General features: G+C 58.5%; 52 protein-coding genes and 1 other RNA gene (1 of these 53 running past the window's edge). 18 read left to right on the forward strand and 35 right to left on the reverse strand.

Annotation, left to right across the window (positions count from 1 at the left end):
• The 3 genes from JKL48_RS09795 to JKL48_RS09805 all read right to left on the reverse strand — a co-directional run.
• On the reverse strand, positions 1-235 hold a 235-nt coding region (locus JKL48_RS09795; RefSeq protein WP_201981887.1), incomplete at its 3' end, for a hypothetical protein.
• 181 nt (positions 236-416) lie between these two features.
• Positions 417-716, reverse strand: coding sequence for a hypothetical protein (locus JKL48_RS09800; RefSeq protein ID WP_201981889.1), 300 nt, complete (start codon positions 714-716; stop codon positions 417-419).
• A 51-nt stretch (positions 717-767) separates the two neighbouring features.
• On the reverse strand, positions 768-1,361 hold the full coding sequence (locus JKL48_RS09805; RefSeq protein WP_317191919.1) for an RNA polymerase sigma factor: 594 nt from the start codon (positions 1,359-1,361) through the stop codon (positions 768-770).
• Positions 1,362-1,556: 195 nt separating this feature from the next.
• Here JKL48_RS09805 and ffs point away from each other — a divergent pair.
• The 8 genes from ffs (at position 1,557) to JKL48_RS09845 (ending at position 7,714) form a co-directional block, all read left to right on the forward strand.
• Positions 1,557-1,654: signal recognition particle sRNA small type (gene ffs / locus JKL48_RS09810), an RNA gene on the forward strand.
• A 161-nt stretch (positions 1,655-1,815) separates the two neighbouring features.
• Positions 1,816-2,472, forward strand: a complete 657-nt coding sequence (gene fsa / locus JKL48_RS09815) for a fructose-6-phosphate aldolase (RefSeq protein ID WP_201981893.1) — start codon at positions 1,816-1,818, stop codon at positions 2,470-2,472.
• An 85-nt stretch (positions 2,473-2,557) separates the two neighbouring features.
• Complete coding sequence (locus JKL48_RS09820) at positions 2,558-2,761, forward strand: fructose-6-phosphate aldolase (RefSeq protein ID WP_201981895.1); 204 nt, start codon at positions 2,558-2,560, stop codon at positions 2,759-2,761.
• Positions 2,762-2,765: 4 nt separating this feature from the next.
• Entirely contained in the window at positions 2,766-3,446 is a 681-nt protein-coding gene (locus tag JKL48_RS09825; protein WP_201981898.1) for a cell division ATP-binding protein FtsE, read from the forward strand.
• 53 nt (positions 3,447-3,499) lie between these two features.
• Entirely contained in the window at positions 3,500-4,393 is an 894-nt protein-coding gene (locus JKL48_RS09830) for a glycosyltransferase (protein WP_201981900.1), read from the forward strand.
• 44 nt (positions 4,394-4,437) lie between these two features.
• Positions 4,438-5,580 carry a DegT/DnrJ/EryC1/StrS family aminotransferase gene (locus JKL48_RS09835; RefSeq protein ID WP_236668712.1) on the forward strand — a complete coding sequence of 381 codons (1,143 nt, stop codon included), beginning with the start codon at positions 4,438-4,440 and terminating at the stop codon, positions 5,578-5,580.
• 138 nt (positions 5,581-5,718) lie between these two features.
• Positions 5,719-6,738, forward strand: coding sequence for a Gfo/Idh/MocA family protein (locus tag JKL48_RS09840; protein ID WP_201981902.1), 1,020 nt, complete (start codon positions 5,719-5,721; stop codon positions 6,736-6,738).
• A 157-nt stretch (positions 6,739-6,895) separates the two neighbouring features.
• Positions 6,896-7,714 carry a polysaccharide deacetylase family protein gene (locus JKL48_RS09845; RefSeq protein WP_201981903.1) on the forward strand — a complete coding sequence of 273 codons (819 nt, stop codon included), beginning with the start codon at positions 6,896-6,898 and terminating at the stop codon, positions 7,712-7,714.
• A gap of 11 nt (positions 7,715-7,725) precedes the next feature.
• Here JKL48_RS09845 and JKL48_RS09850 read toward each other — a convergent pair whose 3' ends face one another.
• The gene (locus tag JKL48_RS09850) at positions 7,726-8,667 is read right to left on the reverse strand and encodes a DUF3078 domain-containing protein (RefSeq protein ID WP_201981904.1); all 942 of its coding nucleotides are present in this window, start codon (positions 8,665-8,667) and stop codon (positions 7,726-7,728) included.
• Between the two features lie 138 nt (positions 8,668-8,805).
• On the opposite strand from JKL48_RS09850, the gene JKL48_RS09855 reads away from it, so the two are divergent.
• Genes JKL48_RS09855 through JKL48_RS09865 form a run of 3 tightly spaced genes read left to right on the forward strand, consistent with a single transcriptional unit; the run spans position 8,806 to position 13,490 of the window.
• Positions 8,806-11,877, forward strand: coding sequence for a PD-(D/E)XK nuclease family protein (locus JKL48_RS09855; protein ID WP_201981905.1), 3,072 nt, complete (start codon positions 8,806-8,808; stop codon positions 11,875-11,877).
• Positions 11,877-12,995 (forward strand): hypothetical protein, encoded by a 1,119-nt coding sequence (locus JKL48_RS09860; protein WP_201981907.1) that lies wholly within the window; start codon positions 11,877-11,879, stop codon positions 12,993-12,995. The genes JKL48_RS09855 and JKL48_RS09860 overlap by 1 nt, the downstream gene beginning before the upstream one ends.
• A 33-nt stretch (positions 12,996-13,028) precedes the next feature.
• On the forward strand, positions 13,029-13,490 hold the full coding sequence (locus JKL48_RS09865; RefSeq protein ID WP_201981909.1) for a nucleoside deaminase: 462 nt from the start codon (positions 13,029-13,031) through the stop codon (positions 13,488-13,490).
• Positions 13,491-13,571: 81 nt separating this feature from the next.
• Here JKL48_RS09865 and JKL48_RS09870 read toward each other — a convergent pair whose 3' ends face one another.
• Positions 13,572-14,237, reverse strand: a complete 666-nt coding sequence (locus JKL48_RS09870) for a beta/alpha barrel domain-containing protein (RefSeq protein ID WP_201981911.1) — start codon at positions 14,235-14,237, stop codon at positions 13,572-13,574.
• 466 nt (positions 14,238-14,703) lie between these two features.
• On the opposite strand from JKL48_RS09870, the gene JKL48_RS09875 reads away from it, so the two are divergent.
• Both JKL48_RS09875 and JKL48_RS09880 read left to right on the forward strand, forming a co-directional pair.
• Positions 14,704-15,717 (forward strand): bestrophin family protein, encoded by a 1,014-nt coding sequence (locus JKL48_RS09875; protein WP_201981912.1) that lies wholly within the window; start codon positions 14,704-14,706, stop codon positions 15,715-15,717.
• 24 nt (positions 15,718-15,741) lie between these two features.
• Complete coding sequence (locus JKL48_RS09880) at positions 15,742-16,464, forward strand: hypothetical protein (protein WP_201981913.1); 723 nt, start codon at positions 15,742-15,744, stop codon at positions 16,462-16,464.
• 329 nt (positions 16,465-16,793) lie between these two features.
• On the opposite strand, the gene JKL48_RS09885 is transcribed toward JKL48_RS09880, so the two are convergent.
• The 28 genes from JKL48_RS09885 to JKL48_RS10020 form a co-directional block, all read right to left on the reverse strand.
• A complete protein-coding gene (locus JKL48_RS09885) occupies positions 16,794-17,966 on the reverse strand; it encodes a PP2C family protein-serine/threonine phosphatase (protein ID WP_201981915.1) in 1,173 nt (390 codons plus the stop codon).
• A gap of 53 nt (positions 17,967-18,019) precedes the next feature.
• Positions 18,020-18,901, reverse strand: coding sequence for a sensor histidine kinase (locus tag JKL48_RS09890; RefSeq protein WP_201981916.1), 882 nt, complete (start codon positions 18,899-18,901; stop codon positions 18,020-18,022).
• A gap of 40 nt (positions 18,902-18,941) precedes the next feature.
• Positions 18,942-19,865 (reverse strand): sensor histidine kinase, encoded by a 924-nt coding sequence (locus tag JKL48_RS09895; RefSeq protein ID WP_201981918.1) that lies wholly within the window; start codon positions 19,863-19,865, stop codon positions 18,942-18,944.
• Positions 19,866-19,909: 44 nt separating this feature from the next.
• Positions 19,910-23,620 carry a sensor histidine kinase gene (locus tag JKL48_RS09900; RefSeq protein WP_201981920.1) on the reverse strand — a complete coding sequence of 1,237 codons (3,711 nt, stop codon included), beginning with the start codon at positions 23,618-23,620 and terminating at the stop codon, positions 19,910-19,912.
• 70 nt (positions 23,621-23,690) lie between these two features.
• Positions 23,691-26,294 carry a HEAT repeat domain-containing protein gene (locus JKL48_RS09905; RefSeq protein WP_201981921.1) on the reverse strand — a complete coding sequence of 868 codons (2,604 nt, stop codon included), beginning with the start codon at positions 26,292-26,294 and terminating at the stop codon, positions 23,691-23,693.
• Positions 26,248-26,844 carry a GNAT family N-acetyltransferase gene (locus tag JKL48_RS09910; protein ID WP_201981923.1) on the reverse strand — a complete coding sequence of 199 codons (597 nt, stop codon included), beginning with the start codon at positions 26,842-26,844 and terminating at the stop codon, positions 26,248-26,250. The genes JKL48_RS09905 and JKL48_RS09910 overlap by 47 nt, the downstream gene beginning before the upstream one ends.
• A gap of 79 nt (positions 26,845-26,923) precedes the next feature.
• Positions 26,924-29,569, reverse strand: a complete 2,646-nt coding sequence (locus tag JKL48_RS09915; protein ID WP_201981925.1) for a TonB-dependent receptor plug domain-containing protein — start codon at positions 29,567-29,569, stop codon at positions 26,924-26,926.
• Positions 29,570-29,597: 28 nt separating this feature from the next.
• Positions 29,598-32,759 carry an nSTAND1 domain-containing NTPase gene (locus JKL48_RS09920; RefSeq protein WP_201981929.1) on the reverse strand — a complete coding sequence of 1,054 codons (3,162 nt, stop codon included), beginning with the start codon at positions 32,757-32,759 and terminating at the stop codon, positions 29,598-29,600.
• A 70-nt stretch (positions 32,760-32,829) separates the two neighbouring features.
• Entirely contained in the window at positions 32,830-33,267 is a 438-nt protein-coding gene (locus JKL48_RS09925; RefSeq protein WP_201981931.1) for an ATP-binding protein, read from the reverse strand.
• Positions 33,268-33,383: 116 nt separating this feature from the next.
• The gene (locus JKL48_RS09930; RefSeq protein ID WP_201981933.1) at positions 33,384-33,698 is read right to left on the reverse strand and encodes an STAS domain-containing protein; all 315 of its coding nucleotides are present in this window, start codon (positions 33,696-33,698) and stop codon (positions 33,384-33,386) included.
• A 130-nt stretch (positions 33,699-33,828) separates the two neighbouring features.
• Positions 33,829-36,177, reverse strand: a complete 2,349-nt coding sequence (gene glgX / locus JKL48_RS09935; protein ID WP_201981934.1) for a glycogen debranching protein GlgX — start codon at positions 36,175-36,177, stop codon at positions 33,829-33,831.
• A 4-nt stretch (positions 36,178-36,181) separates the two neighbouring features.
• Entirely contained in the window at positions 36,182-36,520 is a 339-nt protein-coding gene (locus JKL48_RS09940; protein ID WP_201981936.1) for an STAS domain-containing protein, read from the reverse strand.
• 32 nt (positions 36,521-36,552) lie between these two features.
• The gene (locus tag JKL48_RS09945) at positions 36,553-38,445 is read right to left on the reverse strand and encodes an AGE family epimerase/isomerase (RefSeq protein ID WP_201981938.1); all 1,893 of its coding nucleotides are present in this window, start codon (positions 38,443-38,445) and stop codon (positions 36,553-36,555) included.
• A 58-nt stretch (positions 38,446-38,503) separates the two neighbouring features.
• Entirely contained in the window at positions 38,504-38,929 is a 426-nt protein-coding gene (locus tag JKL48_RS09950; protein WP_201981940.1) for a VOC family protein, read from the reverse strand.
• Between the two features lie 12 nt (positions 38,930-38,941).
• The gene (locus tag JKL48_RS09955) at positions 38,942-39,526 is read right to left on the reverse strand and encodes a DJ-1/PfpI family protein (protein WP_201981943.1); all 585 of its coding nucleotides are present in this window, start codon (positions 39,524-39,526) and stop codon (positions 38,942-38,944) included.
• Positions 39,527-39,550: 24 nt separating this feature from the next.
• Positions 39,551-39,976 carry a hypothetical protein gene (locus JKL48_RS09960; protein ID WP_201981946.1) on the reverse strand — a complete coding sequence of 142 codons (426 nt, stop codon included), beginning with the start codon at positions 39,974-39,976 and terminating at the stop codon, positions 39,551-39,553.
• Between the two features lie 33 nt (positions 39,977-40,009).
• A complete protein-coding gene (locus JKL48_RS09965) occupies positions 40,010-40,402 on the reverse strand; it encodes a nuclear transport factor 2 family protein (protein WP_201981948.1) in 393 nt (130 codons plus the stop codon).
• Between the two features lie 25 nt (positions 40,403-40,427).
• Entirely contained in the window at positions 40,428-41,108 is a 681-nt protein-coding gene (locus JKL48_RS09970) for a hypothetical protein (protein ID WP_201981950.1), read from the reverse strand.
• A gap of 49 nt (positions 41,109-41,157) precedes the next feature.
• Positions 41,158-41,565 carry an ester cyclase gene (locus JKL48_RS09975; RefSeq protein WP_201981951.1) on the reverse strand — a complete coding sequence of 136 codons (408 nt, stop codon included), beginning with the start codon at positions 41,563-41,565 and terminating at the stop codon, positions 41,158-41,160.
• Positions 41,566-41,627: 62 nt separating this feature from the next.
• On the reverse strand, positions 41,628-42,068 hold the full coding sequence (locus JKL48_RS09980) for an ester cyclase (protein ID WP_201981953.1): 441 nt from the start codon (positions 42,066-42,068) through the stop codon (positions 41,628-41,630).
• Between the two features lie 25 nt (positions 42,069-42,093).
• Positions 42,094-42,537, reverse strand: a complete 444-nt coding sequence (locus JKL48_RS09985) for an ester cyclase (protein ID WP_201981956.1) — start codon at positions 42,535-42,537, stop codon at positions 42,094-42,096.
• A gap of 53 nt (positions 42,538-42,590) precedes the next feature.
• Positions 42,591-43,028 (reverse strand): ester cyclase, encoded by a 438-nt coding sequence (locus JKL48_RS09990; RefSeq protein ID WP_201981959.1) that lies wholly within the window; start codon positions 43,026-43,028, stop codon positions 42,591-42,593.
• Positions 43,029-43,077: 49 nt separating this feature from the next.
• Positions 43,078-43,881 (reverse strand): nuclear transport factor 2 family protein, encoded by an 804-nt coding sequence (locus tag JKL48_RS09995; RefSeq protein ID WP_201981961.1) that lies wholly within the window; start codon positions 43,879-43,881, stop codon positions 43,078-43,080.
• 37 nt (positions 43,882-43,918) lie between these two features.
• Positions 43,919-44,332, reverse strand: coding sequence for an ester cyclase (locus JKL48_RS10000; protein ID WP_201981963.1), 414 nt, complete (start codon positions 44,330-44,332; stop codon positions 43,919-43,921).
• Positions 44,333-44,400: 68 nt separating this feature from the next.
• Positions 44,401-45,276 carry an ester cyclase gene (locus JKL48_RS10005; protein ID WP_201981964.1) on the reverse strand — a complete coding sequence of 292 codons (876 nt, stop codon included), beginning with the start codon at positions 45,274-45,276 and terminating at the stop codon, positions 44,401-44,403.
• 70 nt (positions 45,277-45,346) lie between these two features.
• The gene (locus JKL48_RS10010) at positions 45,347-46,864 is read right to left on the reverse strand and encodes a GMC family oxidoreductase (RefSeq protein WP_201981965.1); all 1,518 of its coding nucleotides are present in this window, start codon (positions 46,862-46,864) and stop codon (positions 45,347-45,349) included.
• Between the two features lie 58 nt (positions 46,865-46,922).
• Positions 46,923-48,656: a thiamine pyrophosphate-binding protein gene (locus tag JKL48_RS10015; RefSeq protein ID WP_201981966.1), complete on the reverse strand. Its 1,734-nt coding sequence runs from the start codon at positions 48,654-48,656 to the stop codon at positions 46,923-46,925.
• Between the two features lie 46 nt (positions 48,657-48,702).
• Positions 48,703-49,530, reverse strand: coding sequence for a type 1 glutamine amidotransferase domain-containing protein (locus JKL48_RS10020; RefSeq protein WP_201981968.1), 828 nt, complete (start codon positions 49,528-49,530; stop codon positions 48,703-48,705).
• Between the two features lie 1,225 nt (positions 49,531-50,755).
• Here JKL48_RS10020 and JKL48_RS10025 point away from each other — a divergent pair.
• The 3 genes from JKL48_RS10025 (at position 50,756) to JKL48_RS10035 (ending at position 54,631) form a co-directional block, all read left to right on the forward strand.
• Complete coding sequence (locus JKL48_RS10025; protein ID WP_201981970.1) at positions 50,756-51,298, forward strand: TetR/AcrR family transcriptional regulator; 543 nt, start codon at positions 50,756-50,758, stop codon at positions 51,296-51,298.
• A gap of 209 nt (positions 51,299-51,507) precedes the next feature.
• The gene (locus JKL48_RS10030) at positions 51,508-53,295 is read left to right on the forward strand and encodes a chloride channel protein (protein ID WP_201981972.1); all 1,788 of its coding nucleotides are present in this window, start codon (positions 51,508-51,510) and stop codon (positions 53,293-53,295) included.
• A 49-nt stretch (positions 53,296-53,344) separates the two neighbouring features.
• On the forward strand, positions 53,345-54,631 hold the full coding sequence (locus JKL48_RS10035) for a BaiN/RdsA family NAD(P)/FAD-dependent oxidoreductase (protein WP_201981974.1): 1,287 nt from the start codon (positions 53,345-53,347) through the stop codon (positions 54,629-54,631).
• A 40-nt stretch (positions 54,632-54,671) separates the two neighbouring features.
• On the opposite strand, the gene JKL48_RS10040 is transcribed toward JKL48_RS10035, so the two are convergent.
• Entirely contained in the window at positions 54,672-54,941 is a 270-nt protein-coding gene (locus tag JKL48_RS10040; RefSeq protein ID WP_201981976.1) for a hypothetical protein, read from the reverse strand.
• A 183-nt stretch (positions 54,942-55,124) separates the two neighbouring features.
• Here JKL48_RS10040 and JKL48_RS10045 point away from each other — a divergent pair, with 183 nt between their 5' ends.
• Positions 55,125-56,573 carry a DNA integrity scanning protein DisA nucleotide-binding domain protein gene (locus JKL48_RS10045; protein WP_201981977.1) on the forward strand — a complete coding sequence of 483 codons (1,449 nt, stop codon included), beginning with the start codon at positions 55,125-55,127 and terminating at the stop codon, positions 56,571-56,573.
• 304 nt (positions 56,574-56,877) lie between these two features.
• Positions 56,878-57,576 carry a hypothetical protein gene (locus JKL48_RS10050; protein ID WP_201981978.1) on the forward strand — a complete coding sequence of 233 codons (699 nt, stop codon included), beginning with the start codon at positions 56,878-56,880 and terminating at the stop codon, positions 57,574-57,576.
• A 42-nt stretch (positions 57,577-57,618) separates the two neighbouring features.
• Here JKL48_RS10050 and JKL48_RS10055 read toward each other — a convergent pair whose 3' ends face one another.
• Positions 57,619-57,671, reverse strand: the end of a protein-coding gene (locus JKL48_RS10055) for an aldo/keto reductase (protein ID WP_201981980.1). The gene runs 937 nt beyond the window's last position; the window shows 53 of its 990 coding nt (coding positions 938-990); the start codon falls outside the window, past its right edge — the gene reads right to left on this strand; it ends in the stop codon at positions 57,619-57,621.

The following is a 57,671-nucleotide window of genomic DNA, read 5'->3' on the forward strand; positions in this document are numbered from 1 at the left end:
ATTGCCGCATCCGGGCCTGGTGCTGCTGGCGCAGGGCCTCGTACTGCTGCTGCTGCTGCCGGGTGAGCCCCAACTCAGGCACCACGTAAGCCGCCACCGGCCCCACGGCGGGCGGTGGCGGCTTACGTGGTGCGTGGCCGGGCCGGCCCAGCCACAGCAGCGCAAGCAGGCCCACATTGAGCAGGGCCAAAGCTCCCACCAGCAGGGAGAGGACGCGGGTTTGGGAAACGGCCATGGGAGGTGTGCGTGGTTTGTTGCAATGAAGCGGTTTAGGCCGTCGGTTCCGCCCGGTCCGACGGCGTAGGCGTCCGACCGGTTGCCGCCCGAACGAGGCGCCAACGGCCGTTGACCGACGACCGGTCGGACCCCTACGGCGTCGGACCGGCAAGCGAGACCCTTCCGAAACAGCTTCTATATCAGTAGTCGGACAGCGTCGGGTAAGCGTATTCCACGGGGGTCGGCGCCAGGCCATTGTCGGCCACGAAGTCGTCGTGGTGGGCAAACGTGACCATATTGGCAACCACCAAAGCGGCCAGCACCGCCACGCGGGCCAGCACCCAGGCCACGCCCGGTGCCTCCATCGGCGCCGGCCCGGCCGCCAGCCGACGGCGCACGCCCGCATAGAGCCAGGCCGAAGGTTCCGGGCGCGCGGTTCCTTCCAGGCTCCGGAGCGTTTGCTCCACCCATTCGTGCTCAGAAAGTGGTTCGTTTTTCATGTCGGTCTATCGGTCTAAAGGCTTAGATGTCATCAACGACAAAACCCTGCGCTACCCGGCCAAATATTCTTGGTAGTACCCTCGTAAGCGCTGCTGCAGGCTGGCTTTGGCCCGGTGCAGCAACGATTCTACGGCGCCCACCGACAAGTCCAGCGTCTCGGCAATCTCGCTATGGGGCAGCCCTTCAAGATGAAAAAGCGTGAAAGCGGCCTGTTGTCGTTCGGGCAGCCGGGCCACGGCTTGCAGCAAAATGGCGGCCTGCTCCCGCCGTTCGGCCAGCACGCCGGGGTGGTCAAAATCGGGCAGGTCGTGGGCCGGCGCGTTGTCGTCGGCCCCGAACAGGCTGGTAAAAAAGGCAAACCGCTTCTGCCGCTTGCGGTAGCGCTGCCACTCCAGGCATTTGTTCACGGCAATGCGGTATACCCAGGTACTTAGCTTGGCCTCGCCCCGAAACGCCGCCAGCTGGCGGTGCACTTCCACAAATACTTCCTGGGTCATGTCCTCCGCATCGGCCCGCTGCGGCACCAGGCCCAGGCAGGTATTGAGCACCCGCGCCCCGTAGCGGGCCACCACTTCCTCGAACGCGCCGGGCTGCCGGGCCCGCAAAGCCACCAACAAGTCCTCATCAGAAAGCGAAGCCGACACATGCATAAGGGAAGTTAGGACCTTTGATGCCGTTGCGGCCAAAATCCTGTGCCGGCCGTCAGCTTTTTTAAGACGCTCCGGCCTAAACAGCCGGTATTCAAGCGCTTGCTTGCGCATTGCCGCTGGATGGCCGCAGTTTTCAGCCAAAATGCGTCCTTGCCTTGCAAAAAACCGGCTGCGCAACGTACCTTTGCAGCGGCAAGTCAGAACGACCAGCTCCTGCTGAACTCCCCCAGGACCGGAAGGTAGCAAGGGTAGGTGGTTGTAGCGGTGCGATTTTGGCTTGCTTTTTTTTGCCCTTTCTCGTCGGCCCCGACGCTCCTCCAGCCCGCATGTTGCGGCCGAATGAGTAGCTTTGGGGCCGATTCTTTTTCGTCGGTAGTCAGTATCAGGTAGTCGGTATTCAGACTCAACTACCTAACTACTGACTACTTAATACTGACTACTCTTTCCCATGAAATTCTTCCTCGATACCGCCAACCTTGCCGACATCCGCGAAGCAGTAGAGTTGGGCGTCCTCGACGGCGTGACCACCAACCCTTCGCTGATGGCCAAAGAAGGCATCCGCGGCATCGATAACGTGATGACCCACTACCGCAAAATCTGCGAGCTGGTGGAAGGCGACGTATCGGCCGAAGTCATTGCCACCGATTTCGACGGCATCGTCCGCGAGGGCGAGGAGCTGGCCGAATTGCACCCCAACATTGTGGTGAAGGTGCCCATGATTAAGGACGGTATCAAAGCCATCAAGTACTTCTCCGACAAAGGCATCAAAACCAACTGCACCCTGATTTTCACCGCCGGGCAGGCCCTGCTGGCCGCCAAGGCCGGGGCCACCTACGTGTCGCCCTTCGTGGGCCGGCTGGACGATATTGGCCACGACGGCTTGCAGCTGGTGGAACAGATAGTGCAGATTTTCAGCAACTACGGCTACCCCACCGAGGTACTGGCGGCTTCGGTGCGCCACGTACCGCACCTCATTCAGTGCGCCGAAATTGGGGCCGACGTGGTGACCTGCCCGCTCAGCGTCATCACCGGCCTGCTCAGCCACCCGCTCACCGATAAGGGCCTGGCCACGTTCCTGGCCGACCACAAACGCGTTAATTCTTAACGCTTAATTAGGAATGAAGAATGAGGAATTAAGAATTTGACGTTCTGTAATTCCTCATTCTTCATTTTTCATTCCTAATTCAACCATGTACATCATCAAAGTAAAAGGCAAGGCCAAAATTCCCGACTACATTCAGCTGCGGGACGAAGGCTTCGTGCTCATTGCGTATTTCCGGGCCGACCGCCCGCTGAAAGACCTGCACCGCTACGGCCTCGAAGGCAAGGAAACCGAGCTGGCGGCCGTGATTTCGGGCCTGGAATTTGGAAAATTGCAGCCCTTGAGTTTGTAACGGTATGAGTGAAAACGTGATTGAGCTGCACGATGCAACGATTATGCAGGAGCAGCAGGCGGTGTTGCAGGGCGTTACTTTTTCGCTGGAAAAAGGCGCTTTTTGCTACCTCGTGGGCCGCACCGGCTCGGGCAAGTCGTCGCTGCTGAAAACGCTGTATGCCGACCTGCCGCTGCAAAGCGGCACGGGCACCGTGGCGGGCTTTGCGCTGCCCAAGCTGCCGGCCAGCAAAGTGCCCTACCTGCGGCGCAAGCTGGGCATCGTGTTTCAGGATTTTCAATTGCTCTCGGACCGCACCGTGGCCGAAAACCTGCTGTTTGTGCTCAACGCCACGGGCTGGAAAGGCAAGTCGCAGAAGCAGCAGCGCATTTCCGACGTGCTGGTGCGCGTGGGCCTGAGCGGGGCAGCCAACCGCATGCCGCACCGCCTCTCGGGCGGCGAGCAGCAGCGCGTGGTCATTGCCCGCGCCATGCTGAACGAGCCCTTGCTGCTGCTGGCCGATGAGCCCACCGGCAACCTCGACCCCGACGTATCGGCCAGCATCATGCAGCTGTTTGGCGAGATAAATAATGCCGGCACTGCTATTCTGATGGCCACCCACAATTTTCAATTAATTGAGCAATACCCCCACCGCGTGCTGACGTGCAAAGACGGAGAATTGCTGGATTCGGCGAAGCAGCGGTAGCGGGCATCGTGTGCCAGCCGGTGTGGAATGAGCGTTATTAATTGAGCATGCACATGGCTGCTGGGCTGTCGGTATTGATTCCGGTTTTTAATTGGAACGTCAACGAGCTAGTGGCTTCGTTGGTGATGCAGCACGCCGATTGGCCCGGCCCGCTGGAAATACTGTTATACGATGACGGTTCGTGGGAAGAATTTCGGACGTTGAACCGGCCGTTGGCGGCGCTGCCAGCCGTGCGCTACCACGAGCTGCCGCGCAACGTGGGCCGGGCCGCCATTCGCAACCAGCTGGCCGCCGCCGCGCAGCACGGGTGGCTGCTGCTGCTGGACAACGACAGCCTGCTGCCCGACGCGCAATTCCTGGCGCGCTACGCCGCCGCGCGAAACCGCGCCGCCGTGCTCATTGGTGGTACTTGCTACGAGGCCACGCCCCCGGCCGATGCAGCACTCCAGTTGCGTTGGCTCTATGGCCAAGCCCGGGAGGCGCGGCCGGCGGCTGTGCGCCAGGCTGCGCCGTATAGCCAACTCACCATCAACAACGCCCTGATTCGAGCCGATGTTTTCCGCCAATTTCCGCTCGATGAGCGCCTGACCGGCTACGGGCACGAAGACACCAAATTCGGGGTAGAGCTGGCAGCGGCCCAAGTGCCGGTGCTGCACCTGGATAACCCCGTGCTGCACGCTGGCCTGGAACCAGCCGCGCAATTCCTCCAGAAAAGCGAGCAGGCCGTGCGCAACCTCGCGCAAGTGTACCGACAGGATGGGCTGGGAACCGATGCCCGGCTGCTGCAAACGGCTCTACGGCTGCGCCGGCTGGGGCTGTCAGGAGTGGCAAGCATGGGGCTGGCCGCTGCTGCACCTAGGTTGCGCCGGCAGCTACTTTCGGCCACACCGCGCCTGCGAGCCCTCGATTTGCTGAAGCTTCACTGGCTGCTGCGGGAGTTGGGCTGATTCTGCCCAGTATCTTTGGCTGGCTCCTTTTTCGCTGATTTCCCTTGATTCTTCCCGCCCCGCCTTCCCCCATCCTCCTGCTCGATTTGGTAGCGGAGCACGCCGCGCTGCAACCGGCTCTGAACGAGGCAATGCAGGCCGTGCTGGATTCGGCCGCCTTCATCCAAGGGCCAGCGGTGGAGCAGTTTACCACCGCGCTGGGCACCTACTTGGGTGACGCCCACGTTGTGCCTTGCGCCAACGGCACCGATGCCCTCACGCTGGCGCTGATGAGCCTGAACCTGCCGGCCGGGGCCGAAATAATTACTCCTGCTTTCACCTACGTTGCTACTCTGGAAGCGGCAGCGCTGCTCGGCCTGCGCCCAGTGCTGGTCGACGTGCGCCCCGACACCTTCAACATTGACCCGGCCGCCATAGAAGCGGCCCTCACGCCGCGTACCGGCGCCATTGTGGCCGTGCATTTGTTTGGGCAATGCGCCGATTTGGAAGCATTGCGGGCCATTGCGCAGCGGCACGGCGTGGCCCTGATTGAGGACAATGCCCAGGCAATTGGCGCAACTTTTCGCTTTGCCGACGGCGAGACCGCCTTTGCCGGCGCGGTGGGCGAAATCGGTACCACCTCCTTTTTCCCTTCCAAAAACCTGGGCGGCCTCGGCGACGGGGGCGCGCTCATCACCCGCGACGCTGCCCGCGCCACCTTGCTCCGCCAGCTCGCCAACCACGGCCAAAGCCAGAAATACCACCACCAGCGCATTGGCCTCAACTCCCGCCTCGACACCCTGCAAGCCGCCCTGCTGCAAGTGAAGCTTCGGCAGCTACCCGCCAATACCGCCGCCCGCCAGGCTGTAGGGACTTACTACGATGCTGCGTTGGCTACCGTACTTGGTATCACCATTCCCGCCCGCGATGCGCGCAGCAGCCACGTCTTTCACCAGTACACCATTCAGGTGGAAGGCGCGGGCCGCCGCGATGAGATGCAGTTGTTTCTGCGGAAATGCGGCGTGCCGACCATGATTTACTACCCGCTGCCAGTACATGCGCAGCCGGCGTATGCCTATTTGGGTTACCAAGCGGGGCAGTTTCCGGTGGCGGAGCGGCTGTGCGAAACCGTGCTGTCGCTGCCGATACACCCGCTGCTGACGGAGGAGCAGCAGGCCTATATCGTAGAACTTGTGAAGCAGTTTTAGTGGCTAATAAATTGTTTTTCGCACCGAGTTAAACAGAGGCAAATTGAGTTTCACGGCGGGTGCCATGTTATACTCATTGGAACTCCTTTTACCTCTCTTTAACTCGGTGCGAAATTTTTCTTAAACCCTGATTTCCGCATGCAAACCTCACCCGTCCGCTTCGCCATTTGTGGAGTAGGCCACATTGGCCGGCGCCACGCCGCGCTGGTTTCGCGCCACAGCGGCGGCGAATTAACGGCCTTGATTGACGTGCGAACGGAGTTGCAGCCTGGCCTTGCTGCGGAATTTCCCGGCGTGCCCTTTTTCAACTCCCTCGAAGAATACCTGCAAAACGGCCCCGCCACCGACGTTCTCACCGTGGCTACGCCCAACGGCCTGCACGCCCCGCAGGCGGTGGCCGGCCTGCGCCACGGCCTGCACGTCGTCATCGAAAAGCCAATTGCGCTGACCAAAGCCGATGCCGAAACCGTCGTGCACACCGCCCTGCAAACCGGCCGGCTGGTGTTTGGGGTGATGCAAAACCGCTACTCGCCGCCGGCCGCGTGGCTGAAACAGATTTACAACGAGGGCCGGCTGGGCCAGGTGTTTCTGGTGCAGCTGAATTGCTTCTGGAACCGCGACGCGCGCTACTACAAGCCAGGCGGCTGGAAGGGCACCCAGGCGCTGGACGGCGGCACGCTCTTCACCCAGTTCAGCCATTTCGTCGATTTGCTGTACTGGGTGTTTGGCGACATTGCCAACATCTCGGCCCGCTTTCGCGACTTTACCCACGCGGGGCTGACGGAATTTGAAGACAGCGGCCTCGTCACTTTCGACCTCGTGCGCGGCGGCAGCGGCACGCTCAGCTACAGCACCGCCGTGTGGGACCGCAACCTCGAAAGTTCTCTCACCGTGGTGGCCGAGCGCGGCAGCCTGCGCATCGCCGGCCAGTACATGGACAAGGTGGAATACTGCCACCTCGAAGGCTACCAGATGCCGGAGTTGGCCCCCACCAACCCGGCCAATCATTACGGCGCTTTCCAGGGCTCCGCCGCCAACCATGTGCAGGTCATCGAAAACGTGGTGGACACCGTGCAAAAGCGCAGCTTCGCCACGACCAATGCGCTGGAAGGGCTGAAAGTGGTGGAAATCATTGAGCGGATTTACGCGCTGCGGTAGCGCGGTACTCTCGGCGTCGCGCCTACCTTGGCAGCGCCGGCGATAATGATAATGACGTGCGGCTTTTCTTAACTGCTCTTTGTAGTGTACAACACCGAAAGAACCAGGGGTATTTGAGCAAGGGGCATCTCCCGACAAAAACTGCCTACCTTGAGCCATGAAATACCGCTATATTCTTGCCTTTGGTCTCGCAGTCGCTGGCGCATCAGCCGCCGTTGCGCAGCCCACGCAAGCCGGCAAGCCCCGAAAAGCCATTATCTGCCTGACCTACGACGACGGGTTGACCACCCAGCGCACCACGGCCCTGCCGCAGCTCGATTCGGCAGGGCTGAAGGCCACTTTCTTTTTAAATTCCATTCAAGGGTCGTCGGAAACGGAGGTCATTGGCGAAGCTCCGGCGGCCGTGGTGGGCTGGCGGGCGGCGGCCGCGCACGGCCACGAGCTGGCCAACCACACCCTGTTTCACCCCTGCCCCGAAAAGCTGGGCTGGCTAAAAGCCGTGGCCATTGAAACCTACACGGTGGACCAAATCATGCAGGAAATCAGGACGCAAAACGCGCTGCTGGCCTTGCTGGACCCTGGCCGCACAGCCCGTGCCTTTGCCTACCCGTGCAACAACACGTTCATCGGCGCCGTCGACTACCTGCCCACCGTGCAGCGCAGCGGCCTGGTAAAATACGGGCGGGGCGGCGGCGACCGCACCAGCATCATTACCAATTTCACGTCCCTGAATCCCATGCAGGTGCCCAGCTGGATGGTGGAGCCCGGCACTACCCTACCCGAGCTCATTGCCTTCGCCGAAAAGGTGCAGCAGGCCCACGGCATGGGCGTGTACCAGATTCACGGCGTTGGGGGACAGATTTTTAAGATTTCGAGCCAGGTCCACCGTGGCTTTTTGGCCTATTTGAAAGCCCACGAAGCCGACTATTCGGTGCTCACGTTTTCGGAAGCCATGGCGGTGGTTACCCGGAAATAAGCGCGGCCGATTTACTTCTTCGCCTCCACAAAATTCTGCACGGCATAGGCAATGCCGATGGTCAGCCCCTGCGAAAACTGCACGCCGTGGTCCTGGTCGTAGTCGTAGAGGGCAATGCCGTTGAGGGCGACATTCACGTATTTGCCCACTTTGGCGGTGAGGCCCACGTCGAGACGGTGGTCGATTTCCTGAAAGTTCAGGTTTTTGTAATTGGCAAATAGCAGGTAGCGAGCCTTGAGGTTGACGTTGGGGCTGATGTTTTTGTCCAGCTCCGCCAGAATCTGGGCGGCCAGTACTTCGAAGCGGGTGCTGTGGCCGGGGTTCACGCCGTAGGGCGTATCGCCGAGGGCAGCCACGAAACGGTCGGCCCGGTTGACGACGGTAAGGCGCGGGGCGAACGGCGCAAGGCGTAGATGGAAATAAGTGGCGGGATGGTACTCGAAGCCGTAAGCGGCCGTGATGAATGCTGGCGCAAAGAAATCGGAAGTGAGCCGGGCGCGGTCGAGGCCGGCGGCATCGGTGTCGTATTTGTAGCCGGGGGCGAATTGCGAGAGCAGGTTCAGGGACAGAAACATGTCCCACTGGCTGCTGATGGCGCGGCCGTACTTGGTGTCGAGGTAAAGCCGGTCCTGCCCCTTGCGGTAGCCGAGTCCCTTGGTTTGAGAAAAAGCAAACAGGAAATCGGCTTCGTTGTCGAAGCTGTGCGGGCCCAGCTTGCGGTTGGCCCTGGTGTTGAACAGGGCGTTGAAGCCGATGGTGTTCACGCCGCCGCCACGCCAGTTGCTGCTCAGCAGCGACTCGTTGAGTCCGAGGCCGGTTTTCAGGGTTTTGCGCCAGAGCGGGTCAGGAGCGGGCGCCGTTGGGGCCGGCTCGGGGATGATGGTGGGCGTGGTCTGGGCCTGGGCAGTGGCCAGCGCGAGCGCGGCCAGCGCGGTAAGGAATAGTTGTTTCATGCGCAGGAGATGAGGATTTGGGCGGGAAAGTACGAAAAAAGGCTTGGGGGTGAAGCCCGCCGGTAATTCTGCCTTTCGTTCGGCAATTGGCTACGCGTAAGCCTCGCCCCTACTGCCCCAGCCGGTATCTTTGCTTTGATGCCAACGCCCACTTTTGCCCCTGCCATTGCTGCCGTTCCGCCCGCGGCCTCCCTTTCGTTCCTGGCCGCCACGGCCCGCGAGTTGCTGGACCGCTACGGCTCCGGCCCACTCGATGAACTGTCCGACATCATTGTGGTGGTGCCCACGCGCCGTGCCGTGGTGTATTTGAAAAATGAATTGGCCCTGGCCCTGCCCGGCGGGGCCCCGCTGTGGGCCCCGCGCGTGGCCGCCATGGAAGACTACATGGTGGACTTGGCCGGCGTGCAGGTGGAGGAACCCATTGCCCTGCAACTGCTGCTCTACGACATTCTCAAGGGCATCGATACCGGGTTGGATTTCGACCGCTTCGTGGGCTGGGCCGGCCTGCTGCTGAGCGACTTCTCCAACCTCGACCAGAACCTGGCCCCCACCCACAAGCTCTTTGAATACCTGAGCCAGGCCAAAGCCCTCGAACGCTGGAAGCTGGATGCGCTGCCCGAGAAAAGCCAAGCCGCCGCGCATTCCTTCAGCTTCTGGGACCAGCTGGAGCAGGTGTACCACAAGCTAAAAAAACGCATGCTGGCCGACCGCCTGGCCTACCCCGGCCTGGCCTACCGCATGGCCGTCGAAAAGCTCGAAAAGCAGCTTGAGGACCCCGCCGCCCCCGACCCAGCCCGCCACGTTTTCGTGGGATTGGGCAACTTGTCCAAGTCGGAAGAAAAGCTGATTCGGCTGCTCATCAGCGCAGGACGGGCCGAAGTCCGCTTCGATGCCGACCCGTTCTACCTCGAAAAAGACTCGCCCAACCGCGCCGGCCAGCATCTGCGTCGCTATTTTGAAAAGTGGAAGCTGCCGCTCGACAATTTCGGCGGCGGCGTGGAGTGGCTGCGCGGCCAGCCCCACCACGTGCGCTATCTGGGCGTGGCCAACCCCAGCATGCAGGGCAAATTGGCCGGTCAGCTCCTGGCCGAAGCCCGCCAGCGCTACCCCGACGCCACCGTGGCCGTGGTACTGCCCGACGAAACCCTGCTCCTGCCCGTGCTCCACGGCCTGCCGCCCGACGAGGTGCCCGACTACAACGTGACCATGGGCCTCAGCTTCCAGGCCACGCCGCTGTTCAACCTGGTCGACTTGCTGTTTGAGGTGCACCTCACCGGCATCCGGGAGGGTAGCGCCGAAACCGGCTACGGGGTGCCGCGCTACCACCATTTGGCCGTGAGCAAATTGCTTTCGCACCCTTTTCTGCGCCGCTACCAGCAGTGGCAGGACCGCCAGGCCGACCAGCCCCAGTTCCACGGCATTCTGGACCAGATTTGCCGGGAAATCGTGCGCGTCAACGCTGTGCTGCTGCCCGCCACCGAGCTACTGAAAATGGGTGCCCATCACCCGCTCATCGAGGCCCTGTTCAAAACCTGGGACAATTGCGACGACATCATCGCCGCCTGCTACACCATCATCGACCTGCTGCGCCAGGTGTACGCCGCCGAAATGGCCGACACCGACCGCGAAGCCAGCCTCGGCGCCGAGTACCTGTACTTGTTTTATACCCTGGTCAAACAGCTCGATTCGGCCTTCGACTGCCGCGAGCAGCGCCTGTCGGTGCGCTCTTTCCGGCGTTTCCTGTACGAGCAGATGGCCCGCACCCGCTTGCCCTTCTCCGGCGAGCCGCTGGCCGATGTGCAGGTAATGGGGCTGCTCGAAACGCGGGCCCTCGATTTCGACCACCTCATCATTCTGAGCTGCAACGAGGGCGTGTTGCCGGCCCCCAAAAAGCAGCAGTCGCTGTTTCCCTACGACGTCCTCACCGAATTTAAGCTGCCCACCTACGCCGACGCCGAGGCAATTACGGCCTATAACTTCTGGCGCCTGCTGCAGCGGGCCCAGCGCGTCGATTTGGTACACGTGCTGCCCGGCGCTGAGGGCATGAAAAGCGGCGAGCGCAGCCGCTTCCTGCTGCAATTGCAGAACGACCTGCTGCCCCAAAACCCGCAGCTTACGCTGGAAGACTTAACGGTCGGCGTAGCCTCCCCTAATGAGGAATTAGGAATGAAGAATGAAGAATTGGGAACACCCGCTATTTCCTCATTCTTCATTCCTCATTCCTCATTAAGCTATCAGGGCGACCTTATACTGGACAAAGACCCCGAGATGCTGGCCGCCCTGCGCGGCGTGCTGGAGCGCAATATTTCCCCCTCGCGTCTCAACGATTTTCTGGCCTGCTCGCTGCGATTTTACTTCTCGAAGGTGGCCCGCTTCCACGAAAACGAGGCGGTGGAAGAAACGCTCGAAGCCAGCAGCTTCGGCACCATGATACACGAGGCACTGGAAAACCTGATGCGTCCCTTCCAGCAGGATGCCCGTCTGATTACGGCGGCCGACATCCCCGACCTTGTGCGGCAAGCTCCGGCCGAAGTGCAGAAAGTGCTGCGGCAGGAAGAAACCGAGAAACACGCCCGCGCCGATGAGGGCCTGAACCACGTGTACGGCCAGGTGGCTACCCGCCTGGTGGTGCGCCTGCTCGAAAGCATGCTGGAACAGCCCGGCATCTTACCGCTGCGCTTGTTTTCGCTGGAAGATGAGTTGGTGGCTACCGTTTTCGTGGACGTGCCCGGCCAAACCGAGCGCCTGGCCGTGCGCCTCGCTGGCTTTGCCGACCGCGTGGACCAACTGCCCGACGGACGGCTGCGCGTGGTGGACTACAAATCGGGCCTCGTGAAGCGCAACGACCTCCAGCTGCGCGGCTACCGCGACCGCCTCAGCCCGTCCGAAGCCATTGACCGCCTCCTGCACGAAGCCAGCAGCAGCGCCGACAAAGTGCGTCAGCTCTGGCTCTACCGCCTTATGCTGGCCCACACTGCCAAGCGCGAAACGGCCGACACGTCCATCCTCTCCCTGCGCAACCTCGATGAGGGACTGCTTTCCGCCGACCTCAGCTTCCTCACCGAGGGCGGCGAAGATTTCGTGGCGGTTTCGGAAGAGCTGGTGCGTAAGATTGTGCTGCGGATGCTGGACCCCACCGAGCCCATTCGCAAAACCGATGACTTCACGAAGTGCGAGCACTGTCCCTACAAGGGTATTTGCGCCCGCTAATGCCTGCTGATTACCACCGCATGAAGTACCTGCTGAGCCTGCTGCTCGCCCTGACTTTGCCGCCGGCTTTGGCGCAAACGCCTCCATTTACGGTACACCCGGTTTCGCTGCCCAAGGAGCTGGAGTTCTACGACAACCAGTTTTCCGGCCTCGCCATCAGCAAGGGCCAGCTGTTTCTGCTATCAGAAAGCCGACTGCAGGACAAGGCCGAGGCCAAGCTATACACTGTGCAGCTGGCCGACGTAGACCGCAAGCTTCTGGATACCGCCTACGTCCTGCCCTACCAGAAGCTGCCCCTCAACAACCTTCCGATGTTGCGCGCCCGTATGAAGGCGGCCGGACAAAGCTACGAAGGCCTTGAGGCCATGCTCATTGACGGGAACAAGATTTACCTGTCCGTTGAAACCGCCACTCCTTCAGCCAATTGCTACCTGCTAAAAGGCCAGCTGAATTCAACTGCGGTTGACCTAGATACCACCTTCCTGGTGACGCTGGCCAAGCCACTGGCCGCCGATGGCTCGCACATCTACAATGCCGGTTTTGAGGCAATAACTCAAGTAAATAAGCAAATTGTTGCCTTCTTCGAATACAATTCTTTTCCTGGTGAGGACTTCGAAATAGCTCGGAAAATAATTCGGATGAACAAACCTCCTGTTACTTCCTTTGAACACAAATCTTCGCCTGGTCAGAACCACGCCTACGGCCTCAACAAGCGCCGGATTTCCAACACGTCAGTTCCCCGCCAATTACCTTTCGACCCGCTACCGTTCCGCATTACGGACATGACGTCGGTCGGCAAGAACCGTTTCACGGCCATCAATTACTTCTTCAAAGGTGACGGCGAAGATGCCGTGTACCGCGTCCCGCCCGCCGACGCCGCCAATACCAAACTTATTACTGGGCCAAAGGGCTTTAAAAACTACTGCCGGTTGGTCGATATTACGTTCAAAAACAAACGCTTCACCTGGCAGCCTGTGTGGGAGTTTCCCGAGCAATACATGGGCTACAATTGGGAAGGCATTGCCGCCTACAAAAGCGGCTACTTCATCATCAACGACAAATACACGCCCAGCCGCCCGTACCGCACCACGCTGCTGTACTTGCAAAGCAACCGCTGAGCCTCAGCATCCCACTCACCAGTCAATACACCTATGCAACCCCAAAACACCGCCGCCAGCAAAGACGAATTCATGCAAGCCGCCATCGACGAAGCCCGGCTGGGCCGCTCGCAGGGCGGTATTCCCATCGGCTCGGTGCTGGTGCGCGACGGCAAAATCATCGGCCAGGGCCACAACAAGCGCGTGCAGGAAGACAGCGCCATCAAGCACGGCGAGATGGATTGCCTCACCAACGCCGGCCGCCAGCGCAGCTACCGCGACACCGTCATTTACACTACGCTGATGCCGTGCTACATGTGCGCCGGCACCATCGTGCAGTTCAAAATCCCGAAGGTGATGGTGGGCGAGTCGCGCACGTTTGGCGAGTCGCGCGCTTTCCTGGAAAGCCACGGCGTGGAAGTCGTCGACCTCGACCTCCAGGAATGCGTGGATATGATGAACGAGTTCATCGAAGCCGAGCCCGCCCTCTGGAACGAGGACATCATGGAGGAGTAAGGCTCAGTTTTAGCAAGAAAGGCGGTCATGCTACGCTACGCTCTGCATGACCGCCTTTCTTGCTACCTATTTGCTTATGCTCTAAGCGCTTTCGCCAACCAGGTTATTGGCATACTCCAGCAGCTCAACAATGCGGGGCGTGAGCGAAGACAACTCAGTGGAGCCATTAAACAGCTGAGAGCCGATGCCAACGGCGTTGACCCCGGCCCCGAACCAAGCGCGCAGGCTCTCCTGCGTGGGTTCGATGCCACCCGTCACCATCACCTTCACCTTGGGCAGCGGGCCGCGCACGGCTTTCACGTAAGCCGGGCCCACGACATGGGCCGGGAACACCTTGATGATGGTGGCACCCATGCGCATGGCCTGGTAAATCTCGTTTATTGTCATTGCCCCCGGCATCCACAGCCGGTCGTAGTGGCGGCAGATGGCAGCCACGGTGGCCGAAATGACCGGCTGTACCACAAAGTCGGCCCCGGCTTCAATGAATATTTCCGCCTCCTGATTGGTGTAGACGGTGCCAATGCCAAGCGTAAGGTCGGGATACTGCTGGCGCACGTATTCCCGCAGGTAGGTAAAAACAGGCAACGCATTATCGCCCCGGTTGCTGAACTCAACCACGCGCACCCCACCCGCATAGCAGGCATCAACTACTTGCCGGGCGTACTCCTCATCATCGGTATGGAATACAGGAACGATGGGGTGTTGGAGCAGCCGCTCGAGGGTCTGCTTGTGAAATTCTTGGAACATACGGTGGGAATTTTGGGGTGAGAAAGGAAGCAGTTGATTGCCGTACTAAAGCGACGCCGCAAACTGCCAGCAGTTAAAAACACGTACGAAGCAACACAGAAATCGATACGAAAATAGGCGTTTTCAGCATAGCACCTATTTTATTTTTATTGTTCTGATTCAGGCATTCAAAAATGCAGCGCATTTCGCCATCATCAAGCAGAACGCTGAATAACAGCTAATAACATTCCTCAAATGTATTAATAGAAAGTTATTCCGCTCGGCCATTGGCTGGCAAGTGATAGAAATTCTGCTATTGCTGCAAATAAAGGGACCAAAATGCTTCGCCCATTGTGCGGCGTTAGCTTACTTTACGGCACGGATACGGTTGCTGCTTAGACTGCCCAGCACAGCGACCTACCTTCGACACTTCCACTTTGGGTGATGCCGGTTTTGGCCGGCTTCTGTCCCCTTTTAGCACCCCTCTATGTACACCCGCCGCAATATTCGAACAGGTCTAATACTGCGTTTTGCCTGGAAAAACCTACTGTTTTTCACCATCTGGGCCACCTTGGTGACGGTATCGTATGTGTACCTGCAGCCGCATCACATCGACATCCGGCTGCCGTTTTTGCCCTTGAGCACCATCGGCATTGCCGTGTCGTTCTACATGGGCTTCAAAAACAGCCAGTCCTACGACCGATTCTGGGAGGGGCGCAAGCAATGGGGCGGCATCCTGAACCTGTGTCGCCAATGGGGCGGGCAAGTGCGCGGCTATGTCATTAACCGACACATGACAATGCCACTGCCCAACGCGGAGCTGCATGTCCGGCACCGGGACCTCATCTACCGGCAGCTGGCCTGGGCCAATGCCCTGCGGCTGCAGCTGCGCCGCTCTACCATCTACGACCGCCAAAACCTGACGCATACGCCCACCATCACGGGCATTGTTCAGCCGGCGGGCGAGCCACGGGTGGAAGATTTTCTGAGTGCTGAGGAGTACGCCCAGGTAATGTCCAAAGCAAACCCGGCGGCCCAAATCCTGCACAACCAGAGCCAGGCCCTGACCGATATGCTGCAAGAGGGCCTGATTGAAGATTTTCGCCACATCGATATGATGATGGCCCTTCGGGACGCTTACACCCTGCAAGGAGCCTGCGAACGCATCAAAAACACGCCTTTTCCGCGCCAGTATGCGTATTTCAGCAATGTCTTCGTGCGCATTTTCGTGCTGCTGCTGCCCTTTGGCCTGCTTGGCGAGTTCAGCAAGATGGCCGACGGCACCGGCGTGTGGCTGAACATTCCCTTCTCAGTCCTCATTTCCTGGATTTTCACTACCATGGAAATTGTGGGCGATAACAGCGAGGACCCTTTCGAGAACTACGTCAACGACGTACCCATGACGGCCATTTGCCGCACGGTCGAAATTGACCTGCGCGAAATGCTGGGCGAAACCCAGCTGCCGGCCCGTATGCAGCCCGTTGATGATATTCTGCTCTAACATTTCCCACCTCTCCCTTTTTTTATGCAAGAGTTTGTCCGCCAGTTTTACCCCAATGCCATTGAGTCCGGCACCTTCGTGCAGCGCACCCTGGATGTGCTGAAAAACGAGTACGGATTGCACCCCAGCCAGATTCTTCTGGCCCACTCCATCTGCTCCGACGACGTGAATGCCATTGCTTACCCCGAAGAGGGCCGGCAAATGCTCGGCCCGTTCAATCTGGGCGGGCTCGACGGCTACCCCTTCGTGGGCCTCACCGGCATGGCGGCCTTCGCCCACCACGTGCCCGACGATGGGGCCGCGCTCATCTTTTACGCGCCCCACATCGGCGTCACGGCCCAGGGCGAGTTGGGAAAAATATTACGGGTGGGCCAGCCCGCTCCCTCTTCTTGCTGCGGGGCGGCCGTGGCAGCACTCCAGCAGGTCTGGGACGGCGTGGAGTTGCCGGCCAGCCCACCCGACGACAACTACCAGCAATACAGCCTGGTACGCATACTGCAAGCGCAGCGCGAACGGATTCTCGCCGCCAAATACCCGTTGCAGGAAGCCACCGAAGTTATTCTGGAAGCCTCAAGCGAGCGAATCGACCACATGATTCGCAACACGTCCTTCACGGGCAAATACATCTTCGTGGTCAGTGCCGTCATCATCAACGGCGACCGGGACTTTGGCTCCCACCAGGAGCTGCGCCGCTTCGAGCGCCTAGACCTGGAAACCAAGGAAGTAGTGGCGACGCATACTTTTTAAGTGGTTAAGCAGAAGCAAGTGTGCTAAAGTTATAACGTCATGCTGTTTAGCAAGTCTGCTTTGCCTACACGTCTGTCATCCTGAGCGCAGCGAAGGACCTTATCACGTCAGAACAACGCCTATTCTGACGTGATAAGGTCCTTCGCTGCGCTCAGGATGACAACGATTTTGACTTTCTAAACAGCTTCAACGTCATGCTGGGCGGCTTTTGCATAACCCAAACAGATTTTTAAGCGCTGCATTGCTCAGATTACGATACAAAAAGAAAGTCCTGCTGAGCGCACCGCTCAGCAGGACTTTCTTTTTGTATCGTAATCTGAGCAAGCCGTTTAGCCGTCGTAGCGGAGGGTGAGCAGCGTGATGTCGTCGAACTGAGCGTTGTCGCCGATAAACTCTTTCAGGTTCTGGTACATCATCTCGTCGATTTGGGTGGGCGTGGCGGCCGAGGTGGCCCCGGCTAGCAGCAGCTTCACGCGCTCCATGCCGAACCGCTCGCCGGCTTTGTTATTGGCGTCGGGCACGCCATCGGTGTAGAGGAACAGGGTGTCGCCGGGCTCCAATTGCATGGTGTGCGAGATGTAGTCGAATTCGCCGTCGATGCCCAGGGCCAGGCCTCCTTTTTTCTTGAGCACTTCCACTTCGTTGTTTTTGCGCAGAATCAAGGGTGACTCGTGGCCGGCGTCGACGTATTCAATCACACCGGTGGCTGGGTCCAAAATGCCCAGAAATGCCGTCACAAACATCATCGACTCGTTTTCTTCGCTTAGGAAGCCGTTCACCCGCACCGTTTCTTCGCACAGCGTGCCGCAGTTTTTGCTGGCAAAGTGGCTTTTGAAAATGGCTTTGGTGATGGCCATGAACAGCGAGGCCGGTACGCCCTTATCCGATACGTCGCCGATGATGAAAAACAGGCGGCCGTCTTCCATCAGGAAGTAGTCGTACAGGTCGCCGCCCACCATTTTGGCGGCTTTCAGAAAGGCGTGCAGGTCGAAATCCTTGCGCTCCGGGAAGGGCGGAAATTTCATCGGCAACATGCGGTGCTGAATGTCCTGCGCGATGTTGAGGTCGTTCTGAATGGACTCCAGCTTGTCGTGCTCCAGCTGCGACTCAATCAGGGAAAGCACGTGCTCGATGGTGCGGTTGAGCGTCGTTTCCAAGTCCTCGAAGCTGATGGGCTTGGTCACGAAATCGAACGCCCCGCGGTTCATGGCCGTCCGGATGTTGTCCATGTCGTTGAAAGCCGACACCATCACCGCCTTCTGATGCGGGTTTTTGCGGTCGTTGAACTTGGTCAGGAAGGTCAGCCCGTCCATTTCGGGCATGTTGATGTCTGACAAAATCAGGGCGATGTCCTTGTTTTCCTCCAGCCGGTCGAGGGCTTCAGCCCCGTTGTTGGCAAAAATAAATTCAAAGCTTTTGTCGCGGATTTGCCTTCTGAAACGCTGGGTAATGAGCATTTCCATGTCAGGCTCGTCGTCCACGCTTAGTATTTTGATGGTCATAGTCGTTTGAATTGAAAGGTATGGCTGTTGTAAGGAAGAGGATTGAATGCGCGTTACGTGGTGGCCGGCAGGCCCAACGGCAGCCGAATGGTAAACTCGGTGAACTCGCCCGGCGTCGACTCCACGCTCAGCCGGCCTTTGTGCAGCTCCTGCACAATGTTGCGGCTCAGCGACAGTCCCAGGCCCGTGCCTTTGCCCACCGGCTTGGTAGTGAAAAACGGCGTGAACAACTTGCTTTTCACCGCGTCGGAAATGCCGTTGCCGTTGTCACGGATTTTGATGTCGATGTGGTCATCGGCCTTTTCCGACGATATGCTGATGGCGGGTTTGTAGCCGTCCTGCTGCTGCTCGCTGCGCTCGTTCACGGCATAGCAAGCGTTCAGCACGAGGTTCATAATCACGCGGTTGAACTCATACGGCGCAATGGTAACCATGCCAAGTCCGGGGTCGAGCGCGAACTTCAGCGACACGTTGAAGTTCACGTTGCCGGCCCGGACGCCCTGGTAGGCCAGCTTGGCAAAGTCTTCAACCAGCGCGTTCACGTCCGTGGGTTCAAAATGGTTGCCGTCGCCCCGCGTCTGGGCCAGCATGCCCAGGATAATGCGTTCGGCCCGCGCCCCGTTCTCCCGAATCCGGGTCAGGTTGGCGGTCAGCATGTCGAGCACCTGGGTAAAATCCTCGGCGTCGGCCGTGTCCGGCAGCTTGCCCGCAAAATCCGTCAGCTCCCCCACCAGGTCACCCGAGAGGCGGGCAAAGCTGGAGATGAAGTTCAACGGATTTTTTATCTCGTGCAAAATGCCCGCGGTTAGCTGCCCAATTGCGGCCAGTCGGTCTAGCTGGGCCACCTGCTCGCGCAAGGCGGTCAGCTCCGCTTCCGACGCAAGGGAGTCACTACTGGGGTGCTCGGTGGCAGCCACTTCATTCAACGGTTTCATTCAGCGATGAGTAAGGGATAAGGCAAGAAAGGACGTAGGATTAGCCAGCAATAGTGGGCAGGCGCACGGTAATCAGGGTGAATTCCCCTTCCTGGGAGTCGATGTGAAAACTTCCGTTGTGCGTTTCAATAATGTCTTTGGTCATGAACAGGCCCAGTCCCGTGCCCTTGGAAGTGGGCTTGGTGGTGAAGTAGGGGTTGCAGAGCTTGGGGATTTCGTGTTTCGGAATGCCGGTGCCATTGTCGCGCAGCTCCACCACGCTGTAGTCATTCACCAGCCGGGTGGTGATGCGCAGCTCCGGGGTGAACGCCTGGCCCGATTTGCTCTTTTCGAACATGGCGTAGCAAGCGTTATTTACCAGGTCCTGCACGGCCTGGCCCAGCTCATAGTGCAGCACGCTCACCCGCAGGCTCTGCGGGCATTGCTCCATCACCACGTTGATGGGGAACGAGTTGAATTCTTTTTCCACGTTTTGCAGCGCCGTTTTCACTTCCCCTTCAATGAACAAGTTGAGGTCGGTTTCGATGAACTCGCGCGATTTTTCTTTGAGCAGGCGCTGCATATCTCGCAGAATGCGGGTGGTAGAAGCGCTGTGCTCCTGAACTTTCATCGAATTGTACTTCAGCATATTGAGAGCATCAAACAGGCTGTCGAGCGTGTCGATAGGCAAAACGTGCTGCTGTTTTTTGAGGGTTTCGATGACTTCCTGCACCAGCTCGTCGGATGACTGCGAGAAATTAGTGATGTAGTTGAGTGGGTTGAAAATACGGTCGACGATGCCCTTGGTGAGCTGGCCCACGGAGGCCGTTCTTTCCTGGCGAATGAGCTCATCCTGCACTTTTTCCAATGCCTCCAGGGTGCTTTCAATCTGCTTGCGCAGGACGGCGAGCTGGGCCTTGGGCGTGGGCGGTACGCTACGATTGTGCAGTTGCTCGGGAGCGGCTACGGCGTTCAATGGTTCCATACAGCTGGGAATTAGTGATGGGATAAAAAGGCGGGCAGCACCGGCTACCCGTTCAGCGTGGGCAAGGTCATGGTAATCTGGGTAAACTCGCCTTCGAGTGTGTCAATTTCAATCTTGCCCTTGTGGGTTTCTACAATGTCTTTGGCCATAAACAGGCCCAATCCGGTGCCTTTGGAAGTGGGCTTGGTGGTGAAAAAGGGGCTGAACAGCTTGGGCACCTCGCGGGCCGCAATGCCCTTGCCGTTGTCGCGCAGGCGCACCACCACTTGCCCATCGGCCAGCCGGGTGCTGATGCGCAGCGCCGGAGCGAAATCCTTGGCCGTTTTGCTTTTTTCGAACAAGGTGTAGTAGGCATTGCTCACAATGCTCTGGACCACCTGCCCAAATTCGTAAGGCAACAGGCTGATGCGCACGGGCAACGGCTCGAGGTCGAATTCCAGATTGATGGCAAATGTTTTGTATTCCGGGCTCAGCTCCTGAATGGCGGCGCGGGCTTTGTTTTCAATAAACGCGTTGAGGTCGGTTTCAATCAGGTCGCGCGATTTTTCCTTCAGCAGCTTCTGCATGTCTTTCAGAATGCGCGTGGTGCTGGCGCTGTGCTCCTGAATTTTTACCGAGTTGGTTTTCAGTACATTTAGTTCATCCAGCAAATCATCCAGCGTGGCGGCAGGTAGCAATTCCTGCTGCTTTTCCAGGATTTCCACCACCTCACTAATCACCTCGTCCGAAGACTGGGAGAAGTTTGTGACGTAGTTGAGCGGGTTGAGAATGCGGTCGACAATGCCCTTGGTGAGCTGGCCTACCGACGCCAGCTTTTCCTGCCGAATAAGCTCGCCCTGGGTGTTTTCCAGGTCGTTGAGGGTGTTTTCCAGGCTTTCGAGCAAGCGCGTTTTGATGAAGGCTGCAATCAGGTGCTCCTTCAGGTTGCATATCATGCTGATGTCCCGCTCATCGAATGCATCGGTGCGGGTGGTATTTTCCAGCGTGATAAAGCCTTCAATGTGCCCTTCCGATTCAATTACAATGGTAATCAATGATTTGGGCGTTGTCAAGTCATCAATCGGACTGCCCAGGGCCGCAAAGTCAACCTGATTTTTCAGGTAGATGTCTTCGTACACCTCCACGGCATTGGTGAGGTAACGGTTTTCGGCCTGCTCCAGCGTGAGCTGCACCGACTGCACGTAGCTCAGGTCGCGGTTGCCGCGCAGGGCCTTGAAGCGGAACGACTCCGTGGGCTTGTCGTAAATCAGGAAGCTGGCGCTGTTCATGTTGCGGATGACCGAGAACTTGGCCAGAATCATCTGGAACAGGTTCGCGAAGTCAATCTCGGCGTTGATGGACTGCACGATGAGGTCGATTTTTTCGAGTTGGTCGTTTTTCACGGCCAGCTCGTCCGACTGCTTTTCCAGCTCGGCTTTCTGGCTCACCACCTCCTCGGTACGCTCCTGAATCAGGGTTTCGAGGGCTTGCTTTTCGCGTACCACCGCCGCCAGCCGCCACCGCACCACCCACGAAAGCAACAGCCCACCCGCGGCTACAAACAGCGCAATGGCCCACCAGCGGGCATACCAGGGCGCCAGCACCGTGAAGGCGTAGGTGGCTTCGCGGCTGGTCGTGCCGTAAATGTTGCGGGCCTGCACCCGAAAGCGGTACTGGCCGGGCGGCAGGTTGGTGTATTCTTTGGTGTTGGTGGCCGTCCAGTCCGACCAGATACGGTCGTAATTTTCGAGCATGTACTGAAACGTGAGCGCCTGCCCCACCGGAAACGTGGCCGCCGCAAACTCAAAGTTGATGTCGTTGCCGTTGGGGTCCAGCTTCACGGCGCCGTAGTTCAGGGTATCGGCAGAGGCGGTGCTGGCGGCGCGGGCGCCGTCGAACAGGGTCTTCTCTCCTACCGTCTGCACCTGGCGGATGAGGGCATCGTAGGGCTGGGCGTAGGCCTTGCGCACCGTGGGGTCGTAGCGCACCAGGCCATCGCGCCCGCCAAACCAGACCACGCCCTGCTGGTCCGGGTAAATGAGGTTGATGGGTGAGGTGGAAAGGGGCAGGAAAGGAGCCGTAACCGACGTGAACCCGCTTTTCGTTTTCTGGTGCAGCGTAATGGTTTTCTTGTCGCCTTCCACGGTCCAAACATTGCCGGCATCGTCCTCCAACAAACTGTTTTTCCAGTTCTCGGCCACGCTGTGCTTACCAAAGGGATTGAAGACAACGAACCGGTTGCGGGCGTCGTCAAACCGAAAAATGCCTTTGTCGTTGTACGCCAGCAGGCGGCCCTCTACCGTCGCCAGATGGTTGTAGAGCTGCGTGGGCAAGCCTTGGGCGGCGGCGTAGTGGCGCAGCTCGCCCGTGGCGGGCAGCAGCCGGTAGAGGCCAGCGGTTAGGGTTTCAAGCCACACGCTGCCGTCGCCCGCTTCCTCGATGCCGAATACCCGCTCCGACAAGCCTGGCAAGGCCCGGTAGCTTGGGGCCTGCCCCGGCTTGAGGGTGACTTCGCCCAAGCCGTTTTGGGTGCCCACGTAAAGCAGCGAAGGGTTGGCTTTGGAAGCCAACACGCAAATGGTGTATTCCTGCGTCAGCTCGCGCGGGCCGTTGGCCGTCAGCTGGAACAGGCCCCGGCTAGTGGCCACAAACAGCGTCCCGCCCGCTTCGGCGAGCTTGAAGGAGCCAATGTTCAAGCCCCCCACGGGACGTGGCTGGCCGTTCTGCAATCGAAACAAGCCATTGGCCGCCGCCAGATACAGCACGCCCCCTACCCGGCGGATGTCGGTAATTTCGCCGGTTTGCTGCGCCGATTCGGTAAAAAGCGTCAGCGGCGAAGGGACTTCTACCTGCGCCAACCCGTTGTCCAGGGCCAGCCAGAGGTTGCTTTCGCGGTCAGCGTAAATGGCGTTGATGAGCTGGCCAGAGAGGTTGACGCTGTACCGGAATTTTTGCTTGAACTGACCGGCCGCATCCAGCAGCAGCACGCCGCTTTGCGTGCTCACCGCCAGCGAATGGTCCGGCAGCACCGCCGCGCCGCTGGGCTGGTCGCTGAGGAGCAGGTCGTTGGCGGCGCTCGGATACGGGCGAATGACGTTATTGGCCAGCTGAAGCAGGCCGTGATTGGTGGTGACCAACAAGGCCTTCCCCCCCCCGGTGGGCAACATCCCCACCAACCCGTAGAGCGTAGAAAAGTCGGCCTGCAAGGCAACAGCGCGCCATTTGCCCTGGGCAAACGTGCTCAGGCCCCGCTGCGGCTGAAACACGTACAGCGACTGCCCCAGCTGGTACCCCGACTGAATGGGCACCGGGCTGGCCCACTCGCGCAGGGCTTTGCCGTTCCACTGAAACAGGACATTGCGGGCCACGAAGTAGATGCCGTCCTTGGCTTCGACCACTGCCAGCACTTCATTGAAACGGGTCTTGGTGCGCTGGCTCAGGCTCCGGAAGCGCAGGGCGCCCACACTATCGGGCGCCAGGTAGCCAAATTCACCGTTTGCGCCCACGTACACCATGCCGTTGGCCGCCGTGAGCAGGGCCGACACTTTGGTAATGTTGGCCGTGGGAATGGTGCGCCAGGTGAGGCCATCGTACTCCAGCACCCCGGCAAAGTTGCCCACATACAGCACGCCGCGTCGGTCTTGCGTGACGGCAAAGTTTTGACTGTGAGCGTTGTACTGGCTCGGCAGATACGTTCGGGTGGGCAGGCCTCCGGTTTCGCCTTGGCCATAAGCAGCCCGACCACCCAGCAGGCAGCAAAGCAGGAGCCACGTCAAAAAGAGCGAATACCGGGTCATGGGCAAAGGGAACAATTTATAAAAGCAATTAATGCTAAATATATACGTTTTAAGTACTAATCAGGGAATTGTCTCCCACTTGTTCGGCCGCGAGTTTCAGCACCAGCAACTCGTCCTCAGCCATGCCGCCGACAATGCGGGTAGCCAACTGAATAGCAGCCGATTGGTCCTGTTCCAGCAGCACCTGATAGAGGGCAGCAAACCGCTCCGGATTGAGCCGATGCAAGACGTACAAGGCCGTTTCAGCAATCAATGGCTCCGGAGCAACCGCGTTGGCTACCAAAATAGCGGTAGGGTCGGTCTGGTGCCAGGTCAGCAATTCCCGAATGGCCACGGCTTTGGCCCACGGCGTCACCTTGTTGTAGTCTTTGTTGATGAAATCGTGGAGCCGTGCTTCCGTGCCCAATTGCTGCTGCGGATAATTTACGGAGCATTTTCGGACTTTATCGGCCAGCGGCACATTTGCGAACAGCGGCAGTACATTGTCCTTCACCTCAGTAGGCAGAATGGTGCTCAGCAGTTCCAGCAAAAACCCCTGGATTTCGTCATTCTTCTGGGTAATCAGCTCGCTGATAACATCAAACTGATTATTCCCATACAGCACCGAAAGCAGGTTGAATACCTTGGGCACCACGTGCTGCTTTTCCTGCGTCAGGGCCTGCTTCATGAGCGAATACCGGGGGTAGTCCTGCAGGTCGAGGCGGGTGGCAGCCAGCCACACCAGCAACTCTACTTGCTCGTCGAGCTGCCGCAGCAAATGCGGCCGCTCCGTAACGGTAGCGCGGTGGTGCAGGCGCGTCAAGCCGATAAAAACCTTGTCGCGTACCATTTGCACCGGGTGGTTGATGCTGGCCCGCAAAAAGCGGAGGCCTCCCTCGCCCCCAATCTGATTCACAAGCTGCACGATGTCGGCCTGCCGTTCCCGTGGCAAGTCGCCCTGGTTGAATAGCTTGGTGAGGGCCGGAATCACCGGCTCGCCGATTTCCAGCAGTGCCGCGGTGGCCGCGGCCTGGTAGCGCTCGGTGCCCAAGTACTGGAACAGGCGCGGCCACAACTCGGGCTTGCGCAGCTGGCCAGCGGCCCGAATGGCGGCGGTACGCACTTCCGGGTCAGGGTCGTCGAGCAAGGTCAGCAGGTATTGGTAGGCGTAGAACCTGCCCGAATTACCGAGCCCTACGGCGGCCCGGCAACGGTCGGCGGCCACTTCCGAGCCCACCAGCTGGCCCAGTTCGTCCAATGACTGCTTGGTGAGCACCGCTGCCTGGGGCGCAGCCGCTTCCAGCGCGGTAGCCGACTGCCCTTTGCTGAGGTTGTGAATGTAGGCTGCCGACCGACCAATGGCCTCGCCCAGCATGACACGGTACTCACCCTGAATTCGAAACGAGCTGATGGCCCAGAACACCAGTACGGCAATGAAAATGTAGCTCAGCTCCACCATGGTATTGAGGCCGATGGCGGCCAGGCCCAGCAGCAACAGGCCCGTTAGCAGCGTACCCAATGCCTTCGGGCTGCCTTCGATGCGGCTTTGCAGCAGCGTGCGCTCGGCAGGTGGGATGGGCTGAAACAGCACCTGAAAGGCCGGCTCGCTGATGGACCGCCGAATGGAGCTCAGGAAAAACCGGCTCAGGGCGATATAGGCAAAAAACAGCGGCGTCACTCCGTATGCCGTGCCGTAGAGCGCCGCCAGCACATAGCTGAATATCAATAAAATAGGCAGCAGCACAATGCCAATGCGAATGGAATACGTGCTGATGAGGCGGTTATACAAAAACGTCTTGATGAAGAGCTCAATCACGGCACAAATGCCAAAGAACAGGCCCAGAAAACTGGCCAGACTGGCTTTGTTCGGGTACACTTCTTTCGACAACACCGAGAACATAAACTCCACGTACACCAACCCGAATACCGGCAACAAAGCCAATAAAAACAGGAGCGAATAGTAAGAACGGCCCATTGATTTGGCCAGTTTGCCGGCGATGGGCGGCGGGGTGGCCGCTTTGGGGGCCACCTGCTCGGCCATCAGCACGGCGCGGTAGCGCCGCCGAATGTAGGCCATCAGCCCCGCGCAAAGCAGCAGAAACAGGAAGGCCACGCCCAGCAGGCGGTCGGGCGAGAACAGCTTGAGTAGCAGCGGCACCGACAAGTAGCTGATGATGGACGACACGACATCGCCCAGGCCGATAAAGCTAAACAGACGCTTCGACTGCTCGAAGTTGAACACCCGGCTGAGGGTGGCCCAGAACACGATGCCGTTGATGAAAACAAAACCGCGGTTCCAGAGGAAAAGCACGAAATACAGCCACTTGCTGTGCACCACCGTGCTCAATAGCAACAGCCCGCCCACCGTGAGCAGCATGAACAGCACCAGTCCGGCATTTACTTGCACAAACGACAGCCGCCGCTGCAAATACTGCACGCTTAGGCCCAGCGCATAGATGAATGCCCCGCCGGCAACAAAAGCCAGGGGAAGCTGCTCCCGGTCGAAGTTGGTGAGAAACAACGACGTGGTGCAGGTATAAAACACGGCCACCGCTGCCCCCATGAGCAGCGAATACAGACTGAACAACAACACCGTGCGCTCTTCGCCGGGCTGCAGGTTCAGCAGCTTAAAAAAGGCGGCTTGCAGGCGCGGGCGAGGCAGGGTCAGCAGCATGGTATACCATAAAATACAGCGGCCAGTCGGGCCGCTCAGGTGCTTTGCGAACATCGCAGAGCGTGTTAAAACCTAGTTTAGCCAGGGCCTTTTGCCGAAATTCCAGCTGCGTAGCCGCCGTCAGCACACTGGCTCCCATGGCCAGCCCTTCGGCCACCCGCACACGGTCGAGCAGGGTGGAGAAACCGTGGCCGCGGTGCGAGGGCACCACCACCATGCGGCTGATGGTAGCAATCAGGATGTTAGACAGTTTTTTCTGGCAATAGTCCGGCAACAGGTAGGCATAAGGCACGTCGGTCACGGAAGTGTGCAGGCTGAGGCGGCCTGAGGCCACGGGCAGGCCATTGTCGGTAATCAACCAGTGCTCTGCATCTTCATCGAGGGCTTCAATCCAGGTGGGGCGGGCAAAAAAGACGGGGTCGATGCCGCTTTCATTACGCCAGGCGTCCACCCGCAAACGGCCGATGATGTCACCATAAGTTTGAAAATCAACCTTTTCTAATAAGAAAGGTGTTCCTGGCAAAACGGTTGGCGCAGAAGTAGCTTTCAAGGTAGTAGTTAACATAGCTGGCGTTACCGTCAGAGAAAAAAATCGGATTTAGGGTAGAAAGACGGACGTGAACAGCCTCTTACTTCTGGCCAATGGTAGGAAAAGTGTAGTAGGCGCCCAGGGATATGAAACGACGGTCTTGCGGGAAGCGCGAGGCAATCAGGATGTTATCGGCTTCCCGAATGCCGGGCACAAAGTATTCCTTATCCAGCAGGTTGTTGACCGAAGCCTGAAGGGACAGGCCATTGATGACGTTGTGCAGGGTCAAATTGGAATTCAAAATCAGGAAGGGGTCGAAGTTCTGCTGGGGGTTGTTGCTACCCGAAGTGCCAGCCCCGGTCTTACGGGCGCCCACCAAGTTGCCCGACAGGTACAGGCTCAGCTTATGCCACTGGTAGTCGGCCCCGGCATTGGCCGTGTAATCTGCAATGTCGCTGATGCGCAGGCCAGTGGGCGAATCGATGGGATTGGTGTAAGTAGCATTCCACCAGATATTAAGCTGAGTGGCCTTGTAGCCGCCTTCGGCCTGCAAACCCCAGATGCGCCGGCTACCCAAGGGCTGAAACTGTTGGGTAGGTGTGCCGTTGGGCAGGAAAGCCTGGGCTGTACCCACGGCATTGTTGTAGCTGGAATGGTAGGCAACAATAGCGGCCGATAGCTGCTGGGTTGCCTGGAAATAAATACTGCCTTCGAAATTGCGCACGCGCTCCGGCTCCAGGGTCGGATTGGCCAAGGCCCGGGCAGTGGTGGTGCCGTATTTCTGCAGGAAGGAAGCATCCTTAAAGGCCTGGGCATAAATGCCTTTGAGCACAAATTTACCCAGGCTATAGACTGCCGCAAGACGGGGGTTACTTACCGTGCCATAGCCGCCGTTATCGCGCACTTTGTTGTTATCAATTCGAATTCCCGCAACCAATTTCAGCGCCTTTATGGGCCGGTACGTGGCCTGCCCGTAAAAGCCCAAATCCCTGGTACGAAAGTTATTGCCGCCTAATACTGCCGAAGCGGTTGAAACCGTGCCGGTTTCGTCGGCAAAGCCGGAAACTGACGTGACGTAATTACCCTGAATCAGACCGCTGCGCAGCTCGAAGCCGCCGTTCAGGTCCAGGTTTTCGAGGGGCGACCAGAACAGGCGCAATTCGTTGCGCAGTTGGGTCGAAATCCGATATTGATAGGTGGTTATGGCCCGCGCTGCTGAATCCCGGGCTAGTTCCAGAAAGCTGAATTTATTGTTGTAATACCCATTATAGGTCATCAGATTGGTAGCTCCATCAATTTCGTGAGTCAGGAAAGACGCCAGGTTTAGAATCTGGAACCTGTTGCTGAATTGCTTGGCATAGGTAATGGAAGAGGCCCGGTCGTGGGTTATCCAGCGCGGGTTGCTGCCGGCCGGTACCGTCATGCGGTTCGTGTACCACGGCGTGGCCCCTTCGTCGGTCTGCCATTCCAGATAGGAAATGGTCAGGTCCTTAAATTCCACTTTCCCCCGAATCAGCCAGTCAAACTTGTCATTCTGGAATCCTACCGGGTTGCCTTTCACACTGTTGCCAAACAGCTTATTGTCCAACGTTGCCGCCTTTGCGGCCCCCTGCGGCGTGATGCGGATGGCCGTAGCCGTGGCCGGCGTCACATTGGGCAGGTAGTCAACCGTGAACAGGTTGCTGTTGGGGAAGCGGGTGAGGAGGCTGTTTTTCTGAATGTACTGCTGGGCTTTGTAGGCACCAGTGGCCGGGTCGGTACCCGTCATGTCGAGCGAGGTACCATAGTCGGCGGCGGTGCGGGCCTGGTAGTTCCATTCGGGGTACTCCGACAGGTCGCGCGACGACGACCGGTAGACCCGCCCCGTGATGGACACGGCCACATCCGGTGTACGCGCCGACAACACCCCGTCCAAGTAGCGCGTGTTGTACGTGGCCGCCCGGGTCTGGGCCGTTACGCCCAGCATCCGGGTTGGGCCAAGCTGGCTTCGGAAACTCTTGGTAATGATGTTGATAACGCCCGTAAAGGCATTGGCCCCGTACAGCGTAGAAGCGGGTCCGTAGATGATTTCAACCCGGTCAACATCCGACAGCGCGTACTGCGGCGAGAGCAACACGCTGTTCGACACCAGGTCGTTTTCCTCCACGCCGTCAATCAGAATCAGGGTGCGGTCATTCGACGTGGAGCGATAGCCACGCTGGTAAAAATTGGAATAGCCCACGCCGTTGCCCTTTATCACATCGAAGCCCGGCAGGTCGTGCAGCATCTGCTCCATGGTCTGGTAGCCGCGCTGCTCGAAATCTTTGCTGGTAAGCACCACGACCGTGGCCGGGGCGTAGAGAATGTTTTCCGCCCGCTTCGATACCGACGTTACCTGCACCACCTGGTCGCGCGTGTTGCGCACGTACGTAACCAAGGCCTTGTAGCGCGGCGAGGACGAAAAATCCGGTTCGAAATTAGGGTTCAGCACCAACAGCCGGGCAATGGCATGGGAGCTTTGCTCCAGCGAGTCAATGGCCAGGTAGGTCATCGACAACAGCTTATAGCCCTGAATGCGGCCGCTTTCGCTGAAGCCGTTTTCTACGCACGGCTTCAGCAGGCCAAAAACGTCGTCGAAGTTGCCGGTGCCATACAGCTTTTCAGCCTCTGGAATAGCCACGGCTTCGTCGCACTGCGCCCGTACCGGCCCCGCCAGCCCCAGCCACAGCACCGCCACCACGGTCAAAACTGTATAAAGCTTGTTCATGATAAGAACTGGTTACTTGCTTTCGCAACTATTCGGGCTTGAGCTTTTCGTACTGAATGTCCTTCCCGATGTATTTATTCCACTCTTCCACACTCAGGTTGCGCTTCAGCTTCTTCACCAGTTCCGCGTACAAATCGGCCGTGTCGATGGCCCGGATGCGAACCGTTTTGTCGGCTCCGCTGGCAATGATGCGCTTGTTGTCGTTGCTAAAGCGCACCGACATTACCCAAGCCCCAAAATCGGCGAGGATGATGGGCTGCTGCTGCGTTGCAATGCTGCTGTAGTTCCAGATGTGAATGGTCCAGTCGGGGCTACAGCTGGCCAGCAGCAACCCGTTGGGTGAGAAGGCAATGTCGCTGACACTGGAATTATGCCGGCCCGAAAGCACCTGCCCAAAATCGCCCGGCACATTATTAGTCAGCTCCCAGGCGTAAAGCGTGCCCGCCGAGTTACCGGTCACCAGCTGCTTGCCATCGGGGCTGAAAGCCAAGGCCGTTACCCGGTCACCGAACTCGCGGTGCTCAATAATTTCCGGCTTTTTCTTCAGGTCAGCCAGGTCAAAGCTCAGTATTCGGCCATTGTCGGAGCCACACACCAAGCGCTGGTTGTCGGGCGTGAGCTGAGCACAGAAAATGGCCTGTCCCGAACGTACATTTTGCACCGAATCGAGCCGGCCGGGACTTAGCCGCCAGCTGCGCAACTCTCCATCACCGCTCACCGAAAGCAGCATTTTCTCATCGGCGGTTTTCAGCAGCGCCCGCACCGGCACTTTGTGGCCCGCCACCGCCACCGGCATGGCAGTAGGCGTGCTGGTATTCCAGAGGTAAATCCGGCCTTTCTCGCTGCCGCCGGCTATGGTATGCCCTTCATCCTCAAATGCCAACGACCGAATACCGTCGGCATTTTTATTGGGCGTGCCCAGCACCACGGCTGGTTGCGTTAGGTTGGTATACGACCACAGCCGCACCGTGCCATCGTCGCTGCCCGAGGCCAGGGTGCTGCCTGCGCCCGGCGCCTGCACCACCGTGCGCACATAATCGGCATGGCCCCGCAGCACTCCCCTGGATTTGGAAGCCTTTGCCAACGCATTGAATACGTCGGGGTTATCAACCTGGCCACCACTCTTCTGGTTGAGATTGTAAGCTTCGACGGCCAACAGCGCGGGCAAGTCATCCTGGCCATTATCGGTCATTTGGAACGACTGAATGGCTACCGTGCGGGCAATGGCTTTGCCGCGCTGTTGCTCGGCGTAGCCCTGCGCCGTTACGGCTTTGGAGCGTTGGTCTTCGGCATCTTTCTGGGCACCTTTGGCAATGCCTTCCTGGCGGCGGGCATCTTTGCTGGCGGCCACGGCTTGTTCACTGGCGGCCAGCGCATTCTGGCGCTGCTCCTCCGCGTATTGCTGCGCTTTTTCGGCGCGTTGCTGGGCCGCTTCCGCTTCTTTTTGCTTTTCTACAGCCACGCGCTGGGCCCCTACGGCCAGTACGCGCTGCTCTTCGGTCATCTCTTTTTGCTGCCCCGTGATGATTTCCTGCTGCTCGGCAATTTTCTTCTGCGTAATGGCTTCGCGGGTCTGAGCTTCGGCCCGGTTTCGCTCAAACAGTGCATTCTTTTTCTCGGCCAGAGCCTGGTCCTCGCTCTGCTGAGCCTGGGTGCGCAGCACGGCCGAAATGATTAGGAACAACAGCGAAATCAGCGAGCCAATACCCAGAAAAATGGCGAAGGCCCGCGTGCGGCGCAACTCTTTTTTCTGCCGCAACTCTTTGCTTTCCAGCTCAAAATCGAATTGCTTTTTGCTATAAGTCAGGAAGTTGACGGCGCGGTCCAGGTGGGGGTCGTAGCGGTTGGCCCACGCCTGCGTGGGGTGGTTATCGGCCAGCCACTTCAGGCCGATTTGCAATTCCGGGTTGTTCCAGATGCCCGATTTACCATCGTGGTAAAGCGCGGCAGAGTTGCTGAGTTGCTTGTAGAACCGCGCCGATTCGGTTTCCTCGCGCACCCAGGCACTCAACCGTTCCCACAGGTTCATAATCCGCTCGTGGCCAATGTCCACAATAAGCTGCTCAGTGGCGGGGGTAGCAGTCGAAGGCGTCAGAAACGCCATGTCGGGCTCCCGAAACCGGTTCAGTATATCTACCAGAAGGTCCGGATTTACGCCCGCTATTTCGCTGATTTCGCGCACCGGCAGCGGATGAATCACACCGGTATTGCCGGCACCCAGCACAATCAGGGCCTTAAATAGCTTTTCAGTAGCTACCCGGCTTTTCTCGTCGGGCAGGTCGCCGTACACCTCTTCCGCGTGCTGCGTAATGGCCTTTTCCATCGTGCCGATGGCCTCGTAGTCGGCCTCATCGAGCGGCTGGCCCTGCTTGCGATTGAACTGCCAGTAATTCCACGTCCGCATCAGCGCGTGCTGCAAAATGGGGAGGTGGTCGGCCTTGTCGCCAATGTCGCTCAGCAAGCGGGCCGTGAGTTTGGGCGAGATGCTGGCTCCCATGATGGCCACGGGCGCCGTGATGGCCTGCTCAATCTCGGCCCGGTTCATCTTGGGCAGCAGGTACGAGCCGTGGTTGATGGCATCGGTCAGGCCCTCGTAATCGGTGCATTCATCCAGGTAGTCGGAGCGCATGGTTAGCACCACGTACACCGGATAGTTGGGGTGGCGGCTGAAGTTCAGCAGCAGGCTAACGAACTGGGCCACCTCACGACGGCTGCGCTGCTCCTGCTGGTAGCGGAACAGTTCTTCGAACTGGTCGATGAAAATGAGCAGATTGGTTTCGGCACACCATTCAATTACGGTGGCGGGACTAGTCAGCAGCAGCCGCTCAATTTCCTCTGGCGGGTACGCCACCGAAAACGCCCGGTTGTGGAGGCTGAACGTTTGGTGCAGCGCCAAGGCTAAATTGCGAATAGGCGTGGCCTCCGGTGTGAAATACGCCACCTTCCACTCCTGCTGGGCACCGGTGGCCTGGCTAGCCGTGAGCTGCGGAATCAGCCCTGCTTTCACTACCGATGATTTGCCGCTGCCCGAGGAGCCAATGATGGCCAGAAACCGCGAACGAGCAAGTTTCTGCTTGAGCTCGGCAATTTGACTGTCGCGCCCAAAAAACAGACTGGAATCTTCCAAATCAAAGCTCCGCAATCCCGGAAACGGGTTGGAATGGGCTACTTTGTTGTAAGAGTCAATCATTTCAAGCTACAATTAGGTGGGCAAGCGGGAGCGGCATGCCGCTCCCGCTTGCCCAAGCGACAAAAAGCAATTAGGCCGGAGCGCTGGCAGGCTCCGTTTTCATGATAAAGGTATTGCGGTTGCGATGGTTCACATACTCATATTTGAATTCATCTACTCCGTTTAGAGTCAAATGAATGCCCATGCCACCGATGGGCCGGTTTTCCAGCGGCTGCGCAAAGAATTGCTCGTCGGGCAGCGTGTGTTTCAGGGGGTCGAAAGCCACGGCGTCGTCTTCCAGCGTCACGCTGAGCTTGCCGTCGGCGTGCGAAATCAGCACGTCGACGGGGCCGGAGCCGCCGTTTTCGTCGTAGCCGTGGGTAATGATGTTGGTCGCAATCTCATCGACCGCCAACAACAGGGCGTACGTCGGCTTTTTGGCCAGTCCGGCTTGTTGGGCCTGCTCTTTCACTACCAGCCGGATGCCTTCCAGCGAGTCGAGCGTACCGGGAAACGTCGTGCGTTCCATGCGTTTTGAAAATAGTAAAACCGATATGCAAAAAGGGGGTATTATGCAAACTGAGGCAGTAGCCACCGCCACGAAAGCGGTGGCTACTGCCTCAGTACATTGCAGGCAGTGAAGGCCTACAGGTAGTGGTCGACGATGTTAAAGCTGTTGTCGAGCCCGGTTTTTACCATCGTTTCCACCACGGAAGGCTGCGCGCCAACCACGTACACGTTCAGGTGCGTGCCCAGTTTCTGCTTAGCGAAGATAAGCACCCGCAAGCCAGCTGAGGAAATGAAATCCAGGTCCTTGGCTACCAGGATGAGTTCATCGGGGGCTTCGGCCGCCATGCGCTCGATTTCTTTCTGAAACTCGCGGGCAGTCAGCGAATCCACTTCGCCCGTCAGGGTGATTTTGGCAATTTTCTTGGCTTCCGCCGTAATGGTCAGGCTCATGAGGAGGGCGTGTTGAGTGGGTTATGATTATTAGATGTCAGTTGCTGGTTGTTAGTTGTCAGTTGCAGGTTATCCGTTTGTTCTGGCTACTCGTGCACGAACTGGCAACTGACAACCAGCAACTGACAACCTATTTGCCGATGAGCACGACAATGCTGCGCGGGCCAACCAGGATGTTTTGCTGGTTTTCGAGCCGCACTTCGGTGCCATTGGCATGAATGTCATCGGGCGCGGCCAGGGCCGTGTTGGCAAACACGTGCCACTGCCGGTCGTGCGACAGGCCGGGTATTTCAAAGTCCAGCGCGTCCCAGTACATGTTCAGGGCCACGTACACCATGCTGTCTTTCACGATGCCCTGCTTGGCGTGGTCGCCGCAGAGCATGAAGGCGAAGGCGCGCGACGAAGCGTCGCTGTCGCTGTGCCAGGCCTGGGTGCCGTGGAAACTGATGTCGGGGTAGCCGCTGCCCACGTAGTCGCGGTGCTGGAAGTGCACCGGGCTGCGCAGCACCGGGTGGTTGCGCCGGAAGCGCGTCATCTCCTTGGCAAAGTTGAAGAGGTCGGCGTTGGTCTTCAGGTTGTCCCAGTTCAGCCAGTTCAGGTCGTTGTCCTGGCAATAGGTGTTGTTGTTGCCGCGCTGGGTGCGGCCCACTTCGTCGCCCATCAGCAGCATGGGCACGCCCTGGCTGACGAGCAGCATGGTCAGGGCATTCTTAATCTGCTTGTGACGCAGGAAATTGATGCCTTCGTCATCGGTTTCGCCTTCCCAGCCGCAGTTCCACGAGTCGTTGTCGTTGCCACCGTCGTTGTTGTCTTCGCCGTTGGCTTCGTTGTGCTTCTCGTTGTAGGCCACCATGTCGTACATGGTAAAGCCGTCGTGGCAGGTAATGAAGTTGATGCTGGCCGTGGGCCCCCGCTCGCTGTAGAGGTCGGGCGAGCCCATGATGCGCTCCTTCATGGGACCCACCTTGGCCTCGTCGCCCTTCAGAAACTGGCGGGTGTCGTCGCGGAACTTGCCGTTCCACTCGGCCCACCGGTCGTAGTTCGGAAACGAGCCCACCTGGTACAGTCCACCAGCGTCCCAAGCCTCAGCAATGAGCTTGCACTTGGCCAGAATGGGGTCGTAGGCGAGGGATTCCAGCAGCGGCGGGTTGCTGAGCGGGCTGCCATCCTGGGCGCGGCCCAAAATAGCGGCCAAATCGAAGCGGAAGCCGTCGATGTGGTACTCCGATGCCCAGTAGCGCAGGCAGTCGAGCACCATGTTGCGCACCACGGGGTGGTTGCAGTTCAGGGTGTTGCCGGTGCCGGAGAAGTTGAAGTAGTAGCCCTCCGGCGTCAGCATGTAGTACGTCTTGTTGTCGACGCCCCGGAACGAGATGGTGTGGCCGCGGTGGTCGCCCTCGGCGGTATGGTTGAACACCACGTCGAGCAGCACCTCGATGCCGTTTTTGTGCAGCTCCTTGATGAGCGTTTTCAGCTCATCGACCTGCATCCCGTACTTGCCGGTGGCCGCGTAGCCCGCTTTGGGCGAGAAGAAGTTGACCGTGCTGTAGCCCCAGTAGTTCACCAGTGGCTCGCCGGTTACGGGGTTGGGCTTGGTTCCTTCCCACTCATCAAACTCGTAGATGGGCAGCAGCTCCACGCAGTTCACGCCCAGTTCCTTCAGGTAAGGAATCTTGGCCTTGAGCGCGCTGAACGTACCCCGGTTTTTGAGGCCCGACGACGGGTGCTGGGTGAAGCCGCGCACGTGCATCTCGTACACAATCAGGTCTTCGATGGGCGTTTCGAGCGGGTGGTCGTTTTCCCAGTCGAAGTCGGCAAAGGCCAGGCGCGAGCGGTACGGGTACACGTTGTCCCAGTCGGGCGGCGCCATCCAGGCGTTGCGCCCGCCAATTACTTTGGCATAAGGGTCGCTCAGAATCTTGGTTTTGTCGAACCAGTGGCCGGCAGCCGGGTTGTAAGGCCCACCCATCCGGAAACCGTATTCGAGCCGCTCAAAATCGAGGTCGAACACAATCATGCTGTACACGTTGCCCACCCGGAACTCATCGGGAAACTGAATTTCGGCGTACGGCTGCTCGGCGCCTCGGTCAAACAGCACCAGGGTGCAGTCGGTAGCGGAAGCCGAATAGATGCTGAAATTCACTCCACCCGTCACGGACGTGGCCCCAAAGGGCAGCACATGGCCGCGCCGAAACTTAATGCCCTCGTGCTCGTGCGTGGGGTAATAGTCGATGCGCGTATCCGAAGAGTACGTATCGGCCACGGTTTGGGCAATGCCGACCACGGCCGTTTCGGGCGCTACTATCACGGTAGTAGGCGCTTTGGCGGCTTTGCTAGCCTTGGCTTTGGCGGCCGGCGACACCAGGGGCGTATCCGTAGCGGCGGGGGCCGCCTTGGACGCGCGGGGCTTGGCGGCCGGCTTGGCAGCGGCGGGAGCCTGGGGCTCGGCCGCCGCTGCGTTTTTGGGTTTGGTAGCCATCGTACTAGGCTGCTTTGAGGGTAGCCAGCCCTTCGGCCAGGGTATCTACCGTGACGAAGTAGCCGAGGAAGCCCGTGTCGCTCATGACATCCTGAATTTCTTCCGATGTACCCACGAGCACAACCTTGCCGTTTCTGGCTTTTACCTGGCGGTACGCTACTAAGAGCACACGCAGGCCGGCGCTCGACAGGAAGTCCACTTTCGTGAGGTCGATGATGACCTGGCTCTGGCCCTGCACGGCCCCAATGGCCGTACTTTCAAAAGCGGAAGCCGTTTTGCTGTCGATGCTGCCTTCCGCCGTAATCACGGTAATGCCATCGACGGTGCTGGATGTTGCGTTCATACTCAAGAGGAGTTAAGCGGGGTATTGGTAAATTATTTAACCGGCGTCAGCAGCACTTTCACCCGCACCTGCTTGTCGGTGTCGGGCAGCGTCACGCTCAGCGCGTCGGCGTCGAAGTTGGTGTAGGGCTGGTCGTCGATGAAACATTCCGTAATGCGCACGCTGCCTTTGGGCAGAATATCGGGCGACACCAACAGCAGGTTATCCTTAAAGGCGTTGGGGTACGGCTTGAAATAGAAGTACGTGGGCTCCTTGGTGATGAGCAGGTTGGTGTACACCGTCGAGAGGAAACACAGCTCGGTGCTGTGGTAAGCACTCATCGAGTGGCTGCCTTTGAAGCGCTCCGTGCCCAGCAGGTAGGGCATGCCGTTCGAAAGCACGTTGAAGTACACGCCGCCATCGTCGTTGTCGAGGAAGTAGGCGTTGTAGAACGAAGCGGCTTCGCGGGCCTGCTTCAGGTACTCGGCGTCGCCTTCAATGCCGTGCAGAATCATGTAGGCCAGGATGGCCTGCTCCTGCTGCCACCACGCCTTCCGGTCGTGCCACACAAACTTGTGGTGCTTGCCGCGCTTGTCCACGCGCTCTACCACGTCGTACCAGCCACCGCGCTGCTGGTCGGAGCCAGCTGCGGGCATGATGTCGGCAATTTTGCGGGCGAAGTCGATGTATTCCTGCTTGGGGCGCAGCGACTGCATCCGCATCAGGTTCCACGAAATCTTGAGGTTGTGGCCCACTACGGCGCGGTTTTGCTGCCAGCCCCAGCTCTGGTCCTTGCTCCAGTCTTCCATGAACTTCTCCTGCACGAAGGGGCTATTTTCGTAGTCAGGGAAGTATTTGGTGATGGTGTCGAAGGTGTATTCCAGGAAGTCGGCGTACTTCTCCTCGCCGGTGGCCAGGTAGAGGTTCACCAGGTAAGCCGGCGCGTGGTCGCCCACCGAGTTCCAATTTTTGCGGGCGCGGTTGTGGGCCAGGCTCTCGGCGCGGGGGTCCATGCCAATGGGCTCAAGGTGGGAGAAGTAGCCGCCGCCTTCTTCGTCCTTGTAGTACTTCTCGAACAGGTCGATGGTCTTCTCGATGTCCGACAGAATGCGCTTGTCGCCGGTGAGGCGGAAGGTCTGCGTGGGGCCGGCCAGGGCATAAATCTGCTCGTACATCGGGATGGAATAGAAGTCATCACCGAATTCCGAGGTCAGCAGCTTGGTTTCTTTTTGGCCGTCCACTTTCAGGCCGTGGTACCAGTACACGAGGTCCTCGTCCTGGTCGAAGAAGCGCATGTGGTCGCGCAGGTAGTTGGTGCCTTTCTCGGCGCCTTCCAGGTACTCATCCTTGCCGGTGAGCATGTAGGCCGACGCAAAACCGTAGACCATGCGCGAGATGGTGTCGGTTTCCTGCAGGTAGTCGCCCTGCTTGGCCCCGCCCAGGTGCAGCATGGTGCGGTAGTTGTGGTAGTCAATGGGCTGCTCGGGGTAGTTGAACTGCCATTTCAGGTAGCTCGTGGCAATGGAGCTGATTTGCCGAATCCACCAATCCTGGTCTTCCTGACGGTACGCCTTGGGCGTAGTGCTCGGGAAAATCATGAACTGCACCTCAAACGCGGGCTCGCCGTCGCCATCGGCGCTCGGGTAGAACGTGCCGTAGGTGTGCACGTACTGGCCCTTGGTCGAGAGCAGTTCCAGCATCACGCCGCCAGCATCCTGCCAGCCCTCGTCGAGGTTGCGCACGGTGCGGGCAAAGGTGCTGGCCGTCAGGCTCTCGGTGTAGCGGCGGCCGTCCGACGTTTCGATGACGAACGAACGGTCTTCGCGCGAAAACTCCACCACGTAGCCCGAGATGGTGTCCGAGAACGTGAAGTCAATTTTCATCGAAGCCGTGTGCGGCGGGATGGGTTGTTGGTCGGTTACCAACGCGGGAGTAGTGGGTTCCATTGACGAAAAGAAGGTAAGAGGATGATGTGAAGAATGGATGTTTGCAGAAAACAAGGGACTACTCTTGGTCGGTATAGCCCTGGCTGATTTCGACGATGTTGCCGTCGGGGTCGCGAACCCATACCGTGCGCCAGCCGGGAATAAAGGCATCAAAATCCAGCGGCCCCAACGTCACGTCGGCGGCATTACCCAGCGCCGCTAAGGTGTCGTCCACGCTGTCAACCTGGAAAGCCAGGTGCCGAATACCGGTGTAGTGGGGCCCGTCGCCCTCAAAGCGAGGCAGGCCAGCAGGCCGCTCCGCATCGGCCCGGAACAGCTCCAGGTACACGGAATGGCTGTTTTTCAGAAAGACGATTTCGTTGCCCTCCCCCAGCGGAATGGTCCGCGCCCGGCGGAAGCCAAAGTACTGGGAGTAGAACTGCTCGGTGCGGGCCAGGTCGGCACACGAAAGTGCGACGTGCGAAAAAAGGACGTTTGCTGCCATAAGAATCAGGGCCTAGCGCTCAGCCAGGATTTCGATAATTTTCTTTGCGAACAGGTGGGCATGGCCCCCCGAACGGCCCGTCACCAGGTCATCGCCGTCTACCACCACGTCTTCGTTCACGTAAACGGCTCCGTAGGCCTTGGCATCGCCAATCAGGTTGTTGTGGCACACCAGCCGGCGGCCTTTCACCAGCTCCGTTGCCGGTGCCGTGAGCCACAGCCCGTGGCAGATAATTCCTTTCAGAATGGATTTCTCGGCAAAAGCGCGCTTAAGGAACTCCGTGGCCGGCGGGATTTTCTCCACGTCGTCGGTGTAGCGCAGGCGGTCGCTCACCATGCCCGAGGGCACGATGATGGCGTCGTAGCTGCGCAGTTCTTCGTCGCTCATGTTCTCGAAGCTTTCCCAGCACTCCATGGGGGCGCGGTACTCGTGGCCGAGGAACGTGAGGCGCGGCTGGTTCCAGAGCCGGCTCAGGAAGTGCAGCTCCGCTCCTTCTTCCGGAAAACGGTATTTGTAGTAGAAAATCTCGTTCTCAAAGAAATCGGCTTCGAATAGAACACCGATTTTCTTGCCTTGCAGGCGTTGGTTATCTGCCATTGGGATGCCGTGGCTTGCGCCGGATTAAAGGGTGGCTGAACCTTCGTGATACTCCAGGCCATCCACCACATATTTCGTGATGATGGGGGTGCCCGCCGGGCCCGTCTTCACCTCCCAGGTCTGGAGGGCGTCGGCCACAATGCGCTTGCTCTTGGCTTCGGGTGCGTTCCACACGCTGGCTTCCCACTGCACTATCACGTCCACGGTAGCCGTGTCGCCGTTGATGGTGGCATCGGCTTTTTTCACGGTGTGCACCTCATCGAAGAAAATGCGGATAACCCGCTGAAACCAGCCCTCAAAGCCGGCGTGGCCATAAATGGTGGCTTCGGGAAACACCATTTCCAGTTCTTTGTCGGCCAGCAGGGGCAGTACCTCCACCATCGGCACGTGCACGTCGAGCTTGCGGTACCAGTCGGCCACCATCTCGGAGATTGATTCTTGCGTCAGCATCGGATTTGTTACTATCAGGAGTGAAGGAAAGGATTAAGCCAGCGAGCCGTCGGGGTGCTGCACCATGCCGGCGAAGTGGATGGCAATGCGACCATCGCGCAGCACCCAGCTGTCGGCGAAGCGCATGTTGGCATCGCCTCCCTTGGTGTGCATCGTAATCTGCTCGGTAATCATGAGCGTTTGCGGGTCCTCGGTTTCGGCCCAGAACACGATGTCGGTTTCCAGGCCATCGATGCCCAGAATGCCCTGCATGTGCTCTTTAATGCGCTCCCGGCCCTTGTAAATCACGGGCTCCTTCGAGAAGCTGCTGATGAGCAGCGCGTCGTCGGTGTACTGGTCGAGCAGGGCTTCAATGTTCTTGTCCAGAATGTGTTGGATGTGCTCGCGGTACATCTGGCCCAGGGGGGTATTGGGGACGTTGGTCATGAGAGGGGAAAGTAGAACGTGAAGGTTAGCGGGCGGCCGCAGCGGCGGCTACCGGAGCTGAGGCGAAGTCCGATTGCAGGCGGCGCTGCAGGTTCAGCAGCCGGGTTATCGACCAGGTGGCCACCACGGCCAGCGTGAGCAGCACCAGCCCAAATTGCAGGCCCGGCTGCGGATTAGTAGCCCAGTTTTTGGCCACCATGAAGTAAAATGCCAAGCCCAATGCCAGGTAGATGGCGCTGATGATGGCGTGGCTGGAAAGGTCGGAGCGCTGGCCGGTGCGCGAGCCGTTGCCGAACAGCATCGGCCAGATGTACCACGACGCCATGAGCAGGTGCCACCCGGAAAGCCCAAAGGCATACACCTGGAATTTCGTCGGGTTGCTGGCCACCAGCGACCACATCAGGATGGGAAACAACGCGGCAATGCGGGCCGTATCAAACAAAAACCGGTTAAAAGTGTGCTCGTAAGGCACTCGCTCAATCAGGACGCTGAACCCCAGCCACGCCGTAATGATGAATGTGAGGGTCACCAGAAACGACGCCAGCACCACCGCATCGTGCCAGTTGCTGGTATCGAAAGTAGGGTCCGTGTTCCAATGAAAATGGTCATTCAACAAGCGGAATCCGGTTACCAGCGTCAGCGAAAAGAACAACGTAATCAGGTTGGGCAGGCGGGTTAGCACCTTCTGTAGCGTAGGAGTATCCACGATGAACCAGGCGTTACGAGTGAAAAAATAAGCGGCAGGCCTGCGCGAACTACTTGAGCTGGTTTATCAGCCCCCAGTCGTCCCAGTTAGCCCAGGCTTCGGTGATTTTGCCATCCACCACGTGGTACATCACCAGGCCTTTCCATACCGCTTTGCGGCCGGTGCCTTCGATGCCACCAAACGGATGCAGGTGCGTGCCAGGCGCCTGGAAGCGGACCACCACTTTATCGCCCTCAGCCACGATGTCAACAATTTTCAATTCCAGGTCGGGAAATGCCCCGTAGAGCATATCCATCTGCGAATGCAGCGCATCTGCACCCTGGATGGCCTCGGGCACCGCCGAGCGGTCGATGTAAAAGCCGGGAGCCGTGAACTCCGTGAATTTGCTGAAATCACGATTCACGAGAATGGCGTCGACGTAGGCCCGCACGACTGCCTTGTTTGCTTCAATGGACATAAAAATGAGGTAATGTGGTTGAAAAAATACATCGTGCCGCAGTCAGCACACCCTTTGTTCGACTAGCTGTTGTACAGCATGGTAATGCCGTTAATCTGCTTCATCATGCTGATAACGTCGTTTTGCACCCGTGCTTCGGTGAGCTTTCCTTCTTCGTTGAAGCGGAAAAACGTCATGCCTTTAATAGCAACGGGGTTGCCGCTGGCCGGCACGTTACGCCAGGTGTCCTGGTGCTTGGTGGTCGACATGTTCCAGAACGCCGCGCCCTTCAGTTCCGTCGTCACGATGTCGTCGCGCGTGGTCTTGTAGGTAAGGTTCTCGAAGATGCGGCGATTGTTTTTCACCAGCCCTTTGAAAGCCTCCAGCCCATCAAGGTGCGCAAAAGCCAGAATGAACTGAAAGTTGGGGTCGCAAATCTCGTCGGCGGTTTCCATGTTGCCCTGGCTCCAGATTTCATCAAAAAAGCGGAGGAGGTAGGAAGTATTCTGTTCGATGCGGTCCATAAGAGTAGCTTATTTGGGTTTGGCGTTAGATATCGTACATTTTTTTCACCCCCCCGATGGTGAGCATGAACTTGAGCACGTCGTTTTGCACCCGGGCCTCGGTCATCTTTCCGGCTTCGTTGAAGCGGAAAAAGGTCATGCCCTTGATGGCCACGGCCTCGCCGCTGGCCGGCACATTGCGCCAAGTCCCTCGGTGGTTGCTGGTCGACATGCTCCAGAAGGCTGCGGCCTTTTGCTCGTCGGCCACCACGTCGTCGAGCGAGGCCAGCGAGTACGTGAGGTCCGCAAAAATCTCGTGGTTCTTGATGACCAGATTTTTGTATGCTTCGCGCCCGTCGAGCTGCGCAAACGCGAGGATAAACTGGAAATCGGGTGCCAACACCTCTTCCATGGCGGCCTGGTCGCCCTTCGACCATATTTCTTCCAGGAAGCGGCGGACGGCCTCCTTATTTTCGTCGATGCGACTCATGCGTGTGGTCTGAGGGTGAACGGGATGTGATGGGGGAGAAAGAGGACGGCGGCTTAGGCGCCGGGAGGAGGAGGCACCACGCCCAGCTGCTGCAGCAGGCCCAGTTCGTCCACATTGGCCCAGCGCTCGGCAATTTTGCCGTCGGCCATGCGGGCCGTGGTCGTACCCGTGAAGGTCAGGCTTTTGCCGCTCGGCGGCATGCCCATCACACCGCCCGTGTCGGTACCGGTCAGGCTCCAGCGGTGCACCACTTTGTCAGCGGCATAAATCTCATCGAGGATGGTGAGGTGAATGTCGGGCATGGCGTGCCGGAACATGCCCACAATGCCCTGGAAGCTCGCTACGCCGGGCTCCGACTTGGCTTTGCCGCCTACGAAGGAGTGGTCCATCGCATCGGCTGTCACCAGGTCAGCCCGCACGTTGCCGGTATTCCAGGCTGATTCAAAAAATTCTCTGCAAACCGCATTATTTTGTTCGGGAGTGGTCGACATACAATTTGGTGTTTTGGAAAAAAAGGTGAAAATCTTTGGTAATTCTGAATCAATGGTGGTTCTGGCGGCTGGCGGCGCCAAACGCGGCGTCGGTGGGCAGCACACCGCTTAGCTGGCCCACGAGCTGCCGGCTCACGGCCCCGCCTCCCGGTCGCAGCATCACGTCATACACTTGGCGCATCCCCAGGCTGCTGGCCACGGTGGCTTCAAACCACACGTAATCGGCGTCGCTGGTGATGTTTTCAACCGATACCGGCTTGAATCCGGATTCACGGGCAAACAAATCGGTGAAGAGCTGGCGAATAGCCGGGCGGCCGGTCACATTCACCTGCCCGGTCACCAGTTGGGCATCCTCGGTAAAAAAGTCATCGGCCAGACCGTCGGCGTCGCTCATGCGGTGGTACTCCAGGTAGCGCTGGTGAAAGCCATGCGTGGTCGGGTCGGCTGGCGGAACGGGCAGGTTGGCCAAGTCGCCGGGCTGCCACGGTGTGCCGTGTTTGAGGCCAAAGAGTTGGAGGTATATCTTTCCCTCACGCACAAACTTTACTTCGTACACGCGGATGGGCTCTTCCCCTGTGGGCTGCTGAATGCTCAGTTCTAGCCAGATGTAGTCGGAGCCGGTGATAAACTTGTCGATGGAGCGACTTCCCAACTGGCCGAGGCGCTTCAGGTAGGTTTGCAGCACCTGGCCAATAGCCGCGTGCCCGTCTGCCCGAAACTGAAAGGTGTGCAGCCGCGCATCGGGCGCGTAGCAGGCCTGGAGCAGGCCGGCCACGTCGCCCCGTTCCAGGTAGCTCACTTGCGTGGCCTGAAAAGCTTGGGCAGCAGCACTATCAGCAAACGCGGCGGACACGGTATGGAATAAAAAAGTGTAAAAAGCTCCCGTTGGCTTAGGACGGAATCATCCCCAATTGCTTGAGCAGGCCCAGGCTGTCGCCCGACATCCACATTTCGACAATGCGGCCGTCTTCGATGCGGAACATGTTGAGCCCCTGGTCGGTGACGCGACGCTGCGTAGCGGGCTGGCCCAGGAACTCGCCCGTGTGATTTGCCACGTACGACCACTGCGCCACTACCTTATCGCCTTCCGCCACCAGGTCATGCACCGTAAAGTGCACGTCGGGAAATGCCGACCTAGAGGTATCAAACCACTTGTGCAGGGTGGGCGGCTGGTGGGCCTGGCCGGGCGGGAAATGGAATTTCAGGTCCGGCACCGTGATTTCATCAATCACGCCTCGTTGCTTGTCGTTCCAGAGGTCATGCCAGTAGCGCATGACCACCGCTTTGTTTGCTTCTAAGGACATTAGGTATGCAGAAAAAAGGTATTCTACAGGTCTGAAATCTGAGTCGCCGACGGCGCGACTTCGCTTGGCTAGGCCGGAATAGCGCCCAGCTGTTGCATCAGCCCGAAGTCGTTCTCATTCACATGCACCGACACAATTTTGCCGTGGCGAATGGTGAAAATGTCAATGCCGAAATCCTTGATGTGGTTGCCGGTGGCCGGCGCCCCCAGGAATTCGCCTTTGTGCGTGCCTTCAATGGACCAGCGGCTGGCCACCTTGTTGCCTTCCGCAATCTGCCGCAGCGAGGTAAACTTAATGTCGGGGAAGGCATTGCGTAGGTACTGCACGAAGCCGCGGAAGGCCTCGTAGCTGGCAATGGGTTCCGGTTGAGTAGGGATGATGAAAGCGAAATCGGGCGCGAGAATTTCCTCGATTACTTCGAGTTTGCCCTCGCTCATGATGTCCTGGAAGTAGCGCTTTACCAAGGCTTCATTTTGGGCAGCAGTGGTTTCGGCCGCTGCTGCGGGTGGGGATGGTATCACCTCCAGTTGCAGCATCAGCCCCAGCGTGTCTTCATGGCCGATGGATTCGGTAATCTTACCGTCCTTAATGGTGTGCCAGGTCATGCCATCAATCTGGAAGAAGTTACCACTTGCCTCCACGTTGCCTTTTACTGTGAGCAGCGGGCCGCCGGTGTGCGTACCACCGCCCAGCCAGCGCGTGGCCACCCAGTCGCCGCTGGCTACCATGTCCTGCGGGTCGATATAGAAGTCGGGAAAAGCATCGTGCAGCATTTTCACCAGCCCGATGAAGCTATCCGGCCCCACAAAAGGCTCGGGGTGCGTGGGCAGGGTGAACACAAAATCCGGCGCGAGAAGCTCATGCGCCGTCGCCTCGTTGGCCTGGTTCATGATTTCGTGGAAATAGCGGCGCGAAATCGCCTTATTGGGGTTGCTAGCAGCCATGCAGATAAGGTGTACTCAGTACGTGAAGGGTGAAAAAATTAAAGCCCGGCGTCAAAGCCAGAAAAATTTACTAGGCATCCGCCAGCAGCATTTCGGCCGCTCGCTCACCAATCATAAAACAGGCCGCCACGGTATTACCGCTCGTTACGACGGGCATCACCGAAGCATCGGCCACCCGCAGGCCGGCCACCCCGCGCACGCGCAGTTGCGGGTCCACCACGGCCAGCTCGTCTTGCCCCATGCGGCACGTGCCGGCCGGGTGCCACAGCGTCGAAGCCTGCGAACGGATAAAGCCGTCGGGGTCGCCGGGGCCGGGAGCCAGCTCGCCGCCGTTGAGCGGGCTGTAGGCAGCCGTTTGGCTTATCCGACGAATGAGGTCCAGCGCCTTGTGAAACACCTCAATATCGACCGGGTCGCTCAGGTAGTTAGGGTTAACAAGGGGTTTGTCCAATGGGTCAGCGGAGCGCAGGCGCACTTCGCCAACGCTCTTGGGCTGCACCAGAATGGGCAGAAAAATGCTCACCGGCCCGCCAAAGTCGGGCAGATGCGGCGCCAGTGGCGCCGGAATGCTGGGCGTATAGTTCAGTTGCAAATCGGGCGCCGGAGCCTCCTCCTTCGTTTTCACAAACAGCACGTTACCAGTTAGAACCGTTGTCATGGGCCGGTCGCCCAGGCTACGGAATATCACGGGCAATTGCACATGGTCCTGCAGGTTCTGCCCCACTCCCGGCAGGTCTGCCTGCACCGGTATGCCAACCTCGGCCAGGTGCGCGGCCGGGCCAATGCCCGAGAGCAGCAGCAGCTTCGGCGACTGCAGGGCTCCGGCGCTCAGCACCACTTCTTTTTCCACCGCCAAGGTCACCAACTCATCTTTGATTTGGTACTCCACCCCCACAGCGCGGCCGTTTTCCACCACGATGCGCGTTACCTGCGCCCCGGTAATGATGGTCAAATTCGGACGCTCCTGGATGGGCTGCAAGAATGAGAGGGCACTGGTATCGCGCTGGTTGTCGGGCGTGATGTGAAACTGCAAAAAACCGGCGCCGTTTTCCTGGCGTTCGCCATTATAGTCCCAGCGAGGACCATCGTAGCCCAGCTCTACCGCACCCTGCAAAAACTCGTCGGAGCGCGACACTTCATCAGGACAATCGCGCACCCAAATTTCACCCTGGTCGCCGTGGTAAGCCGAGGCTCCACCTTCGTAATTTTCAATCTTTTTAAAATACGGCAGCACATCGGCGTAGCTCCAGCCGGTAGCTCCCTGAGCGGCCCACTGGTCGAAGTTGGCCGGGTTGCCTCGCACATACATCATGGCATTGATGCAGGTGCTGCCACCCACCACTTTACCTTGGTTGATGGTGATTTCCCGGTTGGCCAGGCCAGCCTGCGGGGTAGTGGGCAGGGCCCAGTCTACCCTCGAGCCCCAAAGCTCCACAAACCCACCGGGATTGGTCACATCCGGTTCAAAGTCCCAGTCGCCCGCCTCAAGCACAACTACCTGACAATCAGGATTTTTACTGAGACGGTTGGCCACGACGCTACCCGATGCTCCAGCACCGATAACCACGTAATGACAAGAAGATGCCATGGCTAAGTGAGTAAAAACTTTAATGCAGAAGAAAGGAAAGAAAGGAGTCAGCCATTGGCTACGAACCCGACTGCGAGCAAACCGCTTGAATCAAATCCGGGTGGAAATTGCCTTCGAGCACTAGGTCAATCAGGAAGGGCTTGTCATCGGCCAGCATGCGGTCGATAGCCGGACCGATTTCAGCCTCCGTTTCCACCCGCACCGCGTCAACCCCCAGGGACTTGGCGAGGTCGGCGAAGTGAATGGGCGGATGCGAAAGGTCGAATGAAAGCGGGTGGTTATGCGCCGCAATGCCCCGCTCCTGCCAATACACATCAATGTTGAGTTGCAGCAGCTTGTAGGAGCCGTTGTTGCACACCACGAACTTCGCGCCGGCGTTATGCCGCACGGCCGACCACAAGGCCTGAATGGTGTACATGCTGCCACCATCCCCCGAGAAGCCGATAACCGTCTTGTTCGGGTGCACCAGCTTTACCCCAATGGCCCCCGGAAAACCTACTCCCAGCGAGCCACCCCGCGTGGTGAAGTAAGAGCCGGGCGCACGCGGCGGAATGGCATGCTGCACCGCCGGCGAACTAGTGAGGGCTTCGTCAAAGATGATAACATCGGCAGGCACTTTCTGCGCCAGCACGTCGGCAAACTGAGACATCTTCAGTCGCTTGGCCTCGCCCGAATTGGTTTCAGGCGTTGCAGCGGGTTTGGCAGCGGCTTGCTTGGCCTCGCGGGCCGCTTGCAAGCGGCTTTCGGCGGCCTGTTGCTGCGCGGGGGTGCGCTGCTTTTCCAAGGCAGTTGCCAGGGCCTGCAAGGATAGTTTGGGGTCACTCACCACGCCAAGGTCTACATGGTGGTTCTTGGCGATTTCGTAGGCATTCAAGTCGAAATGCACCACTTTGGCGCCCGGCTTCCAGATGTCTTCCAGTCGCGGAAATACCTCTGGCAGCACGTAGGTACCCACTATCAGGTTGGCGTCGCCCTTGCTGGTGATGGGGTAGCTGTATTCGCCAAACATGTGGCCGGTGGTGCCCTTGTAGAGCGGGTGGGTATTGTCGATGAACGTGTCACCAAATTCAACGCCGTACACCTCCGCGCCCAGCAGTTCGGCCACATGGGCCAGTTCGCTGTTGGCGCCGGAGTAGGCCACGCCATCCCCGGCAAAAATCATGGGCACTTCGGCCGCCAACAGCAGGCGGGCCGCCTCCTCAATCAGCTCCGGCGCGGGCGCTACACGAGTTGAGGGCAAGCTGGTGGGCACCACAACTTCTTCGTTGATGGCATCCAGCACGTCCATCGGCAGGCACAGGTACACCGGACCCATGGGCGGAGTAGCCGCTATTTTAATAGCCCGACGCAACGTCCGCAACAGCGACTGCGGCGACATCACCATCGCCGAGTATTTGGTTACGGGCGCCATCATGGCCACCAGGTCGTTGGCCATCTGCGCGTCCATGTTGGCGTAGCGGATGCCGGCATCAGAGCCGATAACCACCAACGGTGCATGGCCCCGCTTGGCCTGATACAGGGCGCCCACCGCGTTGCCGATGCCCGGCGAGCTGTGAAGCTGCACGAGGGTCGGCTTCTGGGTGGCACGCGCATGGCCGTCGGCCATCATCACGGCAATGGTTTCCTGTAGCGTGAGGATGTACTTCATGGCCGGGTACTCGGCCAGCGCGTCCAGAAAACCCTGCTCTACCGTGCCGGGGTTGCCGTACATGTGGTCCATGCCATCGGCCAGAAACTGCTCGATAATCTTTTGATTACCGGTTTTCGGAGCCGAAGGCGAATGGTTGTCCACCGAGCCGCTGTTAACCAGTGGCTCCGCAACCGCTTGCTGAGTGGGGCTACCAGCCATAGCGCGTCACCCCTTTATCCAGCACCGCTACCATCTGGTCGCCAAACTCGAAAGAGCATTGCAGCGACCGGGCCGTGATGAACGGATAATCCACAATCACTGAGGTTTCCTTGCCAAAATTGCCGTGGTACTGGCCTTCGGGCCCTACCGCGTCGGCCAGGATGTACTCGAGCACGTACGGGGGCGGGCCCATGTTCAAATCGGTGTGCAGGAAGCCCGTACCATCGTGGTAGTCGTACTCAATGCAGTGGCCGGTAACGTGCTTGCCTTTGATGATGGAGCGCCGCTCGTTGAAATCGCGGGCAAAAACCAGCGGAGCCACGCCGTAGCAGATGGCACCAATCGGCATTCTTTTCTTGTAGAAACCCAGAATGATGTCGTGCACCCGCTGGTTGTTCACCATGTCGATGATGGGCCCGCTGCCACCCACCAGCAGCAACCCGGCATACTCTTCGGTGAGTTGCTCCTGCGCCTCCTTCACGTCGGAGAAATACTTCTCAAACTTGCGCAGAAAATCAGGGGTAGAGAAATACGGGCGCTCCGGCACCACTTCCGACATGTTGCGGCGCTCTTCCAGGCGGTTGGTGGCTTCAAAAGCTTTCACCATCTCGGCAGCCTGCGGGGTAGTCACGCATACACCCAGGGGCGGGTCAACGTAAGTCGTGTCGTAACTCGGGGGCAGGGCTTCAGCTTTTTTGCCGGTCGGCGTCATGAACTCGACCGTGTAGCCTGCCTCTTCCAACTTCGTAAGCGGAGCGACTAGTTCGATGCCCCAGTATCCGTATTCAGACAGGATGGCAAGTATCTTCTTTGACATAGCTTAAAAAAAAGGTGAGAGGAAGCAGAATGATTACCAAGGCAAAACTATGGGCCCCGAACAGGCATCGCAATGACATGATGATGTCATGCCGACGGGGTACTTACTTTAAAGCAATAGGGGCCTTTCAAGCTTTGGATGCATACCAGGAGCTATTTATATGAATGGTTCAGCAAAATGCTTATAGCCGTCCCTTAGTTGTAGCTGCGAATAGACGATAAAAGCTTGAACTACCTGAAAATAACAGATACTTGCTGCGTGCCGCAGGCAAAGGCCAATCAGAAAAACCGCTCGAAACCAAACCGTGAGCGTTCAAATGCAGCGCTTAAAGTTGCACCGGCAAATCAACTACTAAATTCCCACATATCATAAAATAGAGTGGGAATATTTTGTGAATTTTATGGGAATTATCGCAGTAAAAACAATAAACATATTATATAGGAATAAATTCACAATATAATAACTCACGCGAAAAGTTGTGCGCATGTTGCGCCCTAACTTAGGGCCGGCTTAAACCGGTGAGCGGAGCATGGCCAATGAGCCCAATCGTTTGTTGTCAGGCCTTGCTCGCACCGTAAGCAAGGGGTACTATGAAAAGAGTGCCGGAAAACGCCCGGCAACCGCCGCGGTTTTGTACCGTTTGGGGCCGGAGTATGCTCAGCAAATGACGGGAAATTACCCCAAACTAGGCAAGCCCTCGAGCCCTTTCGTCAATAATACCATACAAACCAATAATTATTTCACTGATTTACAATAACGTGAGTGTTCACTTACAAATAGTGAGCTGGCACTCATCCATACAAGTAAATTCCTCTACTACCTTTGTCCCGTTGTCACACGATATCTCACCCGTTCGTCCTGATAACCAAATTCCCACGTCCTGTTTAACCAGATGAACTCCCACCCCGTCTGGCAAACTTAGCTGAAACCGTTGGCCTTCGCCCTAGAAGCGCCCGACTTTGGGTTCAGCATATTGCAGCCGGCTAAATCGAACGCTCTTCGATTTGGTCGGCTGTATTTTTTAAGGCGTCAACCAAGGGCTTTGCGCCTGGTAAGCAGGCGGATGCAGCTCGTCCTTCTGCCTGATGGAGTGGCGGTGCAGGTGTGGCCAAATGGTATTCAGGCTCGTCTATTCCGTCGATAGCCCGTTATTTGCCAAAGCCTCTGCCTGCTTTGCAGCGCAGCAGCATCTTCTTCGGCTATCTGTTTTTATACGGTTTAGGTTATGACCAGTCATTCTAAAATTGAGCAATCCGCCCTGCGCCTGTTTGGCGAACGCGGCTACGACGACACTTCCACCCTACTGATTTCGCGCAATGCCGGGGTGTCGGAAGCATTGCTTTTCAAGTACTTTCTCAGCAAGGAAAAGCTGTTCGAATACCTCATTAAGCAGGGCTTTCAGCGCATTGTGGAGGCCAACCGCGGCATCCTGACGGAGAAAAACCCTCGCGTCCTTATCGAAAACATCATCGACCTGCCTTACAAGCTGGTGCAGGAAGAACCCGATTTCTGGAAGGTACAGGACAAGGAATTTAACAAGCCGCTGGTGCAGAAATATTTCCAGCGCTTCATGAGCCCCATCGACAGCTTACTAAGGCAGGCGTTTGTGGAGCTTGGCGTTGACAACCCGAAAATGACAACGCTCCAGCTTCTGCTGCTCATCCAGAGCCTGTGGCGCAACCTGCTGTATGAGCACGACGATAACCTGGTGCAATTGGGCGAACACCTTAAGCAGACGTACATCACCATCATTCCGGCGCAGAAATAAAGGAATGCTGGCAGCACACCGGTGGCTGTGCCTCCAGCGATGCATTGCCACCGGTGTGCTGCCAGCATTCATGCTTCACTCATTATCGAAGCGTAAATTAAAGCGCTAATTGCAAACACCTGACCGTAAGCCCGAAACCCACACAACAGGGATTACATCTATCAGCGCCACTTTTGCGTTGGTAATGGGGTTCCTTGTGCTGCCCGTCTATGCCTCACCACGCCGTTCATCGCCTGTTGCGTCCGCTGCTTGTGTGGCGTGCGCGCCACATCAGCGAGCGGATGTACATGCTCATTCTGAGTGTGCTGGTGGGCGCGGGTGCAGGCCTGGCAGCCGTTGCGCTTAAGAATTCGGTGCATTGGGGGCAGGAAATGCTGAAGCAAGGGATTTCGGAGCCCAGCCGGGTGTTTGCGCTTTCGGTGTACCCGGTTATCGGCATCGCGCTTACGGTGCTCTTTACCAAGCTCTTCCTGGGCGGGCAGTTGGGCCGGGGCATTGCACCCATCATCTACAACACGGCGCGGGAAGGCAGCGTGGTGCCGCGCTCCAAGATTTACTCGCAGCTGATTACGGCTTTCCTGACGGTCACCTTTGGGGGCTCGGCCGGCACGGAGGCCCCCATTTCGGTCACCGGGGCTGCGCTGGGCTCCAACGCCGGGCGCGTGCTGCACCTGGACCGCCGTCGGCGCCGCCTGCTCACGGGCTGCGGCGCCGCGGCGGGCGTGGCCGCTATTTTCAATTCGCCCATTGCGGGCGTGCTGTTTGCCGTCGAAACCATTCTGCTGGAGCTGCCCGCGCAGTATTTCATTCCGCTGCTTATTTCTTCGGCCACGGCCACGGTGGTGTCGAAGGCGTTGTACGAGGGCCAGCCGTTCGTGCTCATTACCACCAGTTGGCCCGTGGATGCGGTGCCGTTTTACATCCTGCTGGGGCTATTTACGGCTTTCTTCTCGGTGTATATGATTCGGACCTACCATTGGTTCGACCATTTTTTTGAGCGCTGGCCGGGGCTGGACTGGCGCAAAGTGCTGGTGGGCGGCGCCCTGCTGGGGGGGCTGATTTTCTTGTTTCCAACGCTTTACGGCGAGGGGTACAACACGGTGCAGCTGCTGCTGGGCGGCCACGCAGAACGCCTGACCGACGGCAGTATTTTTTCGGTGTATCAGGACAACAACCCCTGGCTTTTGTTGGTATTGGTGCTGTTCAGCATGCTGCTGAAGGTGGTGGCCACCAGCATTACGGTGGGCAGTGGCGGCAACGGGGGCATGTTTGGCTCGTCGCTCTTTGCGGGGGCAATGGCCGGTTTTTTCTTTGCCCGCCTCATCAATCTGAGCGGGCTGATTCACATTCCGGAAGTGCATTTTGTGGTGCTGGGCATGGCGGGCACGCTGGCGGGCGTCATTCATGCGCCGCTCACGGCCATCTTCCTCATTGCCGAAATCACGGGCGGCTACGCGCTGTTTGTGCCGCTGATGGTGGTTAGCAGCTCTTCTTATCTGATTACCAAATACTTCGAGCCGTACTCGGTGTACACGCGCAAGCTTACGGCCCGGGGCGTGGATGTGTATGCCAACCGCGACCGAGGCCTGCTGGCCCAGCTCGACCCCCGCAAGCTGCTCGAAACCGACTTCATTCCGGTGCGGCCCACCACCACGCTGGGCGAGCTGGTGGACATATTTCGGCACGCCTCGCGCAACTTGTTTCCGGTGGTGGCGGCCGGGGGCCGGCTGCTGGGCGTGGTCAGCCTCGATTCGGTGCGCGATGCGCTGTTCGACGATGCCCATTATGCTACTACCAAAGTGCGCGAATTGATGCGACCCGCTCCGGCCGTGGTGGGCCCCACCGATGATTTGGAGCATACCCTGGGCCTGCTCGACCGCCACGGCGCCTGGGCCCTGCCGGTGTGCGAGGAAGATGGCCGCTACCTGGGCTTCATTCTGAAATCGGCCATTCTGGCCCGGTACCGACGCCAGCTCATCCAGGAAAGTGAGGCCTGACGCTACGCTTAATGAGGAATGAGGAATTTAAATTTGGGACGTTGTTCTTTTGCATCTCTTCACCGTTAATTCTTCATTCCTCATTCCTCATTCTTCATTTAGCGTAGCGATAATAGGCGGTGGGCCGGCCGGGCTTATGGCGGCCCAGCAGCTGGCCGAAGCTGGCATGGCCGTGCAGCTTTACGAGGCCCAAGCTACGGTGGGGCGGAAATTTCTGGTAGCCGGACACGGGGGCTTCAACCTGAGCAATGCGGAAGAAATAGCCGCCTTTAGCGAACGATATGGGCAAGAGGCGGGCCGGTTTGCTGGCTTACTCCACCATTTTTCGCCGAATGACTTGCGGGCCTGGGCCGCTGATTTGGGCATTGAAACCTTTGTAGGCAGCAGCGGACGGGTATTTCCGGTGGCGGCGCACAAGCCGGCCGCTGTGCTCAGGGCTTGGCTGGGCCGGCTGCGTGCGTTGGGCGTGGAAATCAATACCCGGCACCGCTGGCTGGGCTTTGTAGGGGCCGCCGGCCTGCGCATGCGCAATGAGCGTGAAGGAGCAGGCCAGGAATTTACCCTGGAACCCGAGGCCACTGTGCTGGCCCTGGGTGGGGGTAGTTGGACCAAAACCGGCTCTGATGGGGCCTGGGCGCCGCTGTTGCAGAACATCGGGGTGCCGGTGGTGCCTTTTGCGCCGGCCAATTGCGGCGCCGAGCTGGCATGGTCAATGTTTGTCCGCGACAAAATTGGGCGGACACCGCTCAAGAACATTGCACTGCGGGTGAACGACGGGCCGGCCATTCGCGGGGAAATTATGCTGACTGCGTATGGCGTAGAGGGCACGCCGGTGTATGCGCTTACGCCCCAAGTTCGGGCGGCACTGGCCGGCAGCGGTCCAGCCACCCTGCATTTAAACCTAAAGCCCGACTTGTCTCCTGCTGCCCTGCTGCTGAAACTGAAGCAGCCCAGAGGGAAACTTTCGTTCGCGGAATTTCTTAAAAAGGCACTCCACCTGGGGGCACCGGTGCCGACGCTGCTGCGGGAGGTTCGGGCCGATGTGGCAACCCTGGGGCCGGAAGAATTGGCGCGGCTGCTGGTCGCCATTCCGCTGAATGTGACGGGACTGCGCCCGCTGGAAGAGGCTATTTCAACGGCCGGTGGGGTAGCTTTCGAGGCGGTAGACGAGCATTTGATGCTGCGGCAAAGGCCGGGCACCTACGTGGCCGGGGAAATGCTAGACTGGGAAGCGCCTACGGGCGGCTATCTGCTGCAAGGCTGCTTCAGCACCGGCGCCTGGGTGGCGCAGGCAATAATTGGTAGCCAGCTGGCCCGTGGCAGTTCAGAACAATAGCTAAACAACTGTAATAGAAGCCTTAACCGACCATCGGGTTCTACAGATTTCGCTGCTCGGCTTCGGTTTTGGCGCGGGCTTCGGCTTCGCGGAGGATGCCGCGGGCTTCGGCCAGCAAGCGACGGCCGGGGTTGAGCTCGTCGCGCGCGATGAGGGCAAAGAGCAGGAAAAACGAAACCAGCGGCAGCACCCAGCCCAGCACGAACCACAGCCAGAACGAGCGTCCCCGGCTGTGGGCACAGTAGCCGGTCAGAATCGGGATGAAGGAAATGGCCACCGCCATCACGAAAAGCATGTCGACAAAGAGCATAGGCTTGCACGGATGGAGGGTGGAAAAAAGCGGCCGGCGCTAGCCCGAAGATACAGCTTTGGGCGGAGTGCGAGAAGCCCTAAACGAGGAAATTTGTTTTGCTACGCCACTATCCAGCCGTTTTTTCCGTAGTTCGGGCTGAAGTTGGGCCCGCAACGGGGCCTGGCCGTTCTGAATTTGCCCATGTGGGAACACCAAAGCCTGTTTCGCGTTTCTGCCCAGCTCTTTGCCGAGGGGGTTTTTAATCTGCTCGACCGCAACCTGCGGCCCGAGGTGTTTCTTTTGGGGTTCGCCTCGGCCAAAGAAGCCGACGAGCCCGAAGCCGTGGTAGTAGAGCCCGCTTCGACACGCTATACGCCCATTGACTTTCAGCAAGTTAAAACCAGTGCCGCCACCCTGGAAGCCGATACCGGCCCGCAGGGCTCGGTATATCACCTGCACCCCAACGACCACGACCGGTTCGAGAAGCAACACTGGTACGAGCTCATGTGCCGGGCAACCGAAAGCCGACTCCATGAACTGACCACCAGCCGCCAGGAAAACCGCCGCTCGTTCTGCTCCACGCCCGTCAGCCTGCAAGGCTATTTGGTGACGGTGGTGTTGCAGCTGGCAGCCGACTGTTACGACGGTTATTATGCCTTGCCCAAACCTGGGGCCGGACGCCCCGCCAACCTGCCCCACGCGGCCGTGCTGGAGTTTCTGCACGACTGCTCCCGCGCCCTGCGCGAAGCCGACACGGCCGACAACGACCAACCCGTGCTCGACCGCGACTACAACGAGCTGCTGCGCTCGGCCGGGCGGCGGCTGATGCTGCGGGTGGCCCCGGCCGGCACCCACGGCCTCTACGACGCCTGCAACGGCGTGGCGGCTTTGCGCCACGAGGGCGACGAGGGCATTGGGACGATGCTGATTAGCCGGCGCCTGCACCCGGCCGTGGTGCCGGTGCTCACGCTGGAAACCCCGGTGCCCATGCGCGACCACCGCTCCATTCGCAAGCTGCTGGAGCTGAGCGAGGGCCACACGGCCCTGATTTCGGATGCCTCGCATGTGTTTGGGCTGGGCCAACTGGTGCCGGAATCGGACGCGCAGTACGAGCCGCTGGTGACGGTACATTTCACCAACCACTACAGCTGGGAAATGAGCCACGCCGGCCACGTGCTCATGCGCGTGGTGAGCAACACCCCTCGCCTGCCGCAGGGCCGCGTGGCCGCCGACAACTTTGCCCGCATTGTGCGCATCGTGTTTCCATCCCTCAACCCGGATAGCATCGAATACCTCTGGGACTTAGCCCAGAAAGCCACCACGCAGCCCAACGGTACCATTCTGGTCATCACCACCGGGGCGGCCCACGAGGCGCAGCGCCTCACGCGCCAATGCTTCCGGGTGGTGCCGCGCATCATGACGCCCACCGTGCTGCGCCTCGTCACCAATATCGACGGGGCCGTGCTCATCGAGCCCAACGGGGTATGCCACGCCATCGGCGCCATCCTCGATGGCTTGGCCACGGCTAAAGGCGACTCCTCGCGCGGCTCCCGCTTCAATTCGGCCCTGCGCTACGTGAACAGCAGCCAGTATCCGGTGCTGGCCGTGGTGGTGAGTGAAGACGGCTGGATTGATTTGCTGCCGTCGTAGTGGCCAGGTAGCCTAGGAGCATAGTGGCATATTAGTTAGCACCTGGTGCGATGTCTTTGCTGCCAGCTATTTCGTAGCATCCTATTGACTGAAAAGTCCCTTATTACGAAGGAGACTTCTTCCAATTTAACCGTCTCTTTTGGGGTAATAGGCCTCTATAAAACAGGCAGAGTGTTTATCCTCTTAACAAGACGCTTAAACAGGTCAGCATTCGGTATTTTGTAAAGTCTGCTTTCTCAATATATTGATTCTGTACCGACGGCGAGGCTACGTTTATTTGCGAATATCCTCTTAAGACTTTCGCATGCGTCTTCTGTACAGCTTCTTCGCCCTTACCAGCTATCTGGTAGCTGGCAATTCCGTAAGTACCACTGCCCAAACCTTGCCATGCCATTCCTCCTATTGGTATGCGGGAGTAAAGGCTTCCTACCACCAATACGCGCAGCCGGAGACGGTTCATGGTAGCGGAAATTCCTCGCCTTACCTGCTAAAACCGGCACAAGTGCTGGTCGGATACCGGTTCAGTCAAGGGCAGAGCGTAGAAGTTAGCTTTATGAAATACCAGCGGGAAGCACCAGCTAACAGCAACCGGACCTATCTAGACCGTGGGGACTACTATTATTATTCCAACGAAGCAGTAGAAGCTTTTGCTATCTCAGCGCTACTGGCTGTGCCACTCGTGCACCCAAGTGAAGCTAGCCACTGGCAACTCGATGGGAGGATTGGAGGCAGTTACGTAATCACCCGTTTTACCGAAAAATATTATAATGTGCTTGCCATAAATCCAGGCATAACATATCCTACGCTTGAAGAACGGCGCAAATTAGGTGACCTGCCCCTCACCCTGGGGCTAGCCGGCAGCTACATTGTCGGCTCGCATTTAGCAGTAACGGCGGATGCCAGCGCACATGTATCATGGATATTATGCGTGGTTAAACTATTCGGCACATCCGGGTCCCCGGTAGGCGGTGGCGGTGGCATCGGCCTGCGTTACAACCTGTGAGGCAGGCCGATGCCACCGCCTTCTGCTTCAAACAAAATTAGCTTACCCGTTCACCGACGCCATCATGGCGGCCGGGTAGCGCGAGCCGGCGGCTT

Origin of the sequence: Hymenobacter rubidus (assembly GCF_016734815.1) — a bacterium.
Lineage (GTDB): Bacteria > Bacteroidota > Bacteroidia > Cytophagales > Hymenobacteraceae > Hymenobacter > Hymenobacter rubidus.

Bases quoted from the DNA above. Each gene is read 5' to 3' on its own strand.
- JKL48_RS09865 (WP_201981909.1), top strand. From the start codon at position 13,029: ATGCAACCCCAAAACACCGCCGCCAGCAAAGACGAATTCATGCAAGCC.
- JKL48_RS09925 (WP_201981931.1), bottom strand. From the start codon at position 33,267: ATGGAACGCACGACGTTTCCCGGTACGCTCGACTCGCTGGAAGGCATC.
- JKL48_RS09880 (WP_201981913.1), top strand. From the start codon at position 15,742: ATGCAAGAGTTTGTCCGCCAGTTTTACCCCAATGCCATTGAGTCCGGC.
- JKL48_RS09890 (WP_201981916.1), bottom strand. From the start codon at position 18,901: ATGAAACCGTTGAATGAAGTGGCTGCCACCGAGCACCCCAGTAGTGAC.
- JKL48_RS09800 (WP_201981889.1), bottom strand. From the start codon at position 716: ATGAAAAACGAACCACTTTCTGAGCACGAATGGGTGGAGCAAACGCTC.
- JKL48_RS10010 (WP_201981965.1), bottom strand. From the start codon at position 46,864: ATGGCATCTTCTTGTCATTACGTGGTTATCGGTGCTGGAGCATCGGGT.
- JKL48_RS09855 (WP_201981905.1), top strand. From the start codon at position 8,806: ATGCCAACGCCCACTTTTGCCCCTGCCATTGCTGCCGTTCCGCCCGCG.
- JKL48_RS10030 (WP_201981972.1), top strand. From the start codon at position 51,508: ATGCCTCACCACGCCGTTCATCGCCTGTTGCGTCCGCTGCTTGTGTGG.
- JKL48_RS09845 (WP_201981903.1), top strand. From the start codon at position 6,896: ATGAAATACCGCTATATTCTTGCCTTTGGTCTCGCAGTCGCTGGCGCA.
- JKL48_RS10020 (WP_201981968.1), bottom strand. From the start codon at position 49,530: ATGTCAAAGAAGATACTTGCCATCCTGTCTGAATACGGATACTGGGGC.
- JKL48_RS09930 (WP_201981933.1), bottom strand. From the start codon at position 33,698: ATGAGCCTGACCATTACGGCGGAAGCCAAGAAAATTGCCAAAATCACC.
- JKL48_RS09825 (WP_201981898.1), top strand. From the start codon at position 2,766: ATGAGTGAAAACGTGATTGAGCTGCACGATGCAACGATTATGCAGGAG.
- glgX (WP_201981934.1), bottom strand. From the start codon at position 36,177: ATGGCTACCAAACCCAAAAACGCAGCGGCGGCCGAGCCCCAGGCTCCC.
- JKL48_RS09830 (WP_201981900.1), top strand. From the start codon at position 3,500: ATGGCTGCTGGGCTGTCGGTATTGATTCCGGTTTTTAATTGGAACGTC.
- JKL48_RS09950 (WP_201981940.1), bottom strand. From the start codon at position 38,929: ATGGCAGCAAACGTCCTTTTTTCGCACGTCGCACTTTCGTGTGCCGAC.
- JKL48_RS09960 (WP_201981946.1), bottom strand. From the start codon at position 39,976: ATGCTGACGCAAGAATCAATCTCCGAGATGGTGGCCGACTGGTACCGC.
- JKL48_RS09985 (WP_201981956.1), bottom strand. From the start codon at position 42,537: ATGAGTCGCATCGACGAAAATAAGGAGGCCGTCCGCCGCTTCCTGGAA.
- JKL48_RS10025 (WP_201981970.1), top strand. From the start codon at position 50,756: ATGACCAGTCATTCTAAAATTGAGCAATCCGCCCTGCGCCTGTTTGGC.
- JKL48_RS09980 (WP_201981953.1), bottom strand. From the start codon at position 42,068: ATGGACCGCATCGAACAGAATACTTCCTACCTCCTCCGCTTTTTTGAT.
- JKL48_RS09975 (WP_201981951.1), bottom strand. From the start codon at position 41,565: ATGTCCATTGAAGCAAACAAGGCAGTCGTGCGGGCCTACGTCGACGCC.
- JKL48_RS09820 (WP_201981895.1), top strand. From the start codon at position 2,558: ATGTACATCATCAAAGTAAAAGGCAAGGCCAAAATTCCCGACTACATT.
- JKL48_RS09990 (WP_201981959.1), bottom strand. From the start codon at position 43,028: ATGTCGACCACTCCCGAACAAAATAATGCGGTTTGCAGAGAATTTTTT.
- JKL48_RS09860 (WP_201981907.1), top strand. From the start codon at position 11,877: ATGCCTGCTGATTACCACCGCATGAAGTACCTGCTGAGCCTGCTGCTC.
- JKL48_RS09850 (WP_201981904.1), bottom strand. From the start codon at position 8,667: ATGAAACAACTATTCCTTACCGCGCTGGCCGCGCTCGCGCTGGCCACT.
- JKL48_RS10040 (WP_201981976.1), bottom strand. From the start codon at position 54,941: ATGCTCTTTGTCGACATGCTTTTCGTGATGGCGGTGGCCATTTCCTTC.
- JKL48_RS10005 (WP_201981964.1), bottom strand. From the start codon at position 45,276: ATGGCTGCTAGCAACCCCAATAAGGCGATTTCGCGCCGCTATTTCCAC.
- JKL48_RS09875 (WP_201981912.1), top strand. From the start codon at position 14,704: ATGTACACCCGCCGCAATATTCGAACAGGTCTAATACTGCGTTTTGCC.
- JKL48_RS09905 (WP_201981921.1), bottom strand. From the start codon at position 26,294: ATGCTGCTGACCCTGCCTCGCCCGCGCCTGCAAGCCGCCTTTTTTAAG.
- JKL48_RS09885 (WP_201981915.1), bottom strand. From the start codon at position 17,966: ATGACCATCAAAATACTAAGCGTGGACGACGAGCCTGACATGGAAATG.
- fsa (WP_201981893.1), top strand. From the start codon at position 1,816: ATGAAATTCTTCCTCGATACCGCCAACCTTGCCGACATCCGCGAAGCA.
- JKL48_RS10045 (WP_201981977.1), top strand. From the start codon at position 55,125: ATGTGGGAACACCAAAGCCTGTTTCGCGTTTCTGCCCAGCTCTTTGCC.
- JKL48_RS09955 (WP_201981943.1), bottom strand. From the start codon at position 39,526: ATGGCAGATAACCAACGCCTGCAAGGCAAGAAAATCGGTGTTCTATTC.
- JKL48_RS09920 (WP_201981929.1), bottom strand. From the start codon at position 32,759: ATGATTGACTCTTACAACAAAGTAGCCCATTCCAACCCGTTTCCGGGA.
- JKL48_RS09915 (WP_201981925.1), bottom strand. From the start codon at position 29,569: ATGAACAAGCTTTATACAGTTTTGACCGTGGTGGCGGTGCTGTGGCTG.
- JKL48_RS09870 (WP_201981911.1), bottom strand. From the start codon at position 14,237: ATGTTCCAAGAATTTCACAAGCAGACCCTCGAGCGGCTGCTCCAACAC.
- JKL48_RS09940 (WP_201981936.1), bottom strand. From the start codon at position 36,520: ATGAACGCAACATCCAGCACCGTCGATGGCATTACCGTGATTACGGCG.
- JKL48_RS10000 (WP_201981963.1), bottom strand. From the start codon at position 44,332: ATGTCCTTAGAAGCAAACAAAGCGGTGGTCATGCGCTACTGGCATGAC.
- JKL48_RS09840 (WP_201981902.1), top strand. From the start codon at position 5,719: ATGCAAACCTCACCCGTCCGCTTCGCCATTTGTGGAGTAGGCCACATT.
- JKL48_RS09965 (WP_201981948.1), bottom strand. From the start codon at position 40,402: ATGACCAACGTCCCCAATACCCCCCTGGGCCAGATGTACCGCGAGCAC.
- JKL48_RS09945 (WP_201981938.1), bottom strand. From the start codon at position 38,445: ATGGAACCCACTACTCCCGCGTTGGTAACCGACCAACAACCCATCCCG.
- JKL48_RS09895 (WP_201981918.1), bottom strand. From the start codon at position 19,865: ATGGAACCATTGAACGCCGTAGCCGCTCCCGAGCAACTGCACAATCGT.
- JKL48_RS10050 (WP_201981978.1), top strand. From the start codon at position 56,878: ATGCGTCTTCTGTACAGCTTCTTCGCCCTTACCAGCTATCTGGTAGCT.